This is a genomic window from Mucilaginibacter sp. FW306-07-L (assembly GCF_058782065.1).
Genome location: NZ_JBYSXI010000001.1, coordinates 1612870 through 1670540, shown reverse-complemented (window position 1 = coordinate 1670540; position 57671 = coordinate 1612870). Strand labels below are relative to the sequence as shown.

General features: G+C 42.1%; 46 protein-coding genes and 2 tRNA genes (2 of these 48 only partly in view). 34 read left to right on the top strand and 14 right to left on the bottom strand.

Annotation, left to right across the window (positions count from 1 at the left end; all coding sequences use genetic code 11):
* The 18 genes from AC3WJC_RS07450 to AC3WJC_RS07365 form a co-directional block, all read left to right on the top strand.
* Positions 1 to 144, top strand: partial view of a hypothetical protein gene (locus tag AC3WJC_RS07450; protein ID WP_492398446.1) — the 3' end only. Its footprint begins 375 nt before the window's first position; only the last 144 of its 519 coding nucleotides appear in the window; its start codon lies off the left edge, out of view; its stop codon occupies positions 142 to 144.
* 12 nt (positions 145 to 156) lie between these two features.
* The gene (locus AC3WJC_RS07445) at positions 157 to 327 is read left to right on the top strand and encodes a type II toxin-antitoxin system antitoxin (RefSeq protein WP_492398445.1); all 171 of its coding nucleotides are present in this window, start codon (positions 157 to 159) and stop codon (positions 325 to 327) included.
* Between the two features lie 71 nt (positions 328 to 398).
* A complete protein-coding gene (locus AC3WJC_RS07440) occupies positions 399 to 1322 on the top strand; it encodes a hypothetical protein (RefSeq protein ID WP_492398444.1) in 924 nt (307 codons plus the stop codon).
* Between the two features lie 112 nt (positions 1323 to 1434).
* Positions 1435 to 2946, top strand: a complete 1512-nt coding sequence (locus AC3WJC_RS07435) for a POT family MFS transporter (RefSeq protein ID WP_492398443.1) — start codon at positions 1435 to 1437, stop codon at positions 2944 to 2946.
* A gap of 50 nt (positions 2947 to 2996) precedes the next feature.
* Positions 2997 to 3728 carry a polyprenol monophosphomannose synthase gene (locus tag AC3WJC_RS07430; RefSeq protein ID WP_492398442.1) on the top strand — a complete coding sequence of 244 codons (732 nt, stop codon included), beginning with the start codon at positions 2997 to 2999 and terminating at the stop codon, positions 3726 to 3728.
* A gap of 324 nt (positions 3729 to 4052) precedes the next feature.
* Positions 4053 to 4126, top strand: a tRNA-Pro gene (locus tag AC3WJC_RS07425).
* Positions 4127 to 4396: 270 nt separating this feature from the next.
* Positions 4397 to 4711 carry an Arm DNA-binding domain-containing protein gene (locus AC3WJC_RS07420; protein WP_492398441.1) on the top strand — a complete coding sequence of 105 codons (315 nt, stop codon included), beginning with the start codon at positions 4397 to 4399 and terminating at the stop codon, positions 4709 to 4711.
* Positions 4712 to 4739: 28 nt separating this feature from the next.
* Positions 4740 to 5639 carry a site-specific integrase gene (locus AC3WJC_RS07415; RefSeq protein WP_492398440.1) on the top strand — a complete coding sequence of 300 codons (900 nt, stop codon included), beginning with the start codon at positions 4740 to 4742 and terminating at the stop codon, positions 5637 to 5639.
* 133 nt (positions 5640 to 5772) lie between these two features.
* Positions 5773 to 6165 carry a plasmid mobilization protein gene (locus tag AC3WJC_RS07410; RefSeq protein ID WP_492398439.1) on the top strand — a complete coding sequence of 131 codons (393 nt, stop codon included), beginning with the start codon at positions 5773 to 5775 and terminating at the stop codon, positions 6163 to 6165.
* The gene (locus AC3WJC_RS07405; RefSeq protein WP_492398438.1) at positions 6140 to 7054 is read left to right on the top strand and encodes a relaxase/mobilization nuclease domain-containing protein; all 915 of its coding nucleotides are present in this window, start codon (positions 6140 to 6142) and stop codon (positions 7052 to 7054) included. The genes AC3WJC_RS07410 and AC3WJC_RS07405 overlap by 26 nt, the downstream gene beginning before the upstream one ends.
* The gene (locus AC3WJC_RS07400; protein ID WP_492398437.1) at positions 7051 to 7560 is read left to right on the top strand and encodes a hypothetical protein; all 510 of its coding nucleotides are present in this window, start codon (positions 7051 to 7053) and stop codon (positions 7558 to 7560) included. Before AC3WJC_RS07405 ends, AC3WJC_RS07400 begins: the two co-directional genes overlap by 4 nt.
* A 78-nt stretch (positions 7561 to 7638) precedes the next feature.
* Positions 7639 to 7971 (top strand): type II toxin-antitoxin system HigB family toxin, encoded by a 333-nt coding sequence (locus AC3WJC_RS07395; protein WP_492398436.1) that lies wholly within the window; start codon positions 7639 to 7641, stop codon positions 7969 to 7971.
* Positions 7972 to 7973: 2 nt separating this feature from the next.
* Positions 7974 to 8426, top strand: a complete 453-nt coding sequence (locus tag AC3WJC_RS07390) for a helix-turn-helix domain-containing protein (RefSeq protein WP_492398435.1) — start codon at positions 7974 to 7976, stop codon at positions 8424 to 8426.
* Positions 8427 to 9005: 579 nt separating this feature from the next.
* Positions 9006 to 10010 carry a DNA adenine methylase gene (locus AC3WJC_RS07385; RefSeq protein WP_492398434.1) on the top strand — a complete coding sequence of 335 codons (1005 nt, stop codon included), beginning with the start codon at positions 9006 to 9008 and terminating at the stop codon, positions 10008 to 10010.
* Positions 10003 to 10926 (top strand): Cof-type HAD-IIB family hydrolase, encoded by a 924-nt coding sequence (locus AC3WJC_RS07380; RefSeq protein ID WP_492398433.1) that lies wholly within the window; start codon positions 10003 to 10005, stop codon positions 10924 to 10926. The genes AC3WJC_RS07385 and AC3WJC_RS07380 overlap by 8 nt, the downstream gene beginning before the upstream one ends.
* Positions 10927 to 11009: 83 nt before the next feature.
* Positions 11010 to 13559 (top strand): diguanylate cyclase, encoded by a 2550-nt coding sequence (locus AC3WJC_RS07375; protein ID WP_492398432.1) that lies wholly within the window; start codon positions 11010 to 11012, stop codon positions 13557 to 13559.
* Entirely contained in the window at positions 13543 to 16056 is a 2514-nt protein-coding gene (locus AC3WJC_RS07370; protein WP_492398431.1) for a methyltransferase domain-containing protein, read from the top strand. Before AC3WJC_RS07375 ends, AC3WJC_RS07370 begins: the two co-directional genes overlap by 17 nt.
* Positions 16057 to 16609: 553 nt before the next feature.
* Entirely contained in the window at positions 16610 to 17035 is a 426-nt protein-coding gene (locus tag AC3WJC_RS07365; protein WP_492398430.1) for a hypothetical protein, read from the top strand.
* A 320-nt stretch (positions 17036 to 17355) separates the two neighbouring features.
* Here the strand turns inward: AC3WJC_RS07365 and AC3WJC_RS07360 are convergent, their stop codons facing one another.
* From AC3WJC_RS07360 to AC3WJC_RS07305, 12 genes are all read right to left on the bottom strand, one after another.
* Positions 17356 to 23772 carry an alpha-2-macroglobulin family protein gene (locus AC3WJC_RS07360; RefSeq protein WP_492398429.1) on the bottom strand — a complete coding sequence of 2139 codons (6417 nt, stop codon included), beginning with the start codon at positions 23770 to 23772 and terminating at the stop codon, positions 17356 to 17358.
* A gap of 201 nt (positions 23773 to 23973) precedes the next feature.
* Positions 23974 to 26247: a catalase/peroxidase HPI gene (gene katG, locus AC3WJC_RS07355; protein ID WP_492398428.1), complete on the bottom strand. Its 2274-nt coding sequence runs from the start codon at positions 26245 to 26247 to the stop codon at positions 23974 to 23976.
* Positions 26248 to 26457: 210 nt separating this feature from the next.
* Complete coding sequence (locus AC3WJC_RS07350) at positions 26458 to 27705, bottom strand: YeiH family protein (RefSeq protein WP_492398427.1); 1248 nt, start codon at positions 27703 to 27705, stop codon at positions 26458 to 26460.
* A 51-nt stretch (positions 27706 to 27756) separates the two neighbouring features.
* Positions 27757 to 29016 carry a sulfite dehydrogenase gene (soxC, locus tag AC3WJC_RS07345; RefSeq protein WP_492398426.1) on the bottom strand — a complete coding sequence of 420 codons (1260 nt, stop codon included), beginning with the start codon at positions 29014 to 29016 and terminating at the stop codon, positions 27757 to 27759.
* A gap of 12 nt (positions 29017 to 29028) precedes the next feature.
* Entirely contained in the window at positions 29029 to 29652 is a 624-nt protein-coding gene (locus AC3WJC_RS07340) for a c-type cytochrome (RefSeq protein WP_492398425.1), read from the bottom strand.
* Between the two features lie 11 nt (positions 29653 to 29663).
* Positions 29664 to 31349, bottom strand: coding sequence for a hypothetical protein (locus AC3WJC_RS07335; protein ID WP_492398424.1), 1686 nt, complete (start codon positions 31347 to 31349; stop codon positions 29664 to 29666).
* 12 nt (positions 31350 to 31361) lie between these two features.
* Entirely contained in the window at positions 31362 to 32696 is a 1335-nt protein-coding gene (locus AC3WJC_RS07330; protein ID WP_492398423.1) for a DoxX family protein, read from the bottom strand.
* A gap of 20 nt (positions 32697 to 32716) precedes the next feature.
* Positions 32717 to 34069 carry a RagB/SusD family nutrient uptake outer membrane protein gene (locus AC3WJC_RS07325; protein ID WP_492398422.1) on the bottom strand — a complete coding sequence of 451 codons (1353 nt, stop codon included), beginning with the start codon at positions 34067 to 34069 and terminating at the stop codon, positions 32717 to 32719.
* A 9-nt stretch (positions 34070 to 34078) separates the two neighbouring features.
* Positions 34079 to 37177 (bottom strand): SusC/RagA family TonB-linked outer membrane protein, encoded by a 3099-nt coding sequence (locus AC3WJC_RS07320; RefSeq protein ID WP_492398421.1) that lies wholly within the window; start codon positions 37175 to 37177, stop codon positions 34079 to 34081.
* A gap of 689 nt (positions 37178 to 37866) precedes the next feature.
* Positions 37867 to 37939 (bottom strand) — tRNA-Cys (locus tag AC3WJC_RS07315).
* A 288-nt stretch (positions 37940 to 38227) separates the two neighbouring features.
* Entirely contained in the window at positions 38228 to 39781 is a 1554-nt protein-coding gene (locus AC3WJC_RS07310; RefSeq protein WP_492398420.1) for an FG-GAP repeat domain-containing protein, read from the bottom strand.
* A gap of 126 nt (positions 39782 to 39907) precedes the next feature.
* Positions 39908 to 40756, bottom strand: a complete 849-nt coding sequence (locus AC3WJC_RS07305) for a fructosamine kinase family protein (RefSeq protein ID WP_492398989.1) — start codon at positions 40754 to 40756, stop codon at positions 39908 to 39910.
* Between the two features lie 88 nt (positions 40757 to 40844).
* Between AC3WJC_RS07305 and lepA the strand changes: the two genes are divergently transcribed.
* From lepA to AC3WJC_RS07285, 4 genes are read left to right on the top strand one after another with little or no spacing between them, the layout of a single operon-like run.
* Entirely contained in the window at positions 40845 to 42632 is a 1788-nt protein-coding gene (gene lepA / locus AC3WJC_RS07300; RefSeq protein ID WP_492398419.1) for a translation elongation factor 4, read from the top strand.
* 9 nt (positions 42633 to 42641) lie between these two features.
* Entirely contained in the window at positions 42642 to 44000 is a 1359-nt protein-coding gene (locus tag AC3WJC_RS07295) for an AAA family ATPase (RefSeq protein ID WP_492398418.1), read from the top strand.
* A gap of 5 nt (positions 44001 to 44005) precedes the next feature.
* On the top strand, positions 44006 to 44524 hold the full coding sequence (locus AC3WJC_RS07290) for a hypothetical protein (protein ID WP_492398417.1): 519 nt from the start codon (positions 44006 to 44008) through the stop codon (positions 44522 to 44524).
* Positions 44525 to 44545: 21 nt separating this feature from the next.
* A complete protein-coding gene (locus AC3WJC_RS07285; protein ID WP_492398416.1) occupies positions 44546 to 45427 on the top strand; it encodes a bifunctional 5,10-methylenetetrahydrofolate dehydrogenase/5,10-methenyltetrahydrofolate cyclohydrolase in 882 nt (293 codons plus the stop codon).
* A 54-nt stretch (positions 45428 to 45481) separates the two neighbouring features.
* Here the strand turns inward: AC3WJC_RS07285 and AC3WJC_RS07280 are convergent, their stop codons facing one another.
* Together AC3WJC_RS07280 and AC3WJC_RS07275 are read right to left on the bottom strand one after the other, a co-directional pair.
* Entirely contained in the window at positions 45482 to 46522 is a 1041-nt protein-coding gene (locus AC3WJC_RS07280) for a glycosyltransferase family 2 protein (protein WP_492398415.1), read from the bottom strand.
* Complete coding sequence (locus tag AC3WJC_RS07275; RefSeq protein ID WP_492398414.1) at positions 46522 to 47403, bottom strand: lysophospholipid acyltransferase family protein; 882 nt, start codon at positions 47401 to 47403, stop codon at positions 46522 to 46524. The genes AC3WJC_RS07280 and AC3WJC_RS07275 overlap by 1 nt, the downstream gene beginning before the upstream one ends.
* A gap of 36 nt (positions 47404 to 47439) precedes the next feature.
* Here AC3WJC_RS07275 and AC3WJC_RS07270 point away from each other — a divergent pair, with 36 nt between their 5' ends.
* From AC3WJC_RS07270 to AC3WJC_RS07215, 12 genes are all read left to right on the top strand, one after another.
* Positions 47440 to 48051 carry a WbqC family protein gene (locus tag AC3WJC_RS07270; RefSeq protein ID WP_492398413.1) on the top strand — a complete coding sequence of 204 codons (612 nt, stop codon included), beginning with the start codon at positions 47440 to 47442 and terminating at the stop codon, positions 48049 to 48051.
* A gap of 58 nt (positions 48052 to 48109) precedes the next feature.
* On the top strand, positions 48110 to 49390 hold the full coding sequence (locus tag AC3WJC_RS07265) for a DNA polymerase Y family protein (protein ID WP_492398412.1): 1281 nt from the start codon (positions 48110 to 48112) through the stop codon (positions 49388 to 49390).
* Positions 49391 to 49455: 65 nt separating this feature from the next.
* Complete coding sequence (locus AC3WJC_RS07260; protein ID WP_492398411.1) at positions 49456 to 50406, top strand: ligand-gated ion channel; 951 nt, start codon at positions 49456 to 49458, stop codon at positions 50404 to 50406.
* A gap of 107 nt (positions 50407 to 50513) precedes the next feature.
* Positions 50514 to 51050, top strand: a complete 537-nt coding sequence (locus AC3WJC_RS07255; protein ID WP_492398410.1) for a hypothetical protein — start codon at positions 50514 to 50516, stop codon at positions 51048 to 51050.
* A gap of 3 nt (positions 51051 to 51053) precedes the next feature.
* Positions 51054 to 51836: a CPBP family intramembrane glutamic endopeptidase gene (locus AC3WJC_RS07250; RefSeq protein ID WP_492398409.1), complete on the top strand. Its 783-nt coding sequence runs from the start codon at positions 51054 to 51056 to the stop codon at positions 51834 to 51836.
* A 422-nt stretch (positions 51837 to 52258) separates the two neighbouring features.
* Complete coding sequence (locus AC3WJC_RS07245; protein ID WP_492398408.1) at positions 52259 to 52615, top strand: hypothetical protein; 357 nt, start codon at positions 52259 to 52261, stop codon at positions 52613 to 52615.
* 169 nt (positions 52616 to 52784) lie between these two features.
* Positions 52785 to 53786: an ABC transporter transmembrane domain-containing protein gene (locus tag AC3WJC_RS07240; protein ID WP_492398407.1), complete on the top strand. Its 1002-nt coding sequence runs from the start codon at positions 52785 to 52787 to the stop codon at positions 53784 to 53786.
* A complete protein-coding gene (locus AC3WJC_RS07235; protein WP_492398406.1) occupies positions 53779 to 55143 on the top strand; it encodes an HlyD family secretion protein in 1365 nt (454 codons plus the stop codon). The genes AC3WJC_RS07240 and AC3WJC_RS07235 overlap by 8 nt, the downstream gene beginning before the upstream one ends.
* Positions 55144 to 55178: 35 nt before the next feature.
* Positions 55179 to 56636, top strand: coding sequence for a TolC family protein (locus tag AC3WJC_RS07230; RefSeq protein ID WP_492398405.1), 1458 nt, complete (start codon positions 55179 to 55181; stop codon positions 56634 to 56636).
* 103 nt (positions 56637 to 56739) lie between these two features.
* On the top strand, positions 56740 to 57252 hold the full coding sequence (locus AC3WJC_RS07225) for a hypothetical protein (protein ID WP_492398404.1): 513 nt from the start codon (positions 56740 to 56742) through the stop codon (positions 57250 to 57252).
* Between the two features lies 1 nt (position 57253).
* Entirely contained in the window at positions 57254 to 57463 is a 210-nt protein-coding gene (locus AC3WJC_RS07220) for a helix-turn-helix domain-containing protein (RefSeq protein WP_492398403.1), read from the top strand.
* A 75-nt stretch (positions 57464 to 57538) separates the two neighbouring features.
* Positions 57539 to 57671, top strand: partial view of an ABC transporter ATP-binding protein gene (locus AC3WJC_RS07215; protein ID WP_492398402.1) — the start only. 743 nt of this gene lie beyond the right edge of the window; only the first 133 of its 876 coding nucleotides appear in the window; it begins with the start codon at positions 57539 to 57541; its stop codon lies off the right edge, out of view.

Genomic DNA, 57671 nt, shown 5'->3' with positions numbered 1-57671 from the left:
ATCCGCATCAACGCATTTTCACAAACGGATGAAATATCTGTTGAACAGAGCACCGCGCCGTTAAACTGGGTACCCTTGCTTACGTTTTTAGCTTTTTATCTCATCATTACCAAACAACGGCAGGCAGCGGCATCCGGCGCTTAACAGAGTAAACTAATGGCTGATAAAAAAGCATTTATATTACGCATAAACCCCGAAATGTTAAAGGAGGTAGAAAACTGGGCCGCAGAGGAGTTTCGCAGTACCAACGGGCAAATTGAGTACCTTTTGCAACAAGCTTTAAACACCCGTAAAAAAACTAAGAAACGTAAAGACAGCCAGCAATAACAAACCGGAACATAGTTATTATGTATAATTGCCGGCTGTTATTTACGTTTATAGATTTTGAGTGCCATACCATGAAGAAATTATTGTTTATTAGTTTTTTGTTGCTTCAACTGCCCGCTGTGCTAATGGCGCAAAACTTTGATGAGGCAAGAAATTTAAAACAACTTAAAATTTATAACGACAGCCTGAACCACTTAGGCAAAAGGATAATTAATGATGCGGATGACATGGAGCGCAAAAATGCGAATTACCAGTTTATACGCACCCTGGTAAGCGCTCTTAAAACTTCCAACTCCTTTAACTTTACGTTTGATAGTGTTAAAACTATCAGCGTGATCAACTCGCCCGACAACCGTTTTAGGATCTTTACCTGGCATGTAATGAATGAGGATGGCAGCTATCGTTTTTACGGTACGGTACAAATAAATACCGGGGGCGCTTTAAAGCTATTTCCGTTAGAGGACTACTCGCCCCTGCTTAAAAACCCTGAAGACTCGGTTACTGATAACCGTACTTGGTATGGTGCCCAATACTACAAAATAGTAGCTGTAAAAAGCGGCGCTACCCCCTACTACGTTTTATTAGGCTGGAAGGGCAACACGGTAAAATCAACCAAAAAAGTAATTGAAATTATCTCGTTTAACAGAAACGGCCAGCCGGTTTTTGGCGCGCCTGTTTTTGAGGGTGGCGGTAAAAATAAAAAGCGTGTGGTATTTGAATACTCGCGCCAGGCATCCATGCTTTTAAAATACATTCCCGCAGAAAACACCATTGTGTTCGATCATCTTTCTCCGCCCAACCAGGGCTCGTCAGGTAAACCTGAAACCTTTGGCCCTGATTTAAGTTATGACGCTTATCGGCTCAACAACGGTAAGTGGAAGTACGCTGAAAACCTGGATATGCGCAACATAGCCACCTCGCAGGATCAAAATGAATACATCGACCCTAAAAAGCAAGCTGTAAAAGACCGCCAGCAGGTACCAACAAGACATTAATATCTGCACCTTACAGCCTTACGGAATTTAAGCGAGCTTAGTGTAACACTTTCAACATTTAATTTTGATTTCATGGATTTATGCTATTTTCGCAAAACCTCATAAAATTTAAATGGCAGAAACATTAACCCCAGCTTCTACCCCGAAGGGTAAAATTCCACGCAGTATTCCTTTTATTATAGGTAACGAGTTTTCAGAGCGTTTTAGCTTTTATGGTATGCGCAGCATACTGGCTATATTTTTGGTTAACCAGTTTTTTAACCCAAACCATAACCCGGCGTTAACCACCCAGGCCGAAGCCCAGTCAAATTATTATAACCACCTTTTTTCAACACTGGTATATTTTACACCGCTGTTAGGCGCTATTATGGCCGACTGGTTTTTTGGAAAATACCGGGTAATATTAATGGGCTCGATCATTTATACCTTCGGCCATTTTTTACTGTCTATTTTTGACAGTTCGTTGAATGGCTTTATCGGCGGGTTGATTGTTATCGCTATTGCCGCGGGTGGTATCAAATCGTGCGTATCAGCCAACGTTGGCGATCAGTTCGATCATAATAACCAGCACCTGATGAGTAAAATTTACAGTTGGTTTTATTTCAGCATCAATGCCGGCTCAACGGTAAGTATATTACTTATCCCCTATTTATATGAGCATTTTGGTGCTTCGGTCGCCTTTGGCGTACCGGGTATATTAATGGCGCTGGCTACCGTGATATTTTTCACCGGCCGAAAAATGTATGTTAAAGTACCACCAAGCGGCATCCGTAAGGAAAACTTTGTAACTATTAGCCTGTACACCTTAAAAGCCAAGCTATCTAATAAAGACAAAAGCAAAAAAGCCTGGGACATTACGCAGGAAAAATACGGAAAAACAAAAACCGAAGCCATTAAAGCGGTTTGGAATGTAATGTCTGTATTTGCGTTCATCCCTATCTTTTGGGCCATGTGGGACATGAACAGTGCCGAATGGGCGCTGCAAGCCGCCAAGCTTGATCTTGACTTGGGTATCTTCGGTATACACATATTACCTTCACAGGTACAATTTGTAAATGCTTTATTCTTATTGATCCTGATACCTGTATTTAACTACGGCGTATATCCTTTGGTAGAAAAGATGGGTGTAAAGTTAACCCCACTTAAAAAAATTGGTGCTGGTTTATTTGTAACCGCGTTATGTTTTGTGATTATCGCATTAATTCAAATCAGTTTACAAAATGGCAACCAGCCTTCAATATGGTGGCAAATACTGGCTTTTGTGCTCCTATCGGCGGCCGAGGTAATGGTATCTATAACCGGGCTTGAATATGCCTATACCCAATCGCCGCCATCAATGAAAAGCACAATGACCGGTATATGGTATCTCACCTATTCGGTAGGTACCTTTTTCACTACGCTCATTAATAAAAACATTGCTAACAAGGGGCTGTTCTCCTATTTTGAGGGCGATAAATACTTTTGGCTGTTTGTGGGCATTATGTTTTTCTTTTTGATACTGTTTATTATCGTTAGTCCGTACATTAAAGAACGCAGCTATCTGATAGACGAAACCATAGCCAAAGGCCTGCATATACAAGGCGATAAAACTCAGGAAATTCATCCTGATAACCCGATTGTCTAAAAAAATTGTTTGCTTTGCATACTTTTTTTTAACGATAGCGTTTACGAGTAGTGCCTGATAGTATTGTAATAATTCCAACTTATAACGAGAAGGAGAATATTGAGCGGATGATTCGCAAGGTGTTCTCCTTACCGCATGATTTCCATATCCTTATTGTTGACGATGGCTCGCCTGATGGTACACAACTAATTGTTGAAAGCCTGCAGGCCGAGTATGCTGACCGCCTTTTTATGGAAAAGCGCGCGGGCAAGCAAGGGCTTGGCACGGCCTACATACACGGCTTTAAATGGTGCATTGCCCGGCATTACGATTTTATATTTGAGATGGATGCGGATTTTTCGCACAACCCAAATGATTTATTGAAGCTACGCCAGGCCTGTATTGACGGTGCAGACGCCGCCATAGGTTCGCGCTACATTAAAGGCGTTAACGTGGTTAACTGGCCCATGAGCCGTGTGCTGATGAGTTATTTCGCCTCGGTGTATGTGCGCATGATTACGGGTATAGCCATACAGGATTTTACAGCCGGGTTTATGTGTTACAAACGCAAGGTACTGGAAACGGTGCAGCTTGATAAAATAAAGTTTGTAGGTTACGCCTTCCAGATCGAGATGAAATACACCGCCGTTAAACACGGCTTTAAAGTGGTTGAGGAGCCTATTATTTTTACCGACCGCACAGCAGGCGAATCAAAAATGTCTACCAGCATATTTCGTGAGGCATTTTTAGGGGTGATACAAATGCGTATAAACAGCATCTTCCGTAAATATCCGGAAGGCTGAAAATCATGAATTTTTAAAGCACAAAAACCTGCAATCAGCGGGTTTTTGTGCTTTAATAGGGTAAGTAAACCATTTTGCAATTGCTTAACAAAAAATTATTCCGCTGATAATCTGTGAGCTATAGATCCATACACACATTTATCCTCATAAAGCCTTGCAAATAGCCTTTAAAAAACTACTTTTGCATGCGCTTCAGCAAAAAACCAAGTATGGCTTTAGTGAAAGCGGAGTACATTAAGATAGCGAAGGATAAAAATCGGATCACCGATAAATAAATAAAAAAGTTGTAAATAAACTTTAAATTTATACCTTTGCAAACCTTTACGGGATGTAGCGTAGCCCGGTATCGCGCCACATTTGGGATGTGGAGGCCGCAGGTTCGAATCCTGCCATCCCGACATATAGCGATACTAATCGAAGTAAAACCCTCTAAATTGTATGATTTAGAGGGTTTTTTTGTAATAATTGAAAAATTATACCCCAAAGAACCCCAAAGTAATATCAACTTCTACATGCCCTATATCGCACCCTCTTTTTAATTTGTAAAATTGTTCAATGCGTTTTTACTTGCAACCCGTGGTTGCCTGTAACTGATTTCGTGTTTTAATCCGTTTGTCGCAAAATGTATTTGCGTCTGCGGGGATAATATCAAATAAGTAAAACCGCGTATGAAAACAACAAATTCATTCAGTATTCTTTTTTTTCTAAAAAAGGATAAAGCAAGTAAAGGGATTGCCCCCTTGTATGTGCGAATCACCATCAACAAAAAGTTCGTCGACATTTCTTTGAAACGACGGCTCAAGTTAATATCCTGGGATCACAAGTTTCAAAAAGTAATTGGAGCCGATAAGGAATTAAAAGAGATACAGGAAAAGATCCGGCAGACACGCACAGAAATTAACTCCGCTTACGACAATCTTCGATACAATAAAGAAGTTCTAACTGCGGATAGCATCAAGACTTTTTCTGGAAAGTGGTGGTGAGGAAGAGCAAACGACTCTGCTTTTTCTAATGAACTATCATAACACTGAGGTTAAAAAGCTTTTGGAGCCAGGCACGATGAAAAACTACTATAGCACCGAGCGATATGTTAAAGAGTTTTTGGTTAAACGAAAAAAGCGCACGGACATTTACCTTTCTCAACTTGATTACAAATTCATTATTGATTTTGAGATCTACTTACGCCAACGTGAACCGGATAAAGGTCAGCGGCCGTGTACCAACAATACGATCATGAAGCACATCGAGCGGTTACGCAAGATGATCAACATCGCACTTAAAAACGACTGGATCGTTAAAGACCCCTTCCTTCGTTTCGAGCGGCACATGATCCACAAGGACAGGCAGTGTTTGGAATTGGAGGAATTGGAAACTATCAAAGCTTTGAATTTCGATATTCATGGACAAGAGATAGTAAGAGACACCTTTGTTTTTAGCTGTTATACAGGCCTGGCTTTTGCCGATGCATGCAACTTAAGTAGTGAACACTTAGTAACCGATATAGAAGGCGAAAAGTGGATCGAAATGGTGAGGCAGAAAACAGCCAATTTTTCCGGCAAGAAATTTTATGTTTTATTGTTGCCCGAAACTGTCGAACTGATTAAAAAATACAGAGGTCATCCAATGGCTTCTTATACCGGCACCGTCTTCCCGATCTATTCAAACCAGGCTACCAATCGCTACCTTAAAGTTATCAGCAAAATGGCGAATCTGAATTTCGCTCTAACCTATCACATCGCAAGGCATACGTTTGCGACTACCGTTACTTTGGAGAATGGCGTACCCATGGAAAGCGTATCTAAAATGCTTGGACATTCGAGCATTCGGACAACGCAGATCTATTCTAAGGTCAAGAAAAAGAAGGTTAGTACTGATATGAAAATCTTAAGAGATCGCCTGAAACAGGCATAACCGATAGTAAAGAGCAAGTTTGTGTTTTTGCTATACAAAAACTCGTTTCGCCTTAACGGCTAAACGGCAAACTTGCCTTCCGCGCCCGTTGGTTGCAGAAGGGGAAATCGAAAGGAATTTAAAGGATGTAGTGATGGAAGACCAAAAAATTAAAGCAGAAAAAGTAATCCGCAGTAAAGGCGGAAGACCACAAAAGAAAATAAAGCGGTGCCATATTTATATGATAAGGTTAACGGATTTGGAGCAATTTACTATTGCCACGAAAGCCAAAAACGCCGGAACTTCAATCAGTGATTTTTTTAGAAAATCGGCACAAAAGGCGAAAGTCGTTTCCCGGTTGACTACCGAAGAGGCAGGCAACATGCGAGTATTGGCGGGTATGGCAAATAACCTTAATCAACTTACACACCTGGCTCACTTAAACGGGTTACTTACCGTCCAAAGAAATTGCAGGTTGCTAATCGCTGAAATAAATGAATTGCTCAAAAAAATAATTGGCGATGATAAGGAAAGTAATTACAGGTAGAAGCTTTGCGGGGTGCATAGCCTACAATTTGCAGCGGGAGGAAGCGAGCATATTGGATGCAAGCGGGGTACGTACAACAAGCGTTAAGGATATCACCAACGACTTTAATTTTCAGCGTAAGCTAAACCCAAACTTGGGACAAGCTGTTGGCCATATCGTTTTAAGTTGGAGTGCCGAAGATAAAGCGAAGCTTAATGATGCGATCATGGTTGAGCGGGCAAAGGAATATATGCACAAAATGAAAATTAGAGATACGCAATATCTGATTGTACAGCATACCGACAGGCAGCATCCGCATCTACACTTGGTTTATAATCGCGTGGGTAATGATGGGCAGACCATCACAGACCGTTACCAGAAAGTAGTTAATGCGAAAGTATGTAAAGAGATTACCTTGAAATATGGCTATCATTTAGCGGAGGGTAAGGCACAAGTGAACAGGCAACGCCTTAAAGGCTCAGATCAAATCAAATATGAAATGTATGATGCCATTAAAGCGGCGGCTAAAGTTGCGCAAAACTGGCAGCAATTGGAAGTAGCACTTCTCAAGCAAGGAATACAAACTCATTATAAGTATTTAAGCGGAACTGACACTGTGCAAGGAATCAGCTTTAGTAAGGGCATCACTAAGTTCAAAGGTTCTGAAATTGACAGAAGCCTAAGCTTTGGGAAATTAGATCAGCTTATTGAATTGAATAAACAACATGATCAGCGGCAACAGATTGCGTCAGTAAATGACATAACACTTCCTAACCGCAACTCATTTAGTGACACTCAAGGAGCATCTTTATTTGGCAAACTGTTGGAACCGGACCACGAGCAGGACGCCCTAACACCATTTGAGTTATTAACAACCAAACGTAAACTTAAGAAAGGAAGAAGGATATGAATGACACACTTGAAAAGCTTGAGGCAATAGAGGAAGTATTGCAGCAAGTGATCGTGACAATTAACGCTTATGAAAAGAAAGAGGTTAAAATTCCTGAAATAAGGATACCTGACTATAAAAAGGAGTTGTGTGATATAAGCGTTCAACTTCATGAACTCAAGCAGAACAGAGACAATGAACTGATTGATAAGCTATCACATCAGATCCAGCAATTGCTTTTAACAAAGCAGCCCGTGAAGCAATATCGTTTCCTATTATTTCCCGAAACAAACCAGGGCCAATACTATAAAATTGTCTTCGGTCGCCTTATTCCTTGGGGCATACTGTTAGTGGTTATTACCTTCTTATTCTCATTAGGGCAAAAAGGATTGGAAGTTTGGAAAATAAAAAAGTATAACCAAGAAGCTGAACAGTATGTCAACGCTTGGAACTATCTGGATAGCCACACTGATACTAAAGTAGTGAAAAAGAAGATGGCTGAAGCCTGGCAAAAGGCCAATCAGTAAACCAGTATCAATATAGCTTAAGAATATTTCACTTTAAAAGTTCTCTTTTGGTGAACTTTTATTTAAATTTGTATAAGGATGAAAATTCATCTGATTAAAAAACAAACGCTGGAAGAATTTGCAAAGCTTCAACCGCGTAGTAAATCTTCTCTGGAAGATTGGACTGAAAAGTTAAAGCTTGCTGACTGGCAACAGCCCGGCGATATGAAATTCACATATAACACTGCTGATCTGTTAGGGAAAAGCAGTAACAGGGTTGTATTTGATATTGGCGGCAATAATTACCGGATGATCTGCAAATATGTGTTCGGAACAAAGCAGGCACATCTTTTTGTTTGCTGGATAGGAACTCATGCGGAGTATGATAAAGTTTGCAAACAGGGTGAACAGTATACAATTAATCTCTATTGAAGATGGAAACAACAGTTTTAAAATATACCGTCATAAAAAACATAAGCCAATATAAAGAGTATTGTAACCGATTGGAAGGCCTACTGTCTGGTGATATTAATAATGCAATACAGGATGAAATTGATCTGCTGACGTTGTTGATCGAAAAATTCGATGAAGAGAATAACACGTTTAAAGAGAGTGATCCTATTACCTTATTACGCTCCTTTATGCAGGATCATCATTTGAGGCCGCAGCATTTAGTTGATATACTGGGCATTAGTAAAGGTTATGTATCTGATATATTAAACTATAAAAAAGGACTGTCTAAAGAAGTCATTAGAAAACTGGCTGATTACTTCAAAGTTAGACAGGAAGCTTTTAACAGGCACTATAAGTTGATGCCTACTGCTGATACTTACACTAATCCAGGTTTGATAACTACACCTAAGCAAATTCACGCAGCTAAACATTAATTTTATAGTGTTATAGCCAATAATAAGAAGGATTGCTGCAATCGCTGCGGCAGGTTCCTGCGTTGCACCACGCGCTATCGCGCCGGGTTCAATTTTGTCACCAGCCTCGCTAAACAGCGCAGGAATACGCTCGTTCCTCGGCATACTTGCGAAGACTTAGTTAATAAATTTTATCATATTCTCACCGCAAGACGCAAAGATAGCCTGCACAACGAAAGCAGTAAAGGGTATATAAATGAGTGCAATTATATTTGATTATTAAGGTAGGCACTCACCCTTGACAGCTTCCGTTGTTTCCGCTTTTGGTTGCTTAAGCGTTGAAAATGGGATGGTATATTCAGAATCACCTACCTAAGGTGAAAAAGCTTCGGGGAGGAGGGTATGAGCGGATGTTCAAAATTAGTTGAGCTAGAATGGAACGGCTGTTGAATGACCCCGCTTTGGTTACTTAATAATCAAGAAAAGACAAGATATCCAAATATTACTCTCATTGTTTATATTCGTTAAAAATTATATTAAAGAGTAAGTTTGGAGTTATTAAAGTTAAGCAAATAACATTTAAAACCTTTCACGAACCAGATGCGATACATAGGCTCTAAGTCAAGTACTGTCAACACAATTTTTGAGATTGCTACAGCAAATTTAAAAGGTGGTAGTTTTTGTGACCCATTTGGAGGAACATCGACTGTGGGAGCTCACTTTAAAAATAACGGTTTTAAAGTTTATACTGGAGATCTGCTTCTATTCGCACACTATTTTCAGATCGCGAAACTTCACTTTAGAGAGTTTCCTGCATTCCTAAAATTAAAAGAACGCTTGCATTTTAAACAGGCTTCTGACATTATGGCTTATTTTAATTCATTGGAGCCGGATGGTTATGGTTGGTTAGTTGACAATTATGCGATAGAAAGGCAATTTTTCAATATGTGGAACGCTGGTAAAATTCAAATATGTTGGCGGAAAATAATTGAGTTTGAACAGGAGAATTTAATCACTCTTTCAGAAAAAGCGTTTCTTTTAGCGTCTCTTATTAATTCAATGGATAAGATTGCCAACACAGCAGGTACATATTACGCATATTTAAAAAGTTTTAACAAAAAGTCATCGAAAAATTTTCATTATGACTTTATTCAACCAGCTCAAGGTTCTCATCCTGGCGAATCTTTTCTTATAGACGCAAAGGATTTAATAAATAAGCAACATTATGATATTATCTACCTTGACCCTCCGTATAATGATCGCAAATATCATAGTTATTATCATTTACCAGAAACTATTGCGAATTGCATACAGCCGGTGATTAAAGGAAAATCAGGTGTTAGTAAACATATAGTAGATTTAAAATCAAATTTCTATACGGCAACAAGTGCTTTAGATTCATTGAAAACGATATTAGCAAATGCTGATTTCAAAATGTTGTTGTTTCACTACAGAGATGACGGAGTAATTCCGCCGCAAAAGCTATTGCAATTATTCGAGCAATTTGATTTTGTTAAACAATACGAAGTTACAAGCCTAGGCTATACAACGTCAACCAAAAATAGATCGTCGGCCACCCAAATATACACTATTTATAATGCCTGAAAATTTTCCTACGTGGGAGCAAACAGATGTGAACAATTTAAAACAGTTTGCCAATATAAAAGCTATTACTGTTGACTTAGATGGCACATTGATAAAAACGAACAATCCAACTGTATGGGACAACATACTTTGGCTTATTAGAAGCCTTAATAGAACCAAATCAAAAGTTCAATTAATTATAGCAACTGGCAGAACATTCAACGGCGCAAAGCAAACAATAGAAGGCCTTTATCAGAAACGTAATTTACCAATTATATTATACAACGGATCATTGATAATTAGTAATAACAACTTCGAAATTTTGTATAAGCGCGTTATCCCCGAACAAACGCTCACCGAGGTTTTAACCAAAAGCATTGCTTTCAATATATCTATCTTCGCTTATTATTATATAGATGGCAGTAAAAATCTCTTCACTGACTTAAATGCCAACGAATATGTTTTAGGATGGAGTAATGGTGCCAAAGTTGAATTTGAATTCAATAAAATGCCTATCGTTTGGGATGTATTGGATCATCATTTAATCAATGAACCGTCAGCTATCTTGATAGACATTTCTAATGAGAATCCGGAAAATATCAATACGATTTTAAGCTTTCTTTCCGATATCGAATCTATTGACACCACTTCAAGTGGATTTTCCTACATAGAAATACGTCCTAAAGGAAGTAATAAAGCAGAATCTTTAAAATTTGTTGCTCAATTATTGAAATTGGATCGACAGGACATTCTAGCTATTGGCGATAACAATAACGATGTTGAGATGCTTGAATGGGCGGGGATCGGAATTGCTGTGGGAAACGCAACCGATCGGGCTAAATCAGCCAGTAAATTTCAATCTAATCATGATGTTGGTTCGGGTGTTTTGGAAGTTTTACGAATGATTAAACACGCAAAACGATATTTTTTATCATAGCTAGGAAGTTTATAGCATATAATTTTGTAACTAACAGCAAAAATCTAAATAAAAAATAACCACAAACCTTTATTCACCTAATAATGAAAACTTTACTTGATTCAATTGCCAGTAAAAACAAAGGTAATTGGGAAAACATAATTAAAGATATAACGATCAACATTGGAGAAAATTTAATCACTTCTAATGATTTTGATTCCATATTAAAGAGCATAATTAATCACCATAGATCTGTATTAAAGTATTTAAAAATAGAAATTGTTTCCCCAGAAACGGGGATGTGCTATTATACTTATGACGACAGCGATGGAGCGGGTAAAGTAACTATAGCGGAAACAGTTCCACTTGATTCACATGGTTGGTATGATTGCAGTATATCATTATGGATTATACAACCCACTACAACTGGAAAAAATCGGGATATTATCAAATCGCTAATTACAAATTTAATATTGGCGTTTTGGAAACCTGATTTAAGAGACGATAAAACCAGAATTATATCTGAAGCTAATCCGAAAACTAAAGAAATTATTAGTAATACTATAGGCAATTATCTACCAGATCATAATTATGTTTCCTATTATTTTTCCGATTTAGATAAATTCAAAGAAATCAATACTAAATACGGTCAGATTCAGGGCGATAGTGCCATTTTGCAAATGGCTATGATGTTCACCACTTTTGTAATGGGAAACCCCGCCATTGTGATACACCGTAGCGGCGATGAATTCATTTTCCTGTTTTTCAGTGCAGATGCAGAAACATCATTAGAGTTTGCATTTAATCTTCAATCGCATTTAAAAAATGCAGAGTTTACTTTGGAAAAAGACGGTGCTAAGGAAACACTCCATAAAGAAATTACTATCGGGATTAAATTTCAGCCTTCGTATATTGTTGATATAACTACTTATGAACAGGAGATTACTCTTGCTGAAAAATCGATGAAAAATGCGGAGGGTATAAAAAATTACGCAATATCAAATGTTCATAATGCGGAAAAGTCAGACGCATCCAAGCCGGAACTAAATGCTATCACCTCAAATCTTAGTAAAATCATTGTTAAAACATCTGATGCGCCGATGGCGTTTAGTAATGTGTGGCTTAATTTAGTAACTGTCGCCACACAAAAATTACTTTCTGACGGTAGAGATTTAAAAGAATTGTCAAACATTGTAAATTGGATTAATATTGATGAAAGCAATATCTGCAAATCGGCGAATCCGTACTGCGAAACCCCTGATTATTCGAAATCATTATCAGCATTTGATATTTTAATTGCCATAATCCGAGGCATATTTGTTAACGAAACATCCAAAAGTTTAAATAATTCCTACGAGATAAAAAAAACTGGAGAAGAATTATCGCTTATCGATGAAAATGGTTATGAGCTTTATAAAATTAAAGCCGTTAATAATTTAGAGTTGAATGTAGGGTCATCAATTTTAGGAAAATTCGCACCAGTGGCACTTCTAATACAAATCGGGCACGAAAAGCTGACGATTCCTGAGAGCATATTTACAGACAAGATAATTGTCGATGACAGGCCAAGCAAGGGAGGCGGCTTGCCAGATTTTTGGGAGGTAACTATAGCTCGGTTAGTTAGTGTACTTAATCTTAACAAGAATATTATAAAAATATACTTGTTAGGAGATAAACAATTTGCAGAAAACACTATTCAATGGCTATATAAACTTTCCTCAGGCGCTGAGATAGAGCCAAGGGAATTTGAGGAAGTTGTGTACAAAATTAATTCAACAAACACGTTATTAAAATCAGCTACAGAGCGGCTTAAAGGCAATGTCCTAACTTTTAAGTCGGAGGATGAAATTATTACATCATACTCAGAAGTTATTACCAATGGTAAATTATTTCAAAATATCGATGTAGAAACATCGGTGAATCGTCCGAGAGCATTTTTACAAAAGGAATTGAGATTAGATAATAATGCCCTAACAAACGAGGACGGTTTTAGAGTAGAGACTTTATCCGAAGCATTCCCTCTTATGTTGGAGATTGCACGTAAGGCGAGTATTAATAAACAGATTATTGATCAGGCTGGTGCGAAGTTGGGAGAATTAATAGATTTTAAAGTCGAGTTATCCAATCCTTCTAAAAGCCCTATTCCATTTTATTATCGTAACGATGAAGATAAATTTAAAGCATATTTCAATGCTCAGTTTATTGATTCAAAAGGGCTCTTCGCGCAGCGTTTGAACGACCAAATAGATATAGTAATAAATCATGTAGTAGAAGTAATTTCAAATCCTAATCTACAATATGCCACACGCCGTGCGATTCTAATTATACCCAATAATATTAATGGTAAAGAGTTTGCGCCATTTGGACTTGTGTCTGTCCGAATTATCCCTCGCATGGAACAGCAAAACAATGTGAAAATTAGCTACAGCTTTACTTGGCGAACTGTCGAAGCATTAATTGGATTTCCCTATAGCTTTTACGGTTCAATAAAATACAGTGAACATTTAACCGCTACTATAAAATCGAAGTTAACAAATCAAAATATTGACCTAAGTCTAGATCGTATTTCCTACATTGCTCATAGTTTACATATTTTTATGGATGATTATGGTCAAAGTATTGCTAAAAGGATAAGTGATGACGCAAGCATATAATACTGAGCCTATTTTTATTATTTGTCACAGATCCGAGAGAAGCCAATTTGACCGTCTTTTTCAAAAATCTTCTGCAATAAAAATATCTTATAGGTCGGTTATAATTTATCGATTGTCTCAAGACGAATTTAAAAAAACTTCCCCTTTGCTACTTAAAAGTGGAAATTGTATTAAGACTTTACATAGCTACTACCTATTTTTAACAAGGAAAGGCAATGAAAACGACCAAATCGTTTCGCAATTTTTTGATTATGTATCAGAAACATATGACGAGCTTATAGAGAGTCAAAGAAACTTCTCCAATATTCGGTTCCAACTGGATTATATTCTTAATAACGTCAAAATTGACAAGGATTCAAAAATCTTAGATTTCGGATGTGGTACAGGAGTTTCAGCATTAATAAAAAAAGACTTTCAAAATAACCAATTTCAATTATTAGGTTACGATATCAGCCAGCAAATGCTTCAAAAATCCAAAAAGGCTGGTTTAAAGACGCTACATCATCGTGGACTTGACAAATTAAAAGATAACAGTATAGATAGCATTTTTGCGTCTTACAGCCTTCACTTCCTAACGGATTTCAAGGTTATAAGGTTGATTTGGAAGAAATTGAAAATTGGAGGAATATTTACTGCGAATTTTCATAAAAATCTACGACTTGCGGAAATTTCTGAAATAATCAAATCCGAAAATGGTACTATCGAATTTATAAGCGAGATTGACAATAGTAGTGTATACAGCTTTAAGAAAATCGAAAATCCACTTTTACGTAGTGACTACGTTACCGACTATCTTAAAAATCACGGTATAAGAATACTAAATGAAAACCTGACTAATATTTTTACTCGATTAAATATTTTACCTCAGTATGAGTACGATAAAACAAATTTCATTTTAGAAGCTGACCTTGACAAATATCTCCCATTTTTCAAAAGCATCACGTTCGCAGATTGGATTTATGGAGGGAATGAATTATATGAGAAAACTTTTAAAGTAACGTCAAACAATATAGAACTAAATTTTAGAATTGAGAAAACCGCAGTTCTCAGCCCTTTTAATATCGCGCTAATTTGCAATTTGTTGTCTGAAGAGGTATTGGAAAATGACGAAGAAAGTATTTTTCAAATTAATTTAGATGACGTTTGTGACATCAGCATAAAATCTCGTCGTCTCAAGGACCTAATCATTGAACATACTGAAATAAGAAATAAAATCGAAGGATCTCGAGCATCTTTTTTTTCCAATTCAGCGTCCTACATGGGCTCCAAAAAGATTCTTAGGACATTCTTAATTGAAGCTTTACAACCCTTTTTAAAAAAAAACACGCAAATTCTTGATATCATGTGTGGCTCTGGTGCCTTTTCAGGTGCTATCTCAACGACACATAACACAATGGTTTCTGACGCTATGAGTTTTTGCAGAATCTTGGCTACTGTCCAAGGTGCAGGATGTTCAGAGTCGAGAGCAAATAATATTATCACTGAGGTTCAAAATCTAAGTAAGCAAAATATTATTGAGCTTAAAACCTTATTTAAGGATGGTTTAGAAAAAGAGGACATACTTTTTCATAGTGAAATCAATAACACATTCCTTAAAGAATATGCAGATTTTTGTGATACATATTCTTTTAAAAATCCGGTATTTAAAAACCTTTACGCCAATGCAATTAGTGAACCTAATAAAAAACAATATTATTTACTAACCTGCGCTTACAGTAACCTATACTTTGGGTTGAGACAGGGAATCGAAGTTGATAGTTATCGATTCGCCATTGAAAAATTACAAAATGAAAATGATAAAATTTGGGCATTAGGTGCGCTTATATCCACTCTTAGTGCTATCGGGAATACTTACGGAGGGCATTTTGCACAGCCAAAATTTAAAAATATAATGTCCTTGCCTTTAAATAAAGTATTTCCTTTGGTTGAACAGCGAACTATATCGATTAGCAATGAATTTGCTGTTCGGTTGAGAGCGTTTGCTGCCGAAAGTGAAAAACATGGAGGATATTCAATTAAAGCAATCAGAGGGCCGTGGGAAGATGCATTGTCAACCTATGCTGACCTGAAAAATGGCAACAAGCTAATTTATTTGGATGCTCCATATACTCGAGATGAATATAGTAGATACTATCATATACTTGAAACCCTGGTCGACTATCAATACATAAAATTGAACGGTATAGGACGTGTACCAGATAAAAGAGGCGGCTTTCGCTTTACTTCTGAATTTTTCACAAAAAGTGTCAATAAATTTAAGAGCATATATGTAAATTTGATCTCCAAAATTTTGCAACAAGGCATTACTTGTGCGTGGAGCTATTCTGACAGCGCATCTGTTTCAATAACAGAAATTATTTACGAAATCAGTAAGTCGAATAGTTGCAAAGTTTACTCTTTATGCACCCCTTACATTTACAAAGCTCAAGGCGGCAGAAATTCTAAAAAAATAAAAGAGTATTTAGTAATATTTGAGCCGTTTAGTAAATTCGATTAGGTGTTTTTGTTTCATGTACGCTTTTTCCTATCAATTTTGTGATCACAAATATTACTGGAAAGACTTGCCAACAATATTTGAGAATGAATTGCTCTATAAGGTTTTTTCTTCTTACTTTTGATAAGCATTGACAGCAAATAAAAAGCCACCATTGCGCAATAGTTCCTTAGAAGTTTCAGAAAATGCCCTAAATCACACCCTCGTCTACATGGTGCAATAAAAGCATTTGATAATCAATACATTAGAGCGTTTTGGATGCATCCTGCCATCCCGACATATAGCGATACTAATCGAAGTAAAACCCTCTAAATTGTATGATTTAGAGGGTTTTTAATTTTATCCCCAATAATACTGCTTTATCCCGAGACACTTATTCTTTCCGATGCAGATGAAACTACTTATCTGATTGGTCAGCCAAGCCACTTCAACACAATGTAAATGCCGATTTTATTAATATTGATACCGTCTGGTTAACCACTTCATGAAATTCATTTATTTCATATAAACAAGTCAAGCCCTATGGCGTTTAGGTTATTTAATTACCTTGTTTATTATGAGAGTTATATTACCTGTCTGTTTTTTGCTGTTGTTTAATCTCCATGCAAGTGCTCAAAATTTACCGGTTAGGGTTGGCAAGCATGCCTTTACCATTCAATATATCACTTTTGAAAAAAACAACAAACCCGGATCTGTGATGATCCGGTCTCTTGGAAACAATGAGTACAGCATTGAGGGAGAACAACGAAGCAAGGTTAACGATGATTATGTTACCATAAAAGGTACCTTTTTAGCTAAAGGGAACGAATTAAAGTTTAACGGTAAGATTGTGTCAAAAATATCATACGTTAACAGCGGGCAGCCTTGCGAAAGCAACGACCTGGTTGTGTTTAAAGCTTCGGGTAAGCGTAAATACTGGCGCCTGCAGCAAATGCTAAACTGCGATGGCGTTTCTACCGATTATATAGATATTTTCTTTTAAGATCTTTGATATCAATAACTCATTACCATACTGCTATATACACAAAATGATCTGAGGTAAATATATTATTGGCTTGTTTAAACAACAACACTAAATACCCGAGTTCGGGATAAATGAAAACGGTTGAAACGGATAAACCATCTCGGCCTAAGACTAATGCTCGGCGAAATTATTTCTGATTTCACATAAAACCCTCAAGCCCCCGGCTTCTCCCATCGCGTATACCACTATTACAATCCTTGATTTAAACTTAACCAGCTCTTCTACGAAGTTATCTTAGCAGCAATTAATCCTTAAATATGTACTTACATGCCAATAGATCAAGGTTTGAAAATCAATCTTCTACCTTCGCTATGGGCACCAAACTCCGGCGCGTACATGCACTGCACTGAGGCTATGCCTGTTGAAAAGTTACCCGGCTGGCTAACCCGTAACTGGTACTCAAAAACATAATTACCTTTATTTAGGGTGCTGATAAAAAAGTTGGTAGCAACATCTTTTGTTACCTGGTAATAGTACAATCCATCCTGATACTTATAAGCCGACAGGTTATCTACGGGCTCGGTTCCGGCCGGACGCATATCTTTCAGTTGTACATACTCAAAATCGCGGCCGGCATTGAGGTATACAATTACCTTGAGCACATCCCCTGTTTTAGGTTGATTACTCGCGTCAACAGCTACCGATACCGGGCCGGAATCTGTTTGTTTCACAATAAAATATTTGCGGCTCAACTTAATATCGGCTGTCGATGGTGTTATTTTATCCAGTTGTTCCAGGTACTGCCAGTACATGGCTCCCCAGTTAACCAATTGCCCGTTGTTAGTAATTTCAACCTTACCGAGTTCAGGTTTAACCTGCTCGTTTGCCCAGTTCACTTTAATATAACCTGTACCGGCTTCTGCCTTTACATCAGGTTTTAATTTATTCAGGGGCGATCCGTTTAACTTAATTTCTGTTGATGAACCGGCGGATAGCTGCTCCCCTTGTTTAATAAGCAGGGCATAACAGGCTGCCGCGGTTGCCTTGGTGGTTCTCCAGTTAGTGGTTTGCTTGTTCCGTAAAAGCCATATTTTCATTTCATCAATGGCCTTGTTGTTTCCACCTGCCTCGGTAAACAATTCAATTAACAGGCACTGGGTTTCAATGGGCGATTGGTACCAGTAATATCCGTTCTGGTTGTTAGTCCAGTACATGCCCAAGTCGTCGCTTTGTTGCGCCGTTTCAAGTAACGAGGTGATGATCTTTTTAGCGATCAAAGATCTGCCGGCACGGTGCATGGTTAAGGCGATCATCCCCTGCTCATAGATGCTTTGCGATACCCATAGCTTTTCGGCACGGTTAAGGTAGTTGTTAAAGATAACCTTCACGGCCGGACTCATGGCAACATCCGGCATGTAGCTGCGCGCGTACCAGGCATGTACCTCAGTAATATTTATATTTTCAGCGTTCTGATCTTTCGGCCTATGCATACGGCGCTCATCATCAAGCAGCTTGTCATCCAGATATTTTACGGCTCCATTGCGTATGGTTTCTAAAACTTCATTTTTAGCACCGGCAACATCAGCATGGTACAACTGCCCTATCCCGGCCAGTATGTGCTGGGTTATAAAGCGGTCGGCATAATCGCCGGCAAACCATGGGAAACCACCACCGGGCAATTGCCTCTTTTGCAATTTTTCTAAATTCAACTGCAGCTCGTAGCTCATTTTATTAAGGTCGAATAGCAGGGCTATACGTTTCTTCTGTTCAGCTTCGTTACCGGCATCGCGCAGCCATGGAGTCTCTTCCAGCAAGGTAGCCTTGAGTTCCTGGTTTTTTTCGAGGTTTGATAATAACTCAGGGCTGTTGGTATTTTTCCAGGTATCAAAAACACGCTTAATTACCGGCATGGTGTTTACCAGTTTTGTACCAATAGTGTTTGCATAATACCGGCTAAAAATCTGCTCAGAACATTCGTACTGAAACTCCATCATATAAGGCAAGGCCTGTACGGCATACCATACCGGGTTTTGGGTATACTCTAACGTTACAGCCTTATTTTGCAAGGTAGTGCTGTTGCTGTTTATTAACCTGTTAAAATTAAAGGCGCGTGTTTGCCCTGCCCTCACCATCATGGGCATACTCTCGGTAACCAGCATACGGTTAGGCAACACCGGTATAGTATTTTCTTCGCCATCGTTATAATTATCCGCCTCGGCGGTTAAGCGGTAAGTTAAGGCATCCAAACCTTGAGGAATAATAATTTTAAATGATACCGCTTTGTTAGTTACAGCAGCAATTTCAAACGGCTGATCCGCTTCGGCCGGGTTTTGCAGTAAAGCAACCGGCTGCATATTCAACGCGTTAAAAAGCTGCAAGGTTACTCTCCCGTTTAACGGGCCTGCCGTTATGTTGGCTAACCTGGCCGAAATGGTAAGCGTATCTCCTTCCCGTAAAAACCGTGGCATATTAGCGCTTATGCTTAATTGCTTTTGGGTAACTATCTCGCGCTCTATGTAACCGGTATTTAATTGTTTGGTATGGGCAAGCGCCCTGAAACGCCATTTGGTTAAAGCCTCGGGTATAGTAAATTCAATGGCTATGCCTCCCTTGCTATCGGTATGCAGTTGCGGGTAAAAAAACGCTGTTTCGTTAAAGTTGGTACGTATTACGGGGGGCTTACTTTTTTTAGTAGGAATTTCTCTTAAAACTACTTTCTCATCAGCACCAGGCTGCCCCACCTGGGTAATTTGCAAGCCAGCTACTCTATCCGAAAATTCATTATTATCAGCCGACACGGATGAATTGCCTCTTATGGTAATCCGCTGTACCGCACCGGTTAATTCCCTTTTTTGTTTTGCACCATAACCTACAACAACTACTTCATTCAGGCTATTTCTATCCGGGGTTAATTTAACATTAAGCTTTGCGGCCTTGGTAGTTGATACCTGACCATTTTTATAACCTACAAAATAAAAAGAAAGCGTTGCATTAACCGGCACCCTTACTTTAAACATGCCTTTGGAGTTGGTGCTGGTAACAGCCCTGCCATTTACGGCTACGGTAACACCCGGGATAACTATACCATCGGTAGTAGCATCTGTTACCGTGCCGCTTATATCGTAACCTTTTTTGTAAAGCGCCGCGCTTTTGTTATAGTCTGCCTCTAATTGCTTATCCTTTGAGGCAATGCTTATATTATTTTTTACTGCATCGAGATAGCTGCGATAACCAGCGTTATAACCACCATAGTAATTGTAATCAAAAAGGTTCAACTTTTCATAATTCCTTGCAATCTGTTCGGCATAACGTTTATACCCAACCGGCTGTGTATTTGCCGCGCTTACAAAATCATAGCCGTTCCACCTAAAATATCCGTATTGATACTTTTGCTCAGGGGCTAATGCATTACGCCAATCTGTTGCCGGTGTTATATCATCCAGCGAGGCATCATATAAGCCGGCCAGCATTTCGGTGGCTTGTTTTTGGTCGTGTTGGTTAGTTATCTGTAATTTCCACTGTTCCTTTTGGCCGGGCTGTAGTTTGTTACGAAAAGTGAGCAGCTTGATCTTCAGATCATCCTTATCGTCCAGCAGATAAATCTTTTGGTAACTATTGTATACCCGGTTACGGTATACCATCATAAACTGAACCGCTGCATTTTTATCATTAACCGAAACGGGGAATTTAAAACTTTGCTGCCCGTTTTCAATAGTCACCCAATAGGATGAGAGTAGCTTAGAGCCGTTGTAGCGCTCCATTAAAATATTTACCTTTTCATTAATACCCACAAAAAACTCCGCTTGCCCACCCGGCTTAACTATGTTTGATACCGGTATAACCCAGTTATTGAATCCTGAAGGTACAGATGGCTGCGCCAAAAGATTCACATAGCGGGTAACAGAGGTGGTATCACCTTTTGGAGTTTGCGCGCTCATGCTGATTTCATATACTCCCGATGCTTGTTTGCGTAGCGGCTCCAGGTTAATAATGCCGGGTTTCTCTTCATCTACATCAATGCGCAGTTCTGCAACCTTATCCAGCTTTTTCCAGTTATCAAAACTATCTTCATTTTGGTAGGTATAATCAGCAAAGTCCTTTTTAAAATCATCTCTGCTTAGAATAAACTGATCCGGTTTTTCACTCCACAGTCGGTTCTTAAATACAAGGCCGGGGTTTTGCAGCGCCCGTACTGTAACCTTAACCACGCCTTTTTGAGGCCGGCCATTTAAGTTCTTTATAGTTACAACAGATTTAATGGAATCTTTAGCCAGCAGCAGGTTAGGCAGGTAACTCTCTATAGATAAACCTTGATCACCTACAATAACTGACGATTGTGCCGAATGGGTTTCACCGCTTGCATCAGTAACATCAGCACTGATGGCGTAGGTGTAATTTCCTTTGAATTTTTGGTTGGATGAACCGGGAAGGGCTTTGAATTTTACAGCGAACATGCCCTGGTCATCGCTATTTATGGTATCCGTTTTAATAACCGTTTCTGCAGGTGTAAAAGGGCGATACCCTGCTTTCAGGTAATCCGTATAAACATGATTTACGCTACGCACTATGCGGTAAGCCACCCTTGCCCGCGACAAACCGTAGCCTGAAAAAGCGGTTACATTGGCTTTAACCACAACCGAATCATTAAGTTTATAATTTTCCTTAACGGGCATAAATTCCACCTGAAAGGTAGGCCGTTTGTACTCTTCAACCTTTACTTCAATTGAGCCATCATCGGTTTCCAGTTCTACATCGCCGCCCAGCATGTTTTGCGGAATAACGAAACTGCCGCTAAAGGTGCCAAACTCGTTACTTTTTAATTGTAGCTCCGCAACTTGTTTACCGTTAACATCATTAAAAACCACCTCAACGGGTTTATCGGTCATGATCTTGCTTTTTTCGCCCTGGGTTTGTAGCTGCAACCCTTTAAAATAAATAGTTTGGCCGGGGCGGTAAATCTGCCGGTCAGTAAACAGTACCGTTTTATCTTCGGGATCATCATCAGAATTATCTCTTTGCCCGCTGATATAGGTTGAATTATCTGTTAACGTATCACCCCGGTAAGTAAGCCTGATTGAGACACTATAATTTAAAGACTTTTGAATTAAATACAAGCCATTGTTGTTTGTTGTACCTGTATGATCAATATATTTCCAGCTTGGTGTATTTGATGTTGAAAGGCTTACCTGTACGCCGCTGATGGGTAATCCCGTAATCCGGTCCATCACCCTGATCTCATTTTTACCGTCCGGGTTGCTCCTGGCTATGTATGACAGGCCGCTTACTTTAAAAGTACTTAAGCCGGATAACGATTCATCATTCGTACCTGTTTCTTTAACCAGCAACACATAATTACCACGAGGCAACGGATCAATTTTTACTTCGGCGCGATGTTTGCGATAATCACCTTTATCCGTCCATGTGTATTGGTGTTGCTTGAAGGGTTTAAACCTTTCGAGAAATGCCAGCCTGAACTTAGATAATTGATCGGTATTATACGAAGGCACATCACCCGCTCTCAGGTATTCGCTCATTTCATCTTCGGTTAACCGGTATAATACAACTTTTGCCGCGTTAACATTTTTGTAATTCAGTAAGGCCAATATTGGTTTATCCGGCATATTCATATCTTCAATAGTTGCCGAAATTTCTTTAGCCTCTATGCGCTTTAGTAAAGCCGCCGCGTTTTTGCCGCCCATGCTTTGCGGGTAAGTTGCTATGGCTTTTTTAAAAAGCAGGTGCGCGGTTGTAAGGCTATCCAAACCCTGGTAGTATTGCCCCTGCAATACCAACGCATCGCTGCTTATTGGCTTTGCAGAAAATACTGAAGCGATATTTTTTAACGCCGACAGGTACAGGGAATCCTTATCAGCAACATCCGCCTTGGCATATACAAACTTCAATCTTATCAAATCAATATCAGCTAAAGCTTCCTGATGATTGTTTTGCAGGTGAAACAAGGTGGCCTGCTGTAAATATTTTACGCCCTGGTAATAGTTTGAGGCGGTATCAGTTGTTTTAAAATTTAGTGGAGTGAATGTACGGCTATCGCCAAAAAGGGCGGCATCATTCAGCACAAAAGGCAACTTAGGCTTGGTGAGTTCGGGCTCCTCTGTAAGATAAAATTCAAACGCGCGGTGCACCAGCAGGTCATACAGCGAAGGGCGCAGATAACGGGTACTTTCGTCACCTTCTAACACGGCGTTAAGCTCGCTTACCGGTGTGGTTTGTAACCTTTTGGCTTCGGATAAGGATAGTGCATACAAACGGCTGGTCTCTGAAATGATAGTTTTCAAATCCCATTGTGTGAAGCTCGAATCACGGTCGGCTAACCGGCTGCGCTGAATAAACCGGTAACGGTTTTGCTGGTAATATTTCCAATAGGTTTCGGCCAGCAATGATTGCAGTACCGGCTTAACCGGAAAATCTGATCGTTTTATATCTGTCTTTAAGCGGCTGATGATGGCTTCAAGCGCGTTTTCTTCCAGATACGATTGAAATGTCATCCGGTAGATTACCGCGCGTATCTGCTGCGGAGCGTTATTGTCCTGCCGGGCCTGCGTTTCCAGCCTGTCAACTTCCGCCAATGCTGATTTGGGCAAACCAATATTAGCCAGGGAATCAATTTTATTAACTATCCGCCGGTACTTATTTTGGGCGACCGCCGGTTTCAGATTGAGCATTAAAGCTACAACAATAACGTATTTTAAAATCCGGATGAATAGTGAAGGCATGGATGACAGGCTTAGTAACATATTATAAAATTAATATAAATGGCTATTAAATAATTAATTATTTACATGATGCAGTAAAGCATCCTATTCCATAAAGCCTCACCAATTATTTTATTTCATTGTAAAGGTTATTCCATTGTATTTAAAATTACCCTGAAACAGAAAAAGACACCTGTTAAAGTGTCTTTTCCTGTTTTGATTATTTTGAACTGATGCAGTTTATCAGGCAATATCAAACCTGTCTAAATTCATTACCTTGTTCCAGGCGGTAACAAAATCATTTATAAACTTGGCTTGCCCGTCACTGCTTGCATAAACTTCGGCAACGGCACGCAATTCGGAGTTTGAACCGAACACCAGGTCGGCACGGGTACCGGTCCACTTCACCTCTCCGGTTTTACGGTCGGTGCCCAGGTAAACTTCCCTATCGTCAGATAGTGCTTTCCACGCTGTGCCCATATCCAGCAGGTTCACAAAAAAATCGTTGGTAAGCTGGCCGGGGCGCTGTGTAAATACGCCATGCTTTGAGCCATCGTAATTAGTTTCAAGCACACGCAGGCCGCCTATCAGCACCGTTAGTTCTGGCGCGGTAAGCGTAAGCAACTGCGCTTTGTCAATCAGCAACTCCTCGGTTGATACACGAATCTTAGATTTGCGGTAGTTGCGGAAACCATCGGCCAAAGGCTCCAGGTAACTAAATGATTCCTCATCGGTTTGTTCCTGCGATGCATCCATACGGCCTGGTGTAAACGGTACGGCAACCTCCTGGCCTGCGGCCCTGGCAGCGCTTTCAATACCAACGTTACCTGCCAGCACAATCAAATCAGCCAATGATACCTTTTTACCAGCGTACTGCGTGTTATTAAAGTCGGCCTGAATGCCCTCTAACACATGCAGCACCTTTTGCAGTTGCGGCGGGTTGTTAACCTGCCAGTACTTTTGCGGAGCCAGGCGTATGCGGGCACCATTGGCACCCCCACGTTTATCAGATCCGCGGAAGGTTGAAGCGGATGCCCAGGCTGTTGAAATCAGTTCAGCAATGCTCAGGCCCGAAGCCGCTATTTTCTCCTTTAGCGCGCTCACATCAGCGGCATCAACCAAAGCGTGGTCAACCGCCGGAATTGGATCTTGCCAAAGCAGCACTTCCTGCGGAACATCCGGCCCCAGGTAACGCTCACGGGGGCCCATATCACGGTGTGTTAACTTAAACCATGCACGCGCGAACACGTCGGCAAATGCATCCGGGTTTTCTAAAAAGTGCCTCGAAATTTTTTCGTAAGCCGGATCAAGCCTCAAAGCCAGATCCGTAGTAAGCATGGTTGGTTTATGCTTTTTACCGCTATCGTAAGCATCAGGTATAATAGCCTCATCCGTTTTAGCTACCCACTGGTGCGCACCCGCCGGACTTTTGGTCAGCTCCCACTCAAAGCCGAACAGGTTCTCAAAAAAGTTATTGCTCCACTGGGTTGGCGTTTTTGTCCAGGTTACTTCAAGTCCGCTGGTAATGGTATCGGCACCTTTGCCTGAGCCATATTTATTATTCCAGCCAAAGCCTTGTTGTTCAATATCAGCGGCCTCAGGCTCCTTACCCACATTGTCGGAAGGTGCCGCACCATGTGTTTTACCAAACGTGTGTCCACCAGCGATCAGCGCAACGGTTTCTTCATCATTCATCGCCATACGGCCAAATGTATCACGAATATCTTTTGCCGCCTTTACCGGGTCGGGATTACCATCCGGGCCTTCGGGGTTTACATAAATCAAACCCATCTGTACGGCAGCAAGCGGTTTCTCCAGATCGCGCGAGTGGATATCGCCATCGGCATCATCATCTGATACAAGTACACCGGGGCCTTTTACGCCATCAGAACCATGTGAATAGCGCAGATCGCCGCCCAGCCAGGTTCTTTCCTCACCCCAATATACTGATTCATCCGGTTCCCAAACGTCCTCACGGCCACCTGCAAACCCAAAGGTTTTAAAACCCATTGATTCCAGGGCGATATTACCGGTAAGGATCATTAAATCGGCCCATGAAATTTTATTACCATATTTTTGTTTGATAGGCCAAAGCAACCTGCGGGCTTTATCTAAACTAACATTATCAGGCCAGCTATTTAGCGGTGCAAAACGCTGCATACCTGCACCTGCACCACCTCGCCCGTCGGTAACACGATAGGTACCGGCACTGTGCCAGGCCATACGGATAAATAAGCCGCCGTAATGGCCAAAATCAGCCGGCCACCAATCCTGCGAGTCGGTCATTAAAGCATGCAGATCTGCCTTTACGGCATCCAGATCCAAACTTTTAAAAGCTTCGGCATAATTGAAATCCTTATCCATCGGGTTAGATAAAGGCGATTGCTGGCGCAGAATACCTATTTTTAATTGATTAGGCCACCAGTCGCGGTTGCGGGTTCCGCCGCCGCCAACATTGTGTTTCATGCTGCCATTGTGAAAAGGGCATTTACTGATGTCGTTTGATCCGTTTTCCATAATTTACAAGTTTGTTATAATCTGATTTTGTGTATCAGCTTTAGCGTTTACTACGTAAAGGTAGGGCATAAATACATACAATCACAATCAATATATTCTATGCTGAATAGGCAAAAACTATCCGACTTAAACAGTAGCATAAGCGAATAAAAAATATCTCATTAAATAAATAACAACTTGAAATACAAATATTTATCAACTTATAACCAATTAAAATAACAGATAAGCGATAGCCAAAGTAATTAACACGTTAAAGCTTTGCGCTATTAAAAAAGCGTATATTGGTTTCTTGCTGTCGCGATGTAACAGGTCGCGGAAATTAGTTTCGAGCCCGATGCTGGTAAATGCCAGCGCGAACCATAAACCCTGCAGGTTTTTTAACGGCCCCTTTACAGCAGCAGCCTGATCGGGCGCGATAAAGAAAGAGAACAACAGTGATGCCGCTATAAAACCAATAACGAATTTAGGGAAACGCTCCCAGATCACTTTAAGCGTAGGTTTGCTGTCCGCATCTGTTCCGGGAGTTTTTTTGGTATACGTCCAGTAAACTGAAATAGCAAAGGCAGCGATACCCAATAATACATTTTGCGAGAATTTTACTATTGAGCTGATCTTTAGTGCTGTTTCACCCACCAGGCTGCCCGATGCCACTACCGCGCCCGTAGTATCAATACTGCCGCCAAGCCAGGCCCCGGTAACTTCCTGCGACAGGCCCATTACCTTGGCCAAGTACGGCATAAAAACCATCATAGGTACAGCGGTGATCAGCACCAAGGAAATAACCAGCGACAGCTTTTTTGAATCGCCTTTTATAGCACCCGAGGTAGCGATAGCTGCCGATACCCCGCAGATAGATACCGCGCTTGACAGCATCATGGTTAGCTCCGAATCTATCTTCAGCTTTTTACATACCCAGTATGAAAAATACCATACCGATACCACTACCACCAAGGCCTGGATCAAACCCAGGGAGCCCGCTTTCAAAATATCAGAAAATATAATGCTGGTGCCCAGCAACACCAGACCAACTTTAACATAAAACTCTGATGCCAGCGCATCCTTAAACCATTGCGGCAGGTTGAACAGGTTACCAATCAGCAAACCGATGATCAAACTAAAAATCACCGCCTCGAGGTTAAGCGCCTTGGCCTGGCTGCTGCCGGCAATAATAAGCGCCACTACCGTAAGTAAATAAACCAGCGGAAAAACCTTGAGCACCCCGATTACTGATTTACCGGTAAACGCAGCGCCAATAACCGCTATAACCAGTACATAAACTAGTTGTATCAATATATTTAGCAGATTGGCCGTGCTCAATATCTTACCGGTCAGATCATCAGCAGTAGCCCAGCCAAACTCGGGCGCGGCAAGCAGCACGCCTGCTAACGATAGTGCGATAATAATAAACCCTAACAGCACTACGGTCCAGTCTTCAGTTAAAATACTTTTATTCGTCATAAATTTTTTTGGTGGTTGTAAGTTTCTGAATTTTAAGTTTGATATTATAATTTATTTTCGGCTCTCGGGTTTAAATAATACCGAGCCATTGCGCTTAATTTGCCACGCGGTTATTGGGTTAAGGTGATACCCGCCCATATCGGCACCGCGGTAATCAACCAATTGTTTCAGCGTTGGCTGGGTATAACCTGTTTCATCGGTTACGCGGCTGGCAATTTCGGTTTCGCTGCCATCCCAGTACCATAGCAGCCTGAAATAAGTATGCGCTTTTGATAGTACCGGCTCTTGTAATTGCGCCACTTGCCAGGTGCGGCCTGCATTGATGGTAACCTCCACTTTGGTAACCTTACCCCTGCCTGTCCAGGCTAAGCCCCGTATCTCATTCCAGCCGGGTTCAACCTTGGCAGGGTATGATGGTGAAGTGATAATTGACCGTGCATCCATCTCAAAACTAAACTGCCTTATTTTGTCTTTAACAGGATAAGTGTACTTGCTGGTTTCCTCACGCGTCATAAAAGGCTGGTCAGACAGTTCAATCCGCCGGAGCCATTTTACATTCATGTTACCCTCCCAGCCCGGCAATAACAGCCGTGCGGGGTACCCTTGCTCCGGGCGTATGGCCTCGCCGTTTTGCCCGTAAACTATCATAGCATCATCCCATGCCTTATGCGTGGGTATGCTGCGGGTAAGGTAAGCGGCATCCGCCCCTTCGGCCAAAAACCAGTCGACTTTTGGCTTAACGCCTACCTCCCTAAAAAGTGTCGACAACATTACGCCAGTCCACTCGCTTTGGCTGGTGAGGCCGCAAACCTCCTGGGCGGTCATGGTTTCTTTGCCTGATCTGAAATTGCCCGAGCATTCCAGGAAACAGATCCGGCTTACGGCCGGAAAACGTTTCAGATCACGCAGGGTAAACTTCATCGGCTTATCAACCATGCCATGTATCAGCAACTCATATTTTTCCGGGTCGATGTTAGGCACACCGGCATGGTGACGCTCATAATGCAGATCGGATGGCGTTATCGGGCTGAGCAGGTCCTGTAAAGGCGTACGCGATGAAATATCCGACGGTAAACGCTGCGGCTTCTCATAAGGTGAGCGCCCTCCTATTTTGCTTGGGCCGGGGCCCGGCGTTATAGGTTCATCATCTAATGCATCATTTTTACTCCATATGGCAGGCAGCACCGGTTTAATGGTTTTACCTAATGATGTTTGAATATATAATATACCCGCCGCAACCATCCCGCCTAATATTTTTCGGCGAGATAACCTGGTAGGTTCGCTGTTACTTTCCTGGTGGTTGTGTTCCATTATCTCTTACAGCTATTTAACTTCGGGGCTGCCTTTACGGTCATCATCAATATAATATTTGCGGGCAGGCATTATCACATTAGGTAACGCGGCCGCATTCATCACCGTGTTAGCAAGAATGATCTTATTAGCATTAAGCAGGTAAGCGGTAACCGCGTAAACCTCATTATTAGTGAGCGATTGCGGTGCATGGTAAGGCATGGCACGGCGCACGTAATCAAAAATTGTAGTAGCATAAGGCCAGTAATTACCGATGGTGTTTGTTTTACGGCCAACAAAAACGGTATCACTTACCAGCGCAGGGCCTAACAACTTCACGCCCGGCTCAGCCTCGCCGGTTTTGCCATGGCAGGCAGCGCATTTGGTATGATATACGATTTTACCGGTAACCGCTGTTCCCTGCCCGGCGGGTAACCCCCGGCCATCCGGACTAACATCAATATCCCACAATTTAATTTCGGCGGGCGATGCCACTCGGCCTAACCCGAAGGTTGCGGGCCAGGGTACTGTATCCGTTAATGGTATGGCCTTATTTTTATAAATTGCACCTTCAACAAACGCTGCTGAAGCTATCCAAACCAAACCTGACACAACTGGTAACCATATTACCTTTATACCTGCCCAGTAATTACGCATCTGCTTTCAACTTAATATTTACCTGCTGATAATGTACTTTTTGACAGCGCGTATTTCCGATCATACCTGTCCAACACTACATAAATAGAATCACGGTTTTCGTTGATGCCCCGTAATACCACACGAGAGCCGTCATTGGTTTGATAGCGCAATACCATACGCTGGCGTTTTGGCTCTTTTACTTTTTCGGCAAATTCCCGGTCGCGGCGGGTTGACCATGCTTTTTTATCGATCATGTCTCGCTCGTTACCTATGTGCGCTAAGGCGGCCTTGCTGATCCAGTTATCCGTTCTTTCTTTTTTGGGCAAAGCATTTTCACCCTTTGCATCCGCGGCGGGCTGTCTTCTTCTGCGGTTAGCCGCCGCATTCTTGTTTTGCAGGTACAGCACATGGTCAACCGTATCGGCATAATAATGGAATGCACGCTGCCCGCCTGCCGTACCGGTGATCTCGAACGTGCGCAAAATATCCCTCATAGGGCTGCCCCCACCGTTTGAGAGATCGAGCCATGCGGGTTTATTTACTTTGAAGGTCAGCGTTGTCCAGTTCTCAAAAGTAGCCTGCTGCCAACGTAGCGTGTCAAGCGGTGAGTATGGTATCACCCTGTTGTTTATCCTGAACTCGGTTACATGATAATTGCCGCGCAATGCTTTCACACCCGCTGTTGACGGCTGCTTGTACGGATCGTAGTTAAAATTTATTACTTCGGTATAAGTTAATACCCCAAAAAAGATGATAAAAGTTAAGGCCTTTAAGCCGACGCGGGCATACCTGCCAAAACCATTTGAAAGGTCGGGATAATACCTGAGCGGCACGGTTGTTTTTTCTTTGATCAGCAGGCGGTATAAATTGGGCACGTCATCCGCGAAAATAAATCCGGCTAATAAAACAAAGTAAAACGCGTACACATGCACACCGCCATCGTAAGCGTAATTTACAAAAGTAATATCAAACAACGCGGCGGCAAGCAGCAGTGCGCCGTAGGTTGTTGTTTTCCTAAAGAAAAGCATAGCCCCTGCCGCAACTTCAACAATACCACCAAACACCTGGTACCAGGGTACAATACCCACTGATAGCCAGTAGATCTTTTGCGAGGTAAAGTCGCCAAAATCAGTATTCAGCAAACCCAGCGAAGGGTAAGGCATCTGGGTTGGAAATAACTTGGTGAAACCAAAGCCTATAATACCGATACCCGCACGGTAACGCACCACCACACGCAGCCAGTAATACAGTATATCATACTCCTTGCGCTTACGGTCAAGCGCCGTCCAGACCAGGGCACCGGCCACGGCGATCAGTAAGGCATAGCCCCACTCTTTGTAATCCGATAAAAAGCTGCGGTCGTCAGCAGCGGCGACTTTGGCATTTGCCTTTTTGGCGCTGAATGACTTGGTATTCACCGTATCCGACTGTGACTGGGTAATGGCTTCATAACCGCTTTTCTCTCCAAAAAACTGGCTGTAATTAGGCGAAAACCGGGCAATATCATATATATCACGATAATGCGGGTGAAGCCAGTCAATGGTCAACGCGTTCACATACCAGCGGCCATCCGTAGGGATTGACAACAGGATAAAGAATATGAACGCAATGCGAAAGGCAAACCTTTTTAACGGGTGCCAGGGTTTACGTTCGGGCGCTGCGGGTGTGGCTTTAGCCGGTTCGGCCACGGCCACTTGTTCTTCTAAAACAGACATGTGTTTGTTCGTTTAAAGTTTTATTCTTTCTCTTCTGTCCTGCAGTAACAGGTACTTTTTGGGTACCCTGTCAAGCACTACGTAAACAGAATCATTGTTTGGTGTATGGCCTGATAATGCCAGCGTGGTATCACTTAACCAGCTATAATTAAGTGTCAGCTTTTCGCCGGTGTAATGGCGGTTTTTGTTTTGCAGATGCAATACATGCTGTACGGTATCCGCCGTATAGCTGTAATAATGCCTCCCGCCCGAGCCTGCCAGTTCATAATCCCTTTCGTTATCGTTACGGCTGGTACGCTCGTAGTTTGATGTTTGCAATACCACCGGCCTGTTTGAGCGTATGCTGATGGTGGCCCATTTTTCAAACACCACATCGCGCCAGCGTACCGGGTCAGTTGCCGAGTATGGATGATCTTTCTGATTCAGCCTGAACTCTCTTACATTGTACAGCCCGGCACTATTGGCAAGCCCGGCCGATCTTGGAAATTGATAAGGATCGTTCTTGTAACCATCTGAGGCCTTAAAACCATAGATCACCACAAAAAACAGGATGACAAGTATTTTTGATGCCACGCGCACAACAGCCAGCCTACCCGGGTAAACGGGTTTAAAGTGTACCGGCGTGGTGGGCTTTTCCTCGCCTATTAAGCGGTGTATGCGCAACGCATCCTGTGCTAAAACAAAAAGTGCTAACGAGATCAGGTAAAAGCTGTAAACATACTCCCCACCCTCATAAGCCAGGTTAGATATAAATACATTGCCCGTAAATACCAGGATGATAATAGCGCCAATTGAGGCTGTTCGCCTGAAAAATAAAAACAGTCCCGCCAGCACTTCAATCGCACCCAAAAAACTTTCGTATGATGGTACGATGCCCAGGCTCAGCGAAAAAACCTTCCAGTTGTTAAAATCGCCGTAACTGGTATTCAGGTTACTGATGGATGGGAATGGTGACTGCAACGGGTAAACCTTAATAATACCGTACCCAATAATACCTATAGCCAGGCGATAACGCACAATCACGCGCAGCCAGTAATACAGCTTGTCGTAGTCATTGTCGGTCAGGCTTTCAGCTCTTTTAGTCCAGGCAAAAGCACCTACCAAAGCTATGACAGCCACAACAAGCCAGTTTAAAAAAGTATCATCGCCAAAAAAAGACGGGTTAAAGCGCGTCAGGTTAAATATATCCTGGTAATCCAGCTTTAGCCAGTTGATAGAGAATAGCTGGCCAAAATAACCAATGCTGATGGGCAATGATTGCAGCAGGAAGTAAATGAACACGAATCGAAAAACATTCCGTTCGGTTGCCGACCAATGGCGGTCGTCGTTTAAAATACCTGTACTCATTTTTTCTATTACTTTGATGATTAGTATCCCGGGTTATTTGGCAGCAGTGATGGATCTATCTGTATCTGATCCTGCGGAACAGGCAGCAGCAACTTATTCGGATCAGCTATTTTCAGCACCGCCTGCGCACGGCCGGTACGCACCAGGTCAAACCAGCGGTGCGGCTCAAGCGCGAACTCAATACGGCGCTCCTGCTCAATAGAATGCAAAATATCAGCCTGGGTTGTTGATGTGGTAGCGGTAAGCCCTGCACGGTCGCGCACGGCATCCAGGTCAGCGCGGGCACCTATCAAATCATTGGCTGAGCCTAACTGCGCCCTCGCTTCCGCGCGGATCAGATACAACTCGGCAATACGTATCACAAAACTTGGGTCGGCAGCGGGTGTACGGTAATACAGGTTGCCGTACCAGCGGCCCTGGTTATCCTGCGCCACCAGCACATTACGGTTACCGCCCGAATCGGGTTTGTTTACCAGCGCTACAAAGGCATCATTTGGTGCCCATTGGCGGGTACCGCCGTTAGTTTGCGGCTGCCATTGGTTACGGTGGTTATTCAGCTCGTTAGCACTGTAAAAAATCTCAAAAACCGACTCTTGCGTACCACGGGCATCATTAGCAAAAAAAGCGCTGTACGGCTTTACCAAAGTGTAATTCCTGGTATCGCTTATCACTTTGGTGGCATATTCTTCGGCCTTTGCCCAGTTTTTCTGGTACAGGTAAAACCGGGCCTTTAAAGCCCAAACAGTTTTACGGGTAGCGCGGTAACGGTCGGTTGTTTCGGTAAGCAAAGGTTCGGCAGCTTCCAGATCACTCAATGCCTGCGCGTATACTTCAGCTACCGGCCTGCGGCCGGTGCCAACGTTGTCTGTAGGGCTATTAGTCGGTTGAGTAATTATCGGCGCGGCTCCCCAGGTACGGGCCAGGTCAAAGTATGAAAGGCCGCGGATAAAGTAGGCCTCACCCAAAATCTTATTCCTGTCGGCATCAGCAAATGAGGCATCCTGTACACCCGGCACTTTGGCTATAACCTGGTTAGCCCTGCTAATGGTGTAATAAATGGCTATCCATGCGCCGCTGATGGTAGCATTGCCTGTACTTACATTATGATTTATCAGCTCCTGCACCTGCGATTGTGAACCCGTCCATTGTATATTATCTCCGGACAGGTAGCCAATTGACTGGAAGGTAGTGCTGTAATACCCCCCCGATGCCAGTTGTGAATACACCCCGTTAAGGGCGGTTTGTGCCGATGCTTTATCAAATATGGTCTGCTCGTCAGACACTGATGCCCTTGGCTCAACATCCAGGTACTTTTGGCATGAGGCTGCCGAAAGCGATAAGACGAATAGTATGATGTATGATTGAATTTTCATGATGGTTGCTTAGAATGTTACGTTTACGCCTATCTGGAAAGAACGGGGTTGCGGCGGAGTACCCAGATCGATACCCTGCTCATTTGGTGAACTGCTCGCGCTCGACTCAGGGTCGAGGCCTGTGTATTTGGTTACGGTGAACAAATTGGCACCTATGGCATACACGCGCAGGTTTTGTATACCTGCCTTTTGGGTAAGCGCTTTTGGCAATGTATAACCCAGGGTTAATGAGCGCAGGCGCAGGAATGAACCATTCTCCAGCCAACGGCCACCGCCATCTTTATAGTTGTTATTGTTGATACCATCAGGGCGTGGGGTATCGGTTATATCACCAGGCTGTTGCCACCTGTCAACATTGCTGGCAAATATTACACGGGCGGCATCGCGGGCACCGCCTGCCTCGCCAAAAAACCGGTTATGGTTATATATTTTGTTACCATAAGAGAATGATAACAACGCGCCCAGGTCAAATGCCTGATAGGTAAGGTTAGTAGTTAAGCCCCCGTAATATTTAGGCCATATACTGCCTGATATCTGGCGGTCATCAGCGGTTATTTTGCCGTCGCCATTATAATCTTCATAAATTACATTGCCGGTTTGCGGGTCAACGCCCAACTCTTTATACACCCAAAATGAATATAGCGGACTACCCTCCTGTTGTAAGATCAGGTCGCGGCTGCCAAAACGGATCGGGCGCTCCAGCTTTTCAATTTTGTTGATATTGCGAGATACATTGAAACTGGTTGTCCACGTCAGGTCCTTTGTTTTGATGTTGGTTGTTGTGATAGCCAGTTCAAAACCTTTGTTGCTGATCTCTGAGTTGTTTGTAGACACACTCGGGAAACCCTGTGTAGCAGCAAGCGGTGTTAGTATGATACCATCCGACGTGTACTTACGGTAATAATTAAATTCAACAGCAACGCGATTGTTAAAGAAAGCCGCGTCAACACCTACGTTGAACTGTGAGGTACGCTCCCAATGCAAATCAGCATTCGATAGCTGCTGTGGTGCTGTGCCCGGATTGCCCTGGTATGACGCATCGCTTGCCCATAAACCTAATGATGCAAAATCTGACGCGCCGGCTTGGCTGCCTGTAATACCATAGCTGGTACGGATTTTTAAATCGGTTAAAAAGCTTACATCTTTTAAAAAATCTTCTTCCTTAATATTCCATGCCGCGCCTACGCCCGGAAAGTAGCCCCATTTTTTATTATCGCCAAAGGCTGATGAGCCATCTGCACGGATGCTGGCATCAAACAGGTACTTGCCCGCGAAGTTGTAGTCGACCTTTGCAAAAAAGGATGCCAGGTTACGTTTAGACCAATCCTCGGTACCTATCCTAACCGCGGCTGATGAGATCAGCTTATAAGAGTTGTTGGCAAAGCCTGTCCCTTGTGCAAAAGTTCGGCTGTAAACCGTGCTTTGCAGGGTATTACCTATCAGTATACCAAACGAGTGCTTATCGTTTATTTTTTTGCGGTAAGTTAAGGTTTGCTCATTAATCAATGAACTGCGGCGGCCTAATGATGAGGTTGCCAAACCGCTTGGCGATCCTGATAACAAAAAGGTATTCCAGTATTCCGATTCATCATAGTTATTATAATCGGCACTAAAGCTCGAGCGGAACTTCAGGTTAGGCAATATATCCCACTCGCCATATACATTACCGATGTAGCGCAAGCTGGTTGAGTTTACATCGTAATTATCTAACAGCAACTGTACGTTATCAAACCCGGCACGGCCAACCAAAACACCCTGGTCGTTATAAGGCGACAGGTAGGTTGGCGTGTGCAAAGCGGCCTGCAAAATACCACCCGCCGGGCCATCGCCCGCACGGCCCTCGTTACGGAAGGTGCGTGAAAAACTGTTGCTTGTACCAATGGTAACTTTATCACTCAGCTTTTGGTCGAAGTTGGCTTTAAAGCTGGCACGATCAAAGTCGATTGGGCGTAATATGGATTCCTGCTTGTTATAGCCTGCACCGAAATAATACCTCGAACCATTGTTACCGCCGCTTACCGATGCATCATAATTTTGTAAACGTGCAGTACGAAACACCTGGCTCAAACGGTCAAAGGTTTGCTGATCCTGCGAATTACCACGACCCGAAGGAAACGCGGTTGTGGCAGGCTGAAACGGTACCTTAGTCGGGTCTCCCCCGGTATTTATAAAATTCTCGTTAACCAGTTCAGCATGTTCAGGGCCGGTTGCAAGTTCCCAAAGTTTAGCCGCCTTTGACCATCCTTGCGAAATGTTCACATCAACCTTTGGTTTTTGGTTAAACTTGCCGCGCTTGGTAGTAACTATTATAGCACCATTGGCACCACGCACACCGTAAAGCACGGTAGCTTCCGCATCCTTTAGTACTGAAATACTTTCAATATCATTCGGGTTAATATCCGCGATGGGCGAAGTTGCCTTACCCCCGGTACTGTATGTTTGTAAGCTGCTGTTTTCAATAAAAACACCATCTATCACATATAAGGGGTTATTGTTACCATAAATACTGGTTGCACCACGCAGCCTAACGTTAATGGTTTCACCGGGTACGCCGGTATTTGTGCTGATCTGCAAACCGGCCACCTTGCCTTGCAATTGCGATTCAAAGCTCCCGCCGGGCAAACCCTTAACATCATCCAGCTTGGCTTTGGTTACCGAGCCGATCAGATTACGTTTTTCCTGCGTGCCATAGGCAACTACCATTACCTCATTAAGCTCATTGGTAAGTGCCTTCAGGTTAATGCTTATATTTTCGCCGGTAGCATCAATTTCCTGCTTTTCATAGCCTATATAAGTGACGATGAGTGTGTAAGGAAACTTTTGACCAGTGGTAAAGGTGAATTTGCCATCAGCATCAGTAACCACCTGGTGAGTGGTGCCTTTTATTTGTACTGATGCCCCCGGAAGCGGTTCGCGGGTTTTTGAATCTAAAATTTGCCCGTTAAGCTTTGAGTTGATAAGGGGCGGCTGGTTTTGCGCCCCCGCCCATAACGGAATAAACATGATTAAAGCAATGATGATCCGCAGCGTTTGTTTGATATATCGGGAATTGCCCGACCATAGATCGCGCTGAGAACTTTCAATTTTGTTGAAGTAACGTTGTAGCATTTTTATTTAAGGTTGAATGATTACCGGACAGGCATGGCAAAGCACACCCCGGCCATTGTTATACAATAGGGATAAATGAGAAACTAATTATCAGGATTCATTACACACCGTGAAGAGCAGCACTGTATGCCGGCCGGTACGTTTTTGATGGATTACACGTACATAGCGCAGCAACAACAACATCGCATAGAAATGGCGAGGCGTTTATTGTTTAACTGAGCGTAACGTGTTTTCATGTTGAAGTAAATTGTGTTTAAATACTGTTGTTATTTAGTTTTTAACTGCACAAAAATATTAAAATAAATATAAATAACAATTAAATCTATAGAATTAGTAGTAATTATTAAAATGAATAGATATGTATTCTTTAAATCGATGTTTTTAGTAAGAAACAGCATCAGTATCTTAAAACACTATCAATACCGTGTGATGAAAATTTAATCGAATTTTATAAAAAAGGAGCGGCTACAATGACCTCAGCCGCTCCTGCTGTGTAAGTTGCACCCTAACACGGTTTTGTTGGCTTTACAATAGCATTGCGCCATCAGGTAAGCCTTCGGGATACTATCGCAGCGGCCCGTGGAATAAATAGTCAGTTAATAGTTAAAAGGTTAGTTTGAAGTATTGGCCCGGCGCTTACGCGCCGGAGCCATCTTCAGCAGCACAAAGAACCACCACTTGTGCTAAGAGAGGTTGGGAACGGATTCGAACCGTCGTAAAAGGTTTTGCAGACCTCCGCCTGACCACTCGGCCACCCTACCTGTTGTTAAATTTATTTATTGTGTGTAATTAGTGTTTATTCTATGCGCTTTTTACCTGATAAATATTCAGGAATGCCCGGTGGAAGGAAAATATCAACAACAATAAAAGCAGGCTTTAGATGAACTCAACAGTTGATGCACGGGATAAATGTAGGGCGTTTTCATTGTTTGTAATATTGAACGAAACAAATATATACTATTAATTCTATAGATTTTATATAGAAATATAAAATCTATAAAAATAGCTCATTATCAATAAATTATTTTTTTTCAAGCTAAAAAACTCCTTTTAATTAGGCTTATATAACTGGTTAAAAAATATAGATAAACCATAGTTAGCGGTGCGCCATTTTACGTCAAGGCTATCAGGCACCGCTCCCGGACTTTGCGCAAAATGCCCGGTGATGATGTCGAGGTCGCCATCGCCGTCAACGTCAGCCTTTTCAAGCGTGAGCGTTTTAAGTGGAATATCACTCCTGGTTGTGTACGATTTAAAGGTGAATGTTTTGCTGTTCACATTTTCCAGGTAAACGAATGATTCATCCACCAGCTTTGTAAATTCAGGGAAAAACGCCGTAGCCACCAGGTCAACATCACCATCCTGATCAAAATCGTCGGCCAGCACACGGGTAACACCATAAAGGGGGTAAAAATATTTTTCGATGAACTTATTATTACCGCTGTTTAAATTGATCCGGATGCCATGGTAAGGCTTTAAAATGTTGGAGTAATCCGCATTATCGCCATGTACGGTGATGATATCTGTCAGCCCGTCCTTGTTGTAATCTGTCAGTACCATATCCGTAGTGCCATAATACGGCGGGAAGCGTAGTACACGGCTGGCTGTGAACCTCAACTTATCCTTTTGATAAAAAACATACACACTTTCATCACCCTGAGAGAACATGGCAATCACATCCTTTTTACCATCACCGTTCATATCCCGTATGTAGCATTTAACAGCACCGGGTACCTCAAGCAGTACTTTTTCTGAATAACTGCCGTTGTTTTTCTTTTTACTGAATAAGGATAGCTTACCGGTTTTATTGCCAAAGTTGCAAACCACTATCTCGGGCAGGCCATCGTCGTTCATATCATCAACCGCGGTGCTTACGGGGCGATGCAGTTCCGGTATTAATGTAGGGTTAGCGGTGTTAACATTTTGAGAGATCAACCCTGTATTAAGTTCGGTTGGGTACAACTTACCAATCTGCGTAAAATAAGTAGTATCATTTTTAAATACAAAATCAACTGTAGGGCTTGAGGTATTCATTGTCGCGGTTACCCCCCGCCCATACTTCCATTTTAATACCGTATTATTTAGTGTACCTATCCAAAGTGTTTTATTCCGGGTATTGTATTTAAGGCCGGTTATTAATGAGGGCTGCTTACCATCAAGCACAATATTCCGGCGCTTGAACGCGGTTAGAGGTGAATTTCTTGTCAGCCGGGATTCATCAATCCCTACACTATCCGGCGCGCGGCTGATAATGTATTCGGTGAGCTTTTTCCAATCACCGTCAGTCATGGCAGGTTGATCCGGTATGATGCCGTTATTATTTACGATCTGTTTTTCTTCGGCAGATAGTCCGCGCAGCGGGTCATATCCCGGATAAATGATACCCAGCCTGCCGGCCATTACCGGCAGTACATGGCTGTGCCAAATCTCCCTGGTCAGGCTTGCCGGATCGGGCAACATGTGGCAGGCGCTGCAATTTTTGATAAAAAGAGTCCGGCCATCATCTTCTCTTGTCAGGCTGGTATGTTTGGTATCAAAGGAAATGAGGCTGAGCGAAAACACAACAAGCAGCATACCTGTAACAACAAACGCTTTTAAGGCCATTAATTTTTGATGACGATTATAGACAGATCGCCGGCAAGGTATCGTTAAGCGTTTGTGGTTATCACCTTTGTTTAATAACTTATTTGATACAATTGCTTGTTATTACAATTGCATGATAGTTCGGATTTAAATATACCGACTCAGGTTAGCCAGCACCTGCTGCTTATACACGCCGCCAAACAAGTTGAGATGGATAAGCAACGGATAAATATTCCAAAGTACCCGGCGTTGCTGCCAACCTTTAGCAAGCGGAAATACATCATTATAAGCATGATAAAACTCGTCGCCAAAGCCGCCGAACAAGGTCGTCATGGCTATATCAAACTCACGATGGCCGTAACTTACCGCCGGATCGATCAGGTATGGCTTTCCGTTAATACCGATGAGGTAATTGCCGCCCCACAAATCGCCATGAATTAAAGCGGGCGGCTCCTCATCAAATAAATCTGGGAAACGGCTATACAATTCATCAAAGCCGGCTGCATCCTTTATTGATAGCAAACCCTTATCCACGGCCATTTTCACCATCGGCTCAAGCCGCTCTTCTATAAAAAACGATGCCCAGCTATTATGTTGTTTATTACTTTGATGCAGCGAACCCATGTAATTATCATGCGGCAATCCAAAACTTGCCGAGGTATGCTGATGCATAGCGGCTAACTGTGTGCCTACTAATTTCAAATCAGCGGCACCGGCGTTTTTGATATCCAGCCATTCTAAAATCAAATAGCTGTCGTCATCAATATTGCCCTGTAATAATACCTGAGGCACTGCGATAGCCCCGGTATCCCCTATCAGTTTTAAGCCCTTTGCCTCCGTGCTAAACATACCGGGGAAGCGGCTCTGGCTGTTTATTTTCATAAAATACTTGCTGCTTTCGGTATGCAAACAAAAAGCCTGGTTAATATCGCCGCCGCTTACCGGGGTGCAATCCGTTATAGGCTGATTAAGTTGTTTTCTACAGCCTTTAGCAATGCTTTCATCTGTTCAAATTTAACGTTAGTAAATATCCGCGCGGTGCCTTGCAAATTTATCAGCGTAAAAAGCTATTTTTGCGGTTCTGATGAAGCACATTCGTAACTTTTGTATTATCGCCCACATTGACCACGGCAAAAGCACTTTAGCCGATAGGTTACTTGAATATACCAACACCATTACCCAGCGCGAAAGCCAGGCCCAGTTGCTTGACGATATGGACCTTGAACGCGAACGCGGTATTACTATTAAAAGCCATGCCATACAAATGGATTATGAGCTTGATGGCCAAAAATATATACTGAACCTGATTGATACACCCGGGCACGTGGATTTCTCATACGAGGTATCGCGCTCAATTGCCGCCTGCGAGGGCGCGTTGCTGATAGTTGATGCCGCGCAGGGTATTCAGGCCCAAACCATTTCCAACCTTTACCTGGCTCTGGAAAATGACCTGGAGATCATCCCGGTGTTGAATAAAATGGATCTGCCCGGCGCTATGCCCGAGGAAGTAAAGGACCAGATTGTTGACCTGATTGGTTGTAAACGTGAGGACATATTAGCCGCATCGGGTAAAACCGGTATGGGCGTGCATGATGTACTGCGCGCTATTGTTGAGCGTGTACCTGCCCCGGTTGGCGACCCTGAAGCACCTTTACAGGCTTTGATATTTGACTCTGTTTATAACTCGTTTCGCGGAATTGTAGCCTACTTTAAAGTTGTTAACGGCGAAATTCGTAAAGGCGATAAGGTAAAATTTTTCGCTACCGAAAAGCAATACATTGCTGAAGAGGTAGGCACCTTGAAACTAAAGCAACAGCCAAAGGATGTAATTAAAACCGGCGATGTTGGTTATATTATATCAGGCATCAAGGAATCTCGCGAGGTTAAGGTAGGTGATACCATTACCACCATTAACCGCCCGTGCGAAAGCGGCATACAAGGCTTTGAAGAAGTAAAACCAATGGTATTCGCAGGTATTTACCCCGTTGATACAGAGGATTATGAAGAACTGCGCGAATCAATGGCCAAGCTGCAACTGAATGATGCTTCGCTGGTTTTTGAGCCGGAATCATCGGCAGCCTTAGGTTTCGGTTTCCGTTGCGGTTTCCTGGGCATGCTGCACATGGAGATCATCCAGGAGCGTTTGGAGCGCGAGTTTGATATGACGGTGATCACCACGGTGCCCAACGTATCGTACGTAGCACACAGCACCCGCGGCGAAGAAATAATCGTCAATAACCCGTCAGACCTGCCCGATCCAAGTAAGATAGATTTTGTTGAGGAGCCATATATCAAGGCTACCATCATCACCAAATCTGAATTTGTTGGCCCGGTAATGTCATTATGTATCAACAAACGTGGTTCGATCATTAATCAATCCTACCTCACGTCAGACCGTGTTGAGCTTATTTTTGAAATGCCGATGGGCGAGATCGTTTTTGATTTTTACGATAAGCTCAAAACCATATCAAAAGGCTACGCCTCGTTTGATTATCATCAGATAGGTTACCGCCAGAGCGATCTGGTGCGTTTGGATATCAAGCTGAACAGCGAGCCTGTTGATGCCCTGTCGTCATTGATCTTCCGCGGTAACTCGTACGATTTTGGTAAAAAGATCTGTGAAAAACTAAAGGAGTTGTTGCCTCGCCAACAATTTGAAATTATTATACAGGCATCTATCGGTGCCAAGATCATCGCCCGCGAAACGGTAAAGGCCATGCGTAAAGACGTGACCGCCAAGTGTTACGGTGGTGACATCTCGCGTAAGCGTAAACTATTGGAGAAACAAAAAGCAGGTAAAAAACGCATGCGCCAGGTAGGTAACGTTGAGATACCACAAAGCGCGTTCATGGCGGTTTTGAAATTAGATTAGATTAGTTTCATGAAAATTAAGATCCAAAATATCGGGGCTATCGATTTAGCAGAAATTGATCTTGACAAAGACTTGATTGTTTTTTGCGGCCCCAATAATACCGGCAAAACATACGTAGCTTATACATTGTATGGATTGTATAAATATAGCTTTGCATCTTTTGATAAAGACGATTTAGTACATAGTATAATTAAGTCTAATGCTAGTGTCGACGAAATTAAATTCGATTTAGATTTGATTTTGATTAAACGTCTTATAAAAGAAAAGTGCGAAAGTGTTGTTAATAACTTACCATCAATCTTCGCTTCTGATAAAAGCTTTTTTGCCAACGCTAAAGTTGATATACAGATTGATGATGAGGAAATTATTGATACTATAAATGAATTATCTATAGATTATAAATATAGAATTGGAAATAGTTACTATAATCTAAAGAAAAGCATTAATTCAAACATAATTACTTTATTAAATACTAAGGAACTTGTTGATAAAAATAACAGCACAACTCCTGATGATTTTATATATGATGTAGCAAGCAGAGTAATAAACTTCTACATCTTTTCTTCTATTTTCAGTAATCCATATATAACGCCTACTGAAAGGACCGCAATTAACATTTTTAGTAAAGAGCTGTCTGCTAATAGAACTGAAATAGTTGACAAGCTTTTGGACTTTAAAGGTAAAAATCTAAAAAACAGTCCTTTGAAAGATGCTCAGAGATATTCGATGCCTATCAGAGATTGTTTAGAAATTGCTGAAGACTTATCTAATAAACAAAAAAACATCAGTGATTATGCGTTTTTGGCTGACGCTATAGAAGATGAAATATTAAAAGGAAAAATCAATGTTTCATCGTCAGGACAGCTACAATTCAGATATAACAATGATGACGCTAATACTTTAAATATTAACCTTTCTAGTTCAATTGTTAAATCCTTATCTAATCTCGTTTTCTATTTTAGACATATAGCGGAAACAAATGATTTTATAATTATTGATGAGCCTGAATTAAATTTACACCCTGATAACCAAATAATAATCGCAAGACTAATAGGTAGGATAGTAAATTATGGATTTAAAGTTCTAATTAGCACTCATAGTGATTATATCGTTAAGGAATTAAATAATTTAATTAGATTAAAATCAGAAGAAGAAAATGCCAAAAATTTGATTGAAAAATATCAATATAATAAAAAAGACTTACTAAATAAAGATGCTATAGGCGTTTATTTATTTAAAAATCGCCAAACTCATAATCTTGAAGTAAGTGACTTGGGCTTTGAAATTCAAACTATTGAAAATGAAAACTGCAAATTAGCAGAAATTTCAGAGTCAATTTATTTCGAATTGTTTGACAAAAGTGAATAAGTCCAATGCTTAATGTTATAAAATCTCTTTTGCATAAGGATTATCACGTTAGTAAAACTAACAATGTGTTTTCACTTGACGAAACTGGACTTGAGGCATCATGTAAAGAAGCTAGATTTGAAGCTAAAAACGAATATTTAGTTTATAAATTTGATAAAAAAGGAAAAAAAGCTAATCGCTTATTCCCATTTTTCAACGATGGTAATGCCAACGCTATATGTGATTATATAATCTTTTATAAAAAATCAAATTACCGACTGTTTGCTGTAATCTGCAATTTAAAATCAAAACAAAAAAGCAATAATTGGGATCAGCTTCAATCAGGAAAGATTTTTTGCAAGTTTATATATGACACAGCACGTAGAATTAATCCTCAAGATTTTGAAGGTGTAAGTATAGAATTCGTTAATGTTTTATTTTCTACGATCCGCCTTTACACTAATCGCAAGGAAAGTTCCGTTATTAATCTTCTATCTAATGAAGAAGTTAAAGAAACATTTATTTTTGAAAATAAATGTAGATGATAAACAATATACAGATAATTAATGCAGCTTTTAGACGGAAAATACGTATCAGAAAAACTCAAGATTGAGATAGCCGAACAAGCGGCGGTTATATTAGAAAAAACCGGCCGCAAGCCGCACCTGGTGGCGGTACTGGTTGGGCACGATGGTGGCAGTGAAACCTATGTGGCCAGCAAGATGAAAAACTGCGAAAAGGTAGGCTTTAAATCCACACTGGTACGTTATGAAGATACGGTTACCGAGGAAGAACTGCTGAAAAAAGTAGAAGAACTTAATGCTGATGCCGATATTGATGGCATTATTGTGCAGTTACCTCTACCTAAACACATCGACCCGGAGAAGGTAACCGAGCGTATTGATCATCGTAAGGATGTGGACGGCTTCCACCCGGTAAACCTGGGCCGTATGCAGCGTAACCTGCCATCATTCATCCCTGCTACGCCTTATGGCATTACCTTAATGCTTAAAGAGTACGGTATTGAAACCGCTGGCAAGCATTGTGTGGTAGTTGGCCGTAGTAATATTGTTGGTTCGCCAATGAGCATACTGATGGCACGCAACACCCAGCCGGGCAACTGTACGGTAACTATTTGCCACAGCCGCACACCTGATATTAAAAAATTCACGCTGGATGCTGATATATTAATTGTAGCCATCGGTAAAAAGAATTTTATTACGGCTGATATGGTTAAGGATGGCGTGGTAATAATTGATGTAGGTATGAACCGTGAAACATCAGCCACCACAAAATCGGGCTATAAATTATATGGCGATGTTGATTTTGAAAACGTGGCACCAAAATCCTCATGGATTACCCCGGTACCGGGCGGCGTGGGGTTAATGACCATCGTCGGATTGCTTAAAAACACATTAGCATCAGCCAATAAAGAAGTTTACCCATAACAAAAACGGCCCGCTTAAATTAAGCGGGCCGTTTTTATTATGGGCGGTTGTCTCTTATTTGTAAAAGAATTCCTGTGGTATATCAGTAAACTTTGTTTTTTTACCGACAAAGAATGCCGATACTATACTGCCTTTATACATACCGGCAAGCGACTTTATGTTACCACTATTTTTGCCCCCTTTGGGCTTAGTGGATTTAAAAACATGCCTCACAAAATTTTGATGAGCCTTACTTACTGCCCAGGCATCCTTACGCTTACCCTCACCCAAAAAGCGGAAGAGCGCCAGCAGATCAAGCCACATACGCAGCCCGATTACAAACGTTGCCCGGCCGAATGGCAAGTTATTTTTTAACAGCAACAGGTTGTTGCGAAAGTTAAGATATGTTTTAAAAGGATTTTCGGTATTCAGGGTGCCGCCGCCAACATGGTAAACGGTTGATTCGGCACAGTACATTACCTTGTAGCCCATATTCTTTAATCGCCAGCACAAATCAATTTCTTCCATGTGGGCGAAAAAGCGTTCGTCAAACCCGCCGGACTGCTGCCAAAATTTCTTTTTAATAAACAGCGCCGCCCCCGATGCCCAGAACACTTCGCCAGATTGATCGTATTGGCCCTTATCTTCCTCTATCTCATAAAAAATGCGGCCTCGGCAAAACGGGTAGCCAAAGCTATCAATAAACCCTCCCGCGGCACCGGCATGTTCAAACATTTTTTTATCAGCGTATGATAATATTTTGGGTGATGCCGCCGCGATCAGTTCATCACTTTCCATCATATTAATAACCGGTTCAATCCAACCGGGCTGTACCTCAATGTCTGAGTTTAGGAGTATAAAATAATCGGCATCTACCTTTTCAAGCACACGGTTATAACCGCCGGTAAAGCCATAGTTGTCGTCGTTCTTAATGATGCTTACTGCCGGATAAACGCTTGAAACCCATTCCACCGAACTATCGGTAGAGCCATTGTCGCCAAGTACAATCTCCAGGTTTTGCCAGGTGGAGGCCATCACCGAGGGCAAAAATTGCTGTAGGTGTGTAAGGCCGTTCCAGTTTAAAATAACAGCGGCAACTTTAGGTGTATAATTCATTAATGCTTATCCTCCGGCTTAAATTTCCAGCGCCTGTGCGTCCAAAGCCAGTATTGCGGCTGCTGCCTTATCATGTTCTCTAAATATTTTACGTGAAGTTCAGTAACCTCAAATTCTGCCGTTTGTTTGGGGTGTTCGGCAAGTGGCACAAAGGTACAAGTATAATACCCTCTTTTCACCCGCTTTATATCACAAAAAACCACTACCGCGTCCATCATTTTCGCCAGCTTTTCAACCCCTAAAAAAACAGCCGTTGGCTGGTTTAAAAAGGTGGTAAAGTACTGCGCTTCGTGCTGTACGGGTGTTTGATCCGCCACTAAAACCGTTATTGAAATTTGCCTGCGCACCTCGCTCAGTTTGCGCAGGGTATTTTTCATGGCCACCAGTGTTGCCCCAAACCTTGAGCGTACATAAATAAAAAAACGCTCAAAAACTTTGTTGCTCAAAGGTTTATAAACAATCAGCCGGGGCTTATCCGTAATTACCCCCAGGCTCAGGGCCGACATTTCCCAATTACCATAATGCCCCACTGCCCCTATCACGTTTCGCCCTTGCTCAAAGTAGCTATTGATCAACTCTACATTTAAAATTTTAATGCGCTTAATAATCTGCCCCTCCGAAAGGGTAATACCTTTGATGATCTCTACGATCAGATCAGTAAAATAGCGAAAAAAATCACGCTCGATTTTACCCCGCTCCTCGTCGCTCTTCTCCGGAAAGGCATTGCGCAGGTTTTGTTGCACCACCTTGCGCCTGTAGCCTGTAACAGAGTAAATTACAACAAACAATACATCAGCAATAAGATACAAAAACCAAAAAGGCAATAACGATACCAGGTATAAAAAACCGATACCGATGTATGAAAGCCCTTTGTTTATCATTTATTTCTGCGAAATTTGACCACAAACATAAAATATATGATTGATAAAGGCGCAGTACTTCCCTTGTTTTATCTACCACCGGTATCATACTTTACCCAATTTAATAAGTATAAGCCCGAGGTATGGATAGAGCGCGAGGAGCATTTCCCGAAGCAAACCTACCGTAACCGCGCCAATATCTATTCGCCAGACGGGGTTTTGAGTTTGGTTGTGCCTGTTATTAAAGGATCAAAAAATCATACCAAAATAAAGGACGTACGCATCAGTTACGATTTTAACTGGCAGCGCCTGCACTGGATGAGCCTGCAAGCCTGCTACCGCCGGTCGGCCTATTTTGAGTATTATGAGGATGATTTCGCGCCGTTTTACGAGCAAAAAACTGATTACCTGTTTGACTATAATCAGCAAATGCTGGAGCTGCTGTTAAAGCTGCTCAAAATAAAAGCCGAGTTAAAGTTTACCGAAACCTACGAGCATACTTACACAGCAGCTATTGACCTGCGCGAGAACATTCACCCTAAAAAAGCAGCCCCTACCGAAGCTAAGCCCTACTTTCAGGTATTTGAAGAACGAAACGGCTTTGTGCCCGATTTAAGCATTGTTGACCTGCTGTTTAACCAGGGGCCGCAGGCGCAGTTGTATATTTAAGTTTACGCTATTTATCAACACACTTGCATTTTGCTAATTTATTTAGCAATTTTGATATGTGAACCAGAATTCGATAGAGGCGAGGACAGATGCGCGTGTGCTGTTTGTTGATATGAACAGCTTTTTTGCACGTTGCGAGCAGCAGGTAAATTACTGGCTGCGTAACCGGCCTGTAGGCGTTTGTGTGTATACGGGAAAATATGGTTGTGTAATATCACTCTCAACCGAGGCAAAAGAACGCGGCATAAAGGCCGGTATGCGCCTTAACGATGTAATGGCGCAATGCCCTGATTTTATCCCTATTGAAAGCAACCCGGCCCGTTACCGCGAGTTTCATAAAAAAATCATTAATGTTATGCGTAACTACTGTAATGATGTAGTGCCCAAAAGCATTGATGAGGCTATTATTAACCTTACTCATTATGACCATACCACACCCTTTGATATTGCCCGGCAAATTCAGCAGGATATTTTAAGCAAAGTGGGCGACTGGCTTACCTGCTCCATCGGCATTGCCCCTAATGCCTTTTTGGCCAAACTGGCATCGATACAGGGTAAAAAGCGAGGCGGCCTGGTGATGATAACGCCTGACAATATAGATGATATATTACGCCCCCTTAAACTGGGCGACCTGCCCGGCATAGGCAATAACATGAGCTACCGGTTGGAGCGTAACGGCATAAAAACCCCCTTAGAAATGCGGTATGCCACCCCGCAAAAGCTAAAAGCCATTTTTAAAAGCATTGATGGCATTTACTGGCATTACCGCCTCAATTTTGTGGAAACCAATATTGTAGCACATGATTACCGGGGTATGCAGGCTATGCGGCAAATTTCTGCCGAGAAGCGTAAAAACCCGGAGTTTATTGATCAACTGTTTATGACACTGTGCCTCACCCTTGAAAAGCGGATGGTGCACCATAAATTCTATTGCAAATCCATCGGTTTTACAGCGCGTTATGAGGATGATACCCGTTGGGATGATGCCTTTACCATTACCACGCCCGTACAGGATGCCGTAAGCCTGATGCGGATGATCCGCCTGCGGATAGATAAATTCAGGGAAAAGACCGGCTGCGGCCCGGTGCTGAATACCCATATTACCCAGATGCGGGTTGCCGTTACCAATTTTGTTGATAACGGCGATATGCTGTACAGCCTGTTTGAGGATATGGATCAGCAGCAAACCGCGTTAAAAACCATGCACGCCATCAAAAATAAGTTTGGTGCCGATAAGCTGGTTCGTGCGGTAGAGATGACGGATGGCAAGGTGATCAAGGATGTGATCGGCTTCGGTTCAGTAAAAGATCTGACAGATCTGGATTATAAAACAATTTAAAGCGGCGGCTTAGCCCAAACAAGTTGGGCAAAAGGGTGTTAGATATTTCGATTAACTGTAAAGCCTTGAAATTTAAACTTCTTTTACTCTTTTTATTTACCCATATAATTGGGGCAAGCGCCAAAACTGTGCCCGATACCGTACGCACGGGTATTTACATTACCAGCATACACGACATTAACTTTAAGGATAAGGAATACAGCGTAAACCTGTGGCTATGGATGAAATACAAAAACAAAGATTTTGATTTTGAACATAACCTTGAAGTGCCGCAGGCTAAATCGGTCGAAAAATCATTCTCCACAGTAGATAACACCAACGGGCAGATCTACCTGATGATGAAACTGCAATGCGTTATGAAGGATAGCTGGGCCATTGACAACTTTCCGTTTGATGAGCAAAAGCTCCGCTTCTCGATAGAAAATTCTCAGTTTGATTCAGACGCGCTTGTTTTTATTGCCGATACGCTTGGCCAGCACTTTGACCCGCGGTTTACCTTGCGGGGCTGGAATATCGACAGTGTTAATATTACCACCGGCATCAAGAAATATGAAACTGGTTTTGGAGATGAGTCGCTGGCAAAACCACACACCGAATACAGCAACTTTAAAACCCGCCTGGTAATACACCGTAATGCTATGGGTTTGTTCTGGAAAATGTTTTTAGGCATGTATGTGGCCTTCCTGATCGCCTATATGTGTTTTTATATTCATGCCGATAGCATTGACTCGCGGTTTGGCTTGAGTGTCGGTGCTTTGTTCGCGGTGATAGGTAATAAGTACATCATTGATGCTTCGCTGCCCGATTCAACCACCTTTACCCTGGTAGATACCCTGCATGGTATAACCCTGTTCTTCATTCTTACCATCATCATTTGCACATCGTACACGCTGCGCCTTATTAAACAGGATAAATTAGAACGGTCGCGCCGGTTTGACCTCATCTGCGGACGGGTAATGTTAGCCTGCTATGTTATCCTTAACGTGTATTTTATAACAATGGCTTATCAGGGTTGATCACATTTTAAAAGGTAGGACATCGTCCATCCATTAAAATAAGCTAAATATCTATTTGCCAAAAAAGTCAAAAAAAATTATCTTCGGGGCAATAAATCTTATCAGTAATGGAAAATTCCCCTATTCTCTCTCAACAGGCAAACACCTCATGCGCTGCCTGTACATCTGCTATTGTACTTGATGATAATTTTTGCAACGGTTGTGGTTACCCTGTAAAAGGTACCGAAGAAGAGAAAGATAGCTTCATGGCCAACCGCATATCAAAACAGATAGACCTCCACGCACATGCTGAAAGCATGAAGAAAGCGGGCTATTCGCTGTACTGGATTGCCGGGTCATTCCTGCTGTTTGGACTCATCATGTTCGCCGTTAATCAGGAAGCTGAAGATGCCATGTTTACACTAATATTAAACATTGTGCTGTCAGCAGTATTCGCTTTACTGGGTGTATGGAGCCGTAACAAACCATTAACGGCATTTATAGTAGCATTAACCCTGTATGGCCTCATAACCATACTTAACGCCATTGTTGAACCGACATCATTACTGAGGGGTATTATTATAAAGATTGTTGTGGTTACCTGGCTTATAAAAGGCATGAAAGCAGCCATGGATGCAGAAAAGCTCAACAGAGAGCTGAACTAAAAGATGGACCATAACCATACCTCCGAAACAACCCCGGAAGTTGAACAACAGCTTTGCAATAACTGCATGGCTGTTGTTTTTAGCGGCGGCCGTTATTGCGGCAACTGCGGCCACTATCAGGTTTGGGATGCTATGCCCGAAACCTCATACCGTGTATCACAACTAAAAAAGGTTGGTTTATTTTTCAGCCTCCATCTGTTAGTGTGCTGCCTTGCACATTATGTTGAGTATTTTGACACCCTTGAATGGATGGCTGTTTTTGACATCGTTCTGGCCACAATAAATGTAACTTTTGTAGCTTTAAACTGGCCTTATGTAAAACCATATTTAAAATGGCCCGGCTTTTCTATTCAAAAACTATCATTATATGTGGGTATAGCTATGTTATTATCACTGTTTACCCAGTATACCATAAACTGGATAAACGCAACCGTTTTTGATAAATATGAGTATTACTATTTTGCATTCGCGCATTTAAAGTATAGTAAGATTGCGATGGTGCTTTCCCTGGCCGTGGTACCCGCCTTGTCTGAAGAGCTTGGGTTTAGGGCATATCTAATAAATGGTTTATTAAAAATAGTTGATGCCAGGCAGGCTATTATCATCTCGTCATTTTTGTTTTCTATTGTTCACCTTAGTTTTCTATCATTATACTGGCTGCTGCCATTTAGTATGTTCATTACATACATATTTCTGAAAGAAAAAACGATGTGGTACGGCGTACTTTTTCATTTCGCTTTTAATCTCACGGCTTGCTTGTTTGAAATAGACGAGCTATCGTTATGATAATTTTCCACTTAACATGATTAATGCCTGATGCTTAAACCGTTAAGCATTTTAATTTAAGCTCCTCTTAGTTAAACGAGATTAGAATAGCATTAAAATTCATATTAACATTTACCAAAACCAAAATTTTGTGCTACTATTGTGCCAGCAGGCTCCTGCCTGCTATGTGATAAGGTTTAGGTTTGAAGGCCCCAGCAGCGAGTGCTTGGGGCTTTCTATTTTTATAAAGATTTTTTTTGAGATTTCATGGTACTTGGTATCAGCTCCCTTCCAACCGGTTTATTATGTTTTTCTAATAATTTTCTAATAATAGGTGTTTAATTACATTTTAATACTATGATTAAGCTTAAACGATGTAATTATTTACTTAAAAATAACTTTTCAGAAAACATCCCCTGCCCTTAATCGTTATATTTGCCGCAATGAAACAGGTGGTGTATATTTTACGAACCCCGTCCATCAAATGGATTTTAGGAATACTGCTGATAACGGTATTCACTATAAAATCCTGCGATCTGTTTATCGGGTATTATTCCGCCTTAAAATCATACGCCGTTGAAAAGGTTGAAGACGAAAGCAGCTCTAACCCCGGTGAAAGTAACTTTGAAAAAAACAGTAAAAAAATCTACTCCTGTTTTGAAAATGGCATCAACTTTAATGCCTTTACCTGGGTAACCCGTTTGCCCGGCAGCTTTTGTGTGTACAGCTTTTCCATATTTAAAGAGCCCCTTCGGGATGTACTTACACCGCCTCCAAATTTCCTTCAATATTCTGTTTAAATACATTCTGAAGTCCTTATTTCAGCAATTGTATTAAACAAGTGTGGCTTATGGTATAATGTAAATTAATAGATTACTATATATAGTTATAAACCACTGAAACATACGCTTATGAATAGCGTTATGTAGCCAACCCTGAAATTAATTTATTTAAGATTAACCTTTTTTTATGAAAAAAAAGAAGCATGCTGATGCTCCTACCCCATGGCAACGACTGGTGCGCCTGCTGCATTACGAACGCACCACCATTAACTACATTTTTATTTTCGCGTTACTTATAGGCCTGATCGGGCTCACGCTGCCCTTAGGTACTACAGCCGTTTTCAACCTGCTATCCAACGGTGCCATGTATAGCTCCACCTACCTGCTAATAGCCGTTGTGCTTATAGGCGTGTTAATTGGCGGCGCGTTATTGATCGGGCAGCTTAAACTGGTTGAATACCTGGAGCAAAAAATATTCGCCAAAGCATCCATGGAATTTGCTTACCGTTTACCGCGAATAAAAAAGGAAGAACTGGAAGGCGAACATCCTCCTGAATTAGTTAACCGTTTTTTCGAGGTACTAACCATACAAAAAGGACTCACCAAATTACTGGTTGATATTGTGGCTGCCTCGGTACAAATATTTTTCAGCGCCATATTGCTTTCCTTTTATCATCCGGTTTTTATGGTGTTTGGCTTTTTAGCGATAGTAGCTATTGGCGTGGTAATTTTATTATACTACAGGCAAGGCGTACAAACCAGCCTTGAAGAGTCGAGCCATAAATATGAATTGGTGGCACATTTAGAAGATGTTGCCGGCGATCTGGACCAATACCGTGGCAAACCCGATAAAATGGATGGCATAATTAGAACAACCGACGAGATAACATCCAGGTACCTGATGGCGCGGAATGACCATTTCAGCGTTCTTAAAAAATTCTTTATGAGTTCGGTTGCCCTGCGTACGGTGTTAATGGGCGGTTTGCTGTTGTTAGGCTCATTCTTCGTGGTTGAAAGGCAAATGACCTTTGGACAGTTTGTTGCCGCCGAGGTAATTATTGTACAAATAAGCTACGCGGTTGAAAAGCTTATGATTAACCTGAACACCGTATTTGATATGGTAACCGGCAGTGAAAAACTTGCCGTAGTAACTGATATGGAACTGGAGGAGGAAGAACACCATGGCTAATAGATCACACACCAATACGCACCATAAATTGATTGACGGTTTCCAGGTGCAATCAGCCGAAGAGCTGATTAACGTCAAAGGGTCGCGCTTATTAGGCCGAATCATGACGGTTTGCCTCGTATTATTAATTATAATACTTATGCTGCCCTGGCGGCAAACCATCCCCGGCAGGGGTACGGTAACCGCGTTAAGGCCGCAGGACAGGCCTCAAACGGTACAAAACCAAATTGGCGGGCGCATTGAGCATTGGGCCGTGCGCGAGGGACAGGAAGTAAAAAAAGGCGATACCATACTGGTGATCTCGGAAACAAGCCAATCCTATTTTGACCCTGAACTGCCTGAGCGCCTTGATGAGCAACTGGATGCTAAAAAAGGCAGCGAGGAAGCCGCGGTACAAAAAATGGCGGCTACCAAAGCCCAGATACTTGCGCTGAGCAATGGCTTGCGCTATCAGCTATCCGCCGCTGAAAACAAGGTACAGCAGGCTGAAAATTATGTTAAGATAGACAGCGCGGATCTGGTTGCCGTTAAAAACTATTACGAAACCTCTAAAGCACGCCTTGCCCGTTATGAACGGGGTTATAAGGATGGCTTGTTCTCGTTAACCGATATTGAAACCCGCAGGCTTAAATTGCAGGAGGATAATGCCAAGGTGATTGGCCAGCAAAACAAATTGAGCAACTCGGTGCAGGCGTTGCTGAATGCCCGTATTGATCTGGATAACATCAGGGCAAAATACCAGGAGTCGCTGGCTAAGGCACAGTCGGATATGAGTTCGGCCCTGTCAAGCCGTGCAAGCGTACGCGGCGAGATCGCTAAACTGCGTAATGATATTTCAAACATCAACATCAGGCGTGGCTTGTACATCGTACGTGCGCCGCAGGATGGCTTTGTGGTTAAAACCTTAAAAGCCGGTATTGGCGAAAACATCAAGGAGGGCGAATCCATAGCTACCCTACAACCTAAAAACCCACAGGTAGCCGCCGAACTTTATGTTGACGCGATGGATGTACCGCTGATATTGGATACCAGTGATGTGCGCCTGCAATTTGAAGGCTGGCCTTCCGTACAGTTTTCGGGCTGGCCTTCCGTAGCGGTGGGTACCTTTGCCGGTAAGGTTTGGGCCATTGACCGTGTTAGCAGCAATGGCGGCAAGTACCGTTTGCTGGTTAAACAGGCTGACCCTGTTCCGCAAAAGGATGAACCGTGGCCAATGCAGTTACGCCAGGGATCGGGTGTTTACGGCCGTATCATTCTACGGTCGGTACCGCTGTGGTATGAAATATGGCGACAGCTTAACGGCTTCCCGCCGAGTTTAGAAAAGGAACCTTCAGGCACATCTGAAAGTAAAAAGTAATAGCCGCTATTAGTCCAGTTAATATAACATAAGCAATGAAATTAAAACGTTATTTAGCTGCCGGCCTGTTGATACTGCTGTTTAAGGCGGGCGCTTTCGCGCAAGCCCGTACAGCGGCTGATACAGGCAAAGTATTTGCCCTTGAGGATCTGGAAGAAATAGTTTTCAAAAACCACCCCATAGTAAAACAGGCGGCCTTGTTAAGTGAAGCGGCAAAAGCGAATGTGCTGCAATCATTAGGATATTTTGACCCCGCGCTTAAAGCATCCTTCGGGCGAAAGTTATTTGGCAATACCGAATATTATAACAACTGGAACAGCGAACTTAAAGTGCCCCTGTACGTTGCCGGTGCCGATTTAAAAATAGGATATGACCGCAGTGTAGGCACCTATACCAACCCCGAAACGCGCACTCCCCTGCCCGGGCTTGCCGCCGTTGGTATCAGTATACCTTTGGGGCAGGGTTTGCTGATAGATGCCCGGCGCAGCACCCTTCAGCAGGCTAAAGCCATGGTAAACTATGCCGAGGCCGAAAAAGTGAAGCAGATAAACAGTGTTTGGTACGCGGCTGCAAAAGATTATTGGAACTGGTATTACACCTACCGCGAGTACTTATTGCTGAAGGAAGGTGTTGAGCTGGCACAGCGCCGCTTTAAGGCCGTAAGCAGGCAAACCCTAATTGGTGATAAACCGCCGATAGATTCGGTTGAGGCGAGTATTACCGTGCAAGACAGGCAGATCCAATTGGCCAAAAGTACCATTGAGCTGCAAAATGCCGTTTTGGTGCTCTCCAACCATTTGTGGAATGCCGAGGGAACACCGCTTGAACTGCCTCAAAACGCCGTGCCACAAGCCGTAAACGAAAAGATAAATCAGCCGAATGGCCTGATGCTTGAAAACCTTTTGGGCCAGGCAGAACAGCAACACCCTGAATTATTAAAATTGCGTGCCAAAAGCGGGCAGCTTGATATTGAAAGGCGTTACAGGCAGGAGATGCTCAAACCAAAAATAAACATCAGCGGTGCATTAATATCAACAAGGCGGGATTTTAACTCTTACGTGCCCGACTATTATGATTTTAACTGGAGCAATTATAAGGTAGGGCTTGAGTTTTCTTTCCCCTTGTTTTTAAGGGCCGAGCGGGGTAAATTAAGAGAGGTAAAAATAAAACAGCAGGAGTTGAATTACGACCTTCAGCAATATGGCCGGGAGATCAGCAACAACATCAGGGCTTCGTATAATGATTTGACGGCCTACCGTACACAGTTGATGGTACAGATACAAAGCATTAATAATCAGCAGGTATTATTGACCGGCGAATTGCAAAAGTTTGAGCTGGGCGAAAGCACCCTGTTCCTGATCAACAGCCGCGAAAGCAAGCTTATCGATATGAAAATTAAGCGGGAAAGCATGATATCAGGCTACCAGAAAACCCTTGCCGAATTATATTACAAAGCAGGTATCCGCCAAAACCAGGCAGGGCTAAATAATTAAGGTACCATGAAATAACACTTATAGCGCAAAATCAGATTTTATACAATTAATTATTGTTTTACAATAATTAATTGTATAATTGCAGTAATTAATTTGATTTTGCATGAAATACGTCCGTATCATTTCTAAAGTACTGCTGGCCATAAGCTGGATATTAGCCGGAGGATACCTGCTATCCTTTCTGCTATCGGCAATAGCCCTGTACACCGGCTGGTCATTAAACCTCATCGGAGGCAATACACGTTTCGAGATCTGCTATCCCTTTACTAATATACCGTACCTGTTGGGTGAATATAACAGCGGTTACATATTAATGTTCCTGTTATTGCTTGGCCTGTATGCTTTATTCTTTTTTTTAGTTGGCAATGTTTTTAGTGTATTTGCCCAAACTAAACTATTCACGGCATACGGCATCCGCCATCTTAAAATATTTTACCGGAGCAATCTCATACTCCCGCTATGCTCTGTCCTGCTGTTATCTTTGTATTATAACATCGATTCACCGGCAGAGATCCTGGTAATTTTACACATGCTGCTTGGGGTGTTTACTTATTTTATGGCTGCCATTTTTAAGGAAGGTTACCATTTGCAAAGCGAAAACGATTTGATTCTGTAATATGGGCATTATAGTAAATGTAGATGTAATGCTGGCGAGGCGAAAAATGCAAAGCAAGGAGCTGGCAGAAATATTAGACATGACCCCCGCTAACTTTTCTATCTTAAAAACAGGTAAAGCCAAAGGCATCAGATTTGATACCCTCGAAGCCATATGCAAAGCACTTGATTGCCAGCCTGGTGACATACTTGAGTACGTAGCCAAAAAATAATATTGATCTGAAAGATTCCTTTTTTTAAACCCCTGGCAACACGGGATGGCCACCCTATTGCCTAATTTTTTTACGATGAATACCTTAACTATCAAAAACTTAAATAAAACCTATAAAAACGGTGTAAAAGCACTGGATAACCTATCGCTCGAAATCAGCAACGGAATGTTTGGCTTGCTGGGCCCTAATGGCGCCGGTAAATCATCCC

Coding starts and splice junctions, on each gene's coding strand:
- AC3WJC_RS07445 (WP_492398445.1), top strand. CDS start 157: ATGGCTGATAAAAAAGCATTTATATTACGCATAAACCCCGAAATGTTA.
- AC3WJC_RS07440 (WP_492398444.1), top strand. CDS start 399: ATGAAGAAATTATTGTTTATTAGTTTTTTGTTGCTTCAACTGCCCGCT.
- AC3WJC_RS07435 (WP_492398443.1), top strand. CDS start 1,435: ATGGCAGAAACATTAACCCCAGCTTCTACCCCGAAGGGTAAAATTCCA.
- AC3WJC_RS07420 (WP_492398441.1), top strand. CDS start 4,397: ATGAAAACAACAAATTCATTCAGTATTCTTTTTTTTCTAAAAAAGGAT.
- AC3WJC_RS07415 (WP_492398440.1), top strand. CDS start 4,740: ATGAACTATCATAACACTGAGGTTAAAAAGCTTTTGGAGCCAGGCACG.
- AC3WJC_RS07410 (WP_492398439.1), top strand. CDS start 5,773: ATGGAAGACCAAAAAATTAAAGCAGAAAAAGTAATCCGCAGTAAAGGC.
- AC3WJC_RS07405 (WP_492398438.1), top strand. CDS start 6,140: ATGATAAGGAAAGTAATTACAGGTAGAAGCTTTGCGGGGTGCATAGCC.
- AC3WJC_RS07400 (WP_492398437.1), top strand. CDS start 7,051: ATGAATGACACACTTGAAAAGCTTGAGGCAATAGAGGAAGTATTGCAG.
- AC3WJC_RS07395 (WP_492398436.1), top strand. CDS start 7,639: ATGAAAATTCATCTGATTAAAAAACAAACGCTGGAAGAATTTGCAAAG.
- AC3WJC_RS07390 (WP_492398435.1), top strand. CDS start 7,974: ATGGAAACAACAGTTTTAAAATATACCGTCATAAAAAACATAAGCCAA.
- AC3WJC_RS07385 (WP_492398434.1), top strand. CDS start 9,006: ATGCGATACATAGGCTCTAAGTCAAGTACTGTCAACACAATTTTTGAG.
- AC3WJC_RS07380 (WP_492398433.1), top strand. CDS start 10,003: ATGCCTGAAAATTTTCCTACGTGGGAGCAAACAGATGTGAACAATTTA.
- AC3WJC_RS07375 (WP_492398432.1), top strand. CDS start 11,010: ATGAAAACTTTACTTGATTCAATTGCCAGTAAAAACAAAGGTAATTGG.
- AC3WJC_RS07370 (WP_492398431.1), top strand. CDS start 13,543: ATGACGCAAGCATATAATACTGAGCCTATTTTTATTATTTGTCACAGA.
- AC3WJC_RS07365 (WP_492398430.1), top strand. CDS start 16,610: ATGAGAGTTATATTACCTGTCTGTTTTTTGCTGTTGTTTAATCTCCAT.
- AC3WJC_RS07360 (WP_492398429.1), bottom strand. CDS start 23,772: ATGTTACTAAGCCTGTCATCCATGCCTTCACTATTCATCCGGATTTTA.
- katG (WP_492398428.1), bottom strand. CDS start 26,247: ATGGAAAACGGATCAAACGACATCAGTAAATGCCCTTTTCACAATGGC.
- AC3WJC_RS07350 (WP_492398427.1), bottom strand. CDS start 27,705: ATGACGAATAAAAGTATTTTAACTGAAGACTGGACCGTAGTGCTGTTA.
- soxC (WP_492398426.1), bottom strand. CDS start 29,016: ATGGAACACAACCACCAGGAAAGTAACAGCGAACCTACCAGGTTATCT.
- AC3WJC_RS07340 (WP_492398425.1), bottom strand. CDS start 29,652: ATGCGTAATTACTGGGCAGGTATAAAGGTAATATGGTTACCAGTTGTG.
- AC3WJC_RS07335 (WP_492398424.1), bottom strand. CDS start 31,349: ATGTCTGTTTTAGAAGAACAAGTGGCCGTGGCCGAACCGGCTAAAGCC.
- AC3WJC_RS07330 (WP_492398423.1), bottom strand. CDS start 32,696: ATGAGTACAGGTATTTTAAACGACGACCGCCATTGGTCGGCAACCGAA.
- AC3WJC_RS07325 (WP_492398422.1), bottom strand. CDS start 34,069: ATGAAAATTCAATCATACATCATACTATTCGTCTTATCGCTTTCGGCA.
- AC3WJC_RS07320 (WP_492398421.1), bottom strand. CDS start 37,177: ATGCTACAACGTTACTTCAACAAAATTGAAAGTTCTCAGCGCGATCTA.
- AC3WJC_RS07310 (WP_492398420.1), bottom strand. CDS start 39,781: ATGGCCTTAAAAGCGTTTGTTGTTACAGGTATGCTGCTTGTTGTGTTT.
- lepA (WP_492398419.1), top strand. CDS start 40,845: ATGAAGCACATTCGTAACTTTTGTATTATCGCCCACATTGACCACGGC.
- AC3WJC_RS07295 (WP_492398418.1), top strand. CDS start 42,642: ATGAAAATTAAGATCCAAAATATCGGGGCTATCGATTTAGCAGAAATT.
- AC3WJC_RS07290 (WP_492398417.1), top strand. CDS start 44,006: ATGCTTAATGTTATAAAATCTCTTTTGCATAAGGATTATCACGTTAGT.
- AC3WJC_RS07285 (WP_492398416.1), top strand. CDS start 44,546: ATGCAGCTTTTAGACGGAAAATACGTATCAGAAAAACTCAAGATTGAG.
- AC3WJC_RS07280 (WP_492398415.1), bottom strand. CDS start 46,522: ATGAATTATACACCTAAAGTTGCCGCTGTTATTTTAAACTGGAACGGC.
- AC3WJC_RS07275 (WP_492398414.1), bottom strand. CDS start 47,403: ATGATAAACAAAGGGCTTTCATACATCGGTATCGGTTTTTTATACCTG.
- AC3WJC_RS07270 (WP_492398413.1), top strand. CDS start 47,440: ATGATTGATAAAGGCGCAGTACTTCCCTTGTTTTATCTACCACCGGTA.
- AC3WJC_RS07255 (WP_492398410.1), top strand. CDS start 50,514: ATGGAAAATTCCCCTATTCTCTCTCAACAGGCAAACACCTCATGCGCT.
- AC3WJC_RS07250 (WP_492398409.1), top strand. CDS start 51,054: ATGGACCATAACCATACCTCCGAAACAACCCCGGAAGTTGAACAACAG.
- AC3WJC_RS07245 (WP_492398408.1), top strand. CDS start 52,259: ATGAAACAGGTGGTGTATATTTTACGAACCCCGTCCATCAAATGGATT.
- AC3WJC_RS07240 (WP_492398407.1), top strand. CDS start 52,785: ATGAAAAAAAAGAAGCATGCTGATGCTCCTACCCCATGGCAACGACTG.
- AC3WJC_RS07235 (WP_492398406.1), top strand. CDS start 53,779: ATGGCTAATAGATCACACACCAATACGCACCATAAATTGATTGACGGT.
- AC3WJC_RS07230 (WP_492398405.1), top strand. CDS start 55,179: ATGAAATTAAAACGTTATTTAGCTGCCGGCCTGTTGATACTGCTGTTT.
- AC3WJC_RS07225 (WP_492398404.1), top strand. CDS start 56,740: ATGAAATACGTCCGTATCATTTCTAAAGTACTGCTGGCCATAAGCTGG.
- AC3WJC_RS07220 (WP_492398403.1), top strand. CDS start 57,254: ATGGGCATTATAGTAAATGTAGATGTAATGCTGGCGAGGCGAAAAATG.